At 50.9% G+C, this 54,955-nt stretch carries 67 protein-coding genes (1 of these 67 cut by a window edge); 25 read left to right on the forward strand and 42 right to left on the reverse strand.

Annotated elements, in window-relative coordinates:
• The 11 genes from HCX89_RS00005 to HCX89_RS00055 form a co-directional block, all read right to left on the reverse strand.
• A partial coding sequence (locus tag HCX89_RS00005) for a terminase small subunit (protein ID WP_167714621.1) occupies positions 1–392 on the reverse strand: 392 nt, incomplete at its 3' end.
• 61 nt (positions 393–453) lie between these two features.
• Positions 454–693, reverse strand: a complete 240-nt coding sequence (locus HCX89_RS00010) for a hypothetical protein (RefSeq protein WP_167714623.1) — start codon at positions 691–693, stop codon at positions 454–456.
• 161 nt (positions 694–854) lie between these two features.
• Positions 855–1,328 carry a hypothetical protein gene (locus HCX89_RS00015; RefSeq protein WP_167714625.1) on the reverse strand — a complete coding sequence of 158 codons (474 nt, stop codon included), beginning with the start codon at positions 1,326–1,328 and terminating at the stop codon, positions 855–857.
• Positions 1,321–1,842 carry a lysozyme gene (locus HCX89_RS00020; RefSeq protein ID WP_243887345.1) on the reverse strand — a complete coding sequence of 174 codons (522 nt, stop codon included), beginning with the start codon at positions 1,840–1,842 and terminating at the stop codon, positions 1,321–1,323. The genes HCX89_RS00015 and HCX89_RS00020 overlap by 8 nt, the downstream gene beginning before the upstream one ends.
• A gap of 680 nt (positions 1,843–2,522) precedes the next feature.
• Positions 2,523–3,140 carry a hypothetical protein gene (locus HCX89_RS00025; protein ID WP_167714627.1) on the reverse strand — a complete coding sequence of 206 codons (618 nt, stop codon included), beginning with the start codon at positions 3,138–3,140 and terminating at the stop codon, positions 2,523–2,525.
• 25 nt (positions 3,141–3,165) lie between these two features.
• Complete coding sequence (locus HCX89_RS00030) at positions 3,166–3,528, reverse strand: hypothetical protein (protein ID WP_167714629.1); 363 nt, start codon at positions 3,526–3,528, stop codon at positions 3,166–3,168.
• The gene (locus tag HCX89_RS00035) at positions 3,518–3,775 is read right to left on the reverse strand and encodes a helix-turn-helix domain-containing protein (RefSeq protein WP_368039287.1); all 258 of its coding nucleotides are present in this window, start codon (positions 3,773–3,775) and stop codon (positions 3,518–3,520) included. Before HCX89_RS00035 ends, HCX89_RS00030 begins: the two co-directional genes overlap by 11 nt.
• A gap of 27 nt (positions 3,776–3,802) precedes the next feature.
• The gene (locus tag HCX89_RS00040; RefSeq protein WP_174839986.1) at positions 3,803–5,053 is read right to left on the reverse strand and encodes a tyrosine-type recombinase/integrase; all 1,251 of its coding nucleotides are present in this window, start codon (positions 5,051–5,053) and stop codon (positions 3,803–3,805) included.
• The gene (locus HCX89_RS00045; protein ID WP_025009576.1) at positions 5,053–5,280 is read right to left on the reverse strand and encodes a hypothetical protein; all 228 of its coding nucleotides are present in this window, start codon (positions 5,278–5,280) and stop codon (positions 5,053–5,055) included. Before HCX89_RS00045 ends, HCX89_RS00040 begins: the two co-directional genes overlap by 1 nt.
• Positions 5,273–5,956: a replication protein P gene (locus HCX89_RS00050; protein ID WP_167714634.1), complete on the reverse strand. Its 684-nt coding sequence runs from the start codon at positions 5,954–5,956 to the stop codon at positions 5,273–5,275. Before HCX89_RS00050 ends, HCX89_RS00045 begins: the two co-directional genes overlap by 8 nt.
• Positions 5,953–6,726, reverse strand: coding sequence for a helix-turn-helix domain-containing protein (locus HCX89_RS00055; protein WP_167714636.1), 774 nt, complete (start codon positions 6,724–6,726; stop codon positions 5,953–5,955). The genes HCX89_RS00050 and HCX89_RS00055 overlap by 4 nt, the downstream gene beginning before the upstream one ends.
• 140 nt (positions 6,727–6,866) lie before the next feature.
• Between HCX89_RS00055 and HCX89_RS00060 the strand changes: the two genes are divergently transcribed.
• Positions 6,867–7,133, forward strand: a complete 267-nt coding sequence (locus HCX89_RS00060) for a hypothetical protein (protein WP_167714638.1) — start codon at positions 6,867–6,869, stop codon at positions 7,131–7,133.
• Here the strand turns inward: HCX89_RS00060 and HCX89_RS00065 are convergent.
• Positions 7,118–7,675, reverse strand: a complete 558-nt coding sequence (locus HCX89_RS00065) for a hypothetical protein (protein ID WP_167714640.1) — start codon at positions 7,673–7,675, stop codon at positions 7,118–7,120. The two genes, HCX89_RS00060 and HCX89_RS00065, sit on opposite strands and share 16 nt — an antisense overlap.
• Before the next feature lie 240 nt (positions 7,676–7,915).
• On the opposite strand from HCX89_RS00065, the gene HCX89_RS00070 reads away from it, so the two are divergent.
• Positions 7,916–8,176 carry a hypothetical protein gene (locus tag HCX89_RS00070; protein WP_167714642.1) on the forward strand — a complete coding sequence of 87 codons (261 nt, stop codon included), beginning with the start codon at positions 7,916–7,918 and terminating at the stop codon, positions 8,174–8,176.
• 64 nt (positions 8,177–8,240) lie between these two features.
• On the opposite strand, the gene HCX89_RS00075 is transcribed toward HCX89_RS00070, so the two are convergent.
• From HCX89_RS00075 to HCX89_RS00100, 6 genes are read right to left on the reverse strand one after another with little or no spacing between them, the layout of a single operon-like run.
• Positions 8,241–8,429: a hypothetical protein gene (locus HCX89_RS00075; protein WP_167714644.1), complete on the reverse strand. Its 189-nt coding sequence runs from the start codon at positions 8,427–8,429 to the stop codon at positions 8,241–8,243.
• Position 8,430: 1 nt separating this feature from the next.
• Positions 8,431–8,694 (reverse strand): hypothetical protein, encoded by a 264-nt coding sequence (locus HCX89_RS00080; RefSeq protein WP_167714646.1) that lies wholly within the window; start codon positions 8,692–8,694, stop codon positions 8,431–8,433.
• 21 nt (positions 8,695–8,715) lie between these two features.
• On the reverse strand, positions 8,716–9,075 hold the full coding sequence (locus HCX89_RS00085; protein ID WP_167714648.1) for a hypothetical protein: 360 nt from the start codon (positions 9,073–9,075) through the stop codon (positions 8,716–8,718).
• On the reverse strand, positions 9,072–9,278 hold the full coding sequence (locus tag HCX89_RS00090; RefSeq protein ID WP_167714651.1) for a DUF2116 family Zn-ribbon domain-containing protein: 207 nt from the start codon (positions 9,276–9,278) through the stop codon (positions 9,072–9,074). The genes HCX89_RS00085 and HCX89_RS00090 overlap by 4 nt, the downstream gene beginning before the upstream one ends.
• Complete coding sequence (locus HCX89_RS00095) at positions 9,271–9,864, reverse strand: hypothetical protein (RefSeq protein ID WP_167714653.1); 594 nt, start codon at positions 9,862–9,864, stop codon at positions 9,271–9,273. The genes HCX89_RS00090 and HCX89_RS00095 overlap by 8 nt, the downstream gene beginning before the upstream one ends.
• 31 nt (positions 9,865–9,895) lie before the next feature.
• Positions 9,896–10,105, reverse strand: a complete 210-nt coding sequence (locus HCX89_RS00100; protein ID WP_025009567.1) for a Cro/CI family transcriptional regulator — start codon at positions 10,103–10,105, stop codon at positions 9,896–9,898.
• A gap of 155 nt (positions 10,106–10,260) precedes the next feature.
• Here HCX89_RS00100 and HCX89_RS00105 point away from each other — a divergent pair, with 155 nt between their 5' ends.
• Positions 10,261–10,920: a helix-turn-helix transcriptional regulator gene (locus HCX89_RS00105; protein ID WP_081782878.1), complete on the forward strand. Its 660-nt coding sequence runs from the start codon at positions 10,261–10,263 to the stop codon at positions 10,918–10,920.
• 10 nt (positions 10,921–10,930) lie between these two features.
• Here HCX89_RS00105 and HCX89_RS00110 read toward each other — a convergent pair whose 3' ends face one another.
• Both HCX89_RS00110 and HCX89_RS00115 read right to left on the reverse strand, forming a co-directional pair.
• Complete coding sequence (locus tag HCX89_RS00110) at positions 10,931–11,806, reverse strand: DNA adenine methylase (protein WP_025009565.1); 876 nt, start codon at positions 11,804–11,806, stop codon at positions 10,931–10,933.
• 70 nt (positions 11,807–11,876) lie between these two features.
• Positions 11,877–13,379 (reverse strand): hypothetical protein, encoded by a 1,503-nt coding sequence (locus tag HCX89_RS00115; protein WP_025009564.1) that lies wholly within the window; start codon positions 13,377–13,379, stop codon positions 11,877–11,879.
• Positions 13,380–13,589: 210 nt separating this feature from the next.
• Between HCX89_RS00115 and HCX89_RS00120 the strand changes: the two genes are divergently transcribed.
• The 8 genes from HCX89_RS00120 to HCX89_RS00155 are packed head-to-tail and all read left to right on the forward strand — an operon-like array spanning position 13,590 to position 17,017.
• Positions 13,590–13,916: a hypothetical protein gene (locus HCX89_RS00120; protein WP_167714655.1), complete on the forward strand. Its 327-nt coding sequence runs from the start codon at positions 13,590–13,592 to the stop codon at positions 13,914–13,916.
• A gap of 9 nt (positions 13,917–13,925) precedes the next feature.
• Positions 13,926–14,297, forward strand: coding sequence for a hypothetical protein (locus HCX89_RS00125; protein ID WP_167714657.1), 372 nt, complete (start codon positions 13,926–13,928; stop codon positions 14,295–14,297).
• Entirely contained in the window at positions 14,291–14,527 is a 237-nt protein-coding gene (locus tag HCX89_RS00130) for a hypothetical protein (RefSeq protein WP_167714658.1), read from the forward strand. The genes HCX89_RS00125 and HCX89_RS00130 overlap by 7 nt, the downstream gene beginning before the upstream one ends.
• Positions 14,528–15,589 (forward strand): DGQHR domain-containing protein, encoded by a 1,062-nt coding sequence (locus HCX89_RS00135; RefSeq protein ID WP_167714660.1) that lies wholly within the window; start codon positions 14,528–14,530, stop codon positions 15,587–15,589. It begins immediately after the preceding gene.
• Positions 15,586–15,882, forward strand: a complete 297-nt coding sequence (locus HCX89_RS00140) for a PapB/FocB family fimbrial expression transcriptional regulator (RefSeq protein ID WP_123115623.1) — start codon at positions 15,586–15,588, stop codon at positions 15,880–15,882. Before HCX89_RS00135 ends, HCX89_RS00140 begins: the two co-directional genes overlap by 4 nt.
• Entirely contained in the window at positions 15,879–16,526 is a 648-nt protein-coding gene (locus HCX89_RS00145) for an MT-A70 family methyltransferase (RefSeq protein ID WP_167714662.1), read from the forward strand. Before HCX89_RS00140 ends, HCX89_RS00145 begins: the two co-directional genes overlap by 4 nt.
• 9 nt (positions 16,527–16,535) lie before the next feature.
• Entirely contained in the window at positions 16,536–16,799 is a 264-nt protein-coding gene (locus tag HCX89_RS00150) for a hypothetical protein (protein WP_167714665.1), read from the forward strand.
• Entirely contained in the window at positions 16,796–17,017 is a 222-nt protein-coding gene (locus HCX89_RS00155; RefSeq protein ID WP_025009557.1) for an AlpA family transcriptional regulator, read from the forward strand. The genes HCX89_RS00150 and HCX89_RS00155 overlap by 4 nt, the downstream gene beginning before the upstream one ends.
• Positions 17,018–17,072: 55 nt before the next feature.
• On the opposite strand, the gene HCX89_RS00160 is transcribed toward HCX89_RS00155, so the two are convergent.
• Positions 17,073–18,335: a PIN-like domain-containing protein gene (locus HCX89_RS00160; protein WP_167714667.1), complete on the reverse strand. Its 1,263-nt coding sequence runs from the start codon at positions 18,333–18,335 to the stop codon at positions 17,073–17,075.
• Positions 18,332–19,519: a site-specific integrase gene (locus HCX89_RS00165; RefSeq protein ID WP_167714669.1), complete on the reverse strand. Its 1,188-nt coding sequence runs from the start codon at positions 19,517–19,519 to the stop codon at positions 18,332–18,334. The genes HCX89_RS00160 and HCX89_RS00165 overlap by 4 nt, the downstream gene beginning before the upstream one ends.
• A gap of 178 nt (positions 19,520–19,697) precedes the next feature.
• Between HCX89_RS00165 and sbcB the strand changes: the two genes are divergently transcribed.
• Together sbcB and cdd are read left to right on the forward strand one after the other, a co-directional pair.
• A complete protein-coding gene (gene sbcB / locus HCX89_RS00170; protein WP_167714671.1) occupies positions 19,698–21,116 on the forward strand; it encodes an exodeoxyribonuclease I in 1,419 nt (472 codons plus the stop codon).
• An 89-nt stretch (positions 21,117–21,205) separates the two neighbouring features.
• Positions 21,206–22,102 (forward strand): cytidine deaminase, encoded by an 897-nt coding sequence (gene cdd, locus HCX89_RS00175; RefSeq protein ID WP_025009553.1) that lies wholly within the window; start codon positions 21,206–21,208, stop codon positions 22,100–22,102.
• Positions 22,103–22,166: 64 nt separating this feature from the next.
• Here cdd and HCX89_RS00180 read toward each other — a convergent pair whose 3' ends face one another.
• The 11 genes from HCX89_RS00180 to yceD all read right to left on the reverse strand — a co-directional run bounded on the left by HCX89_RS00180 (position 22,167) and on the right by yceD (position 30,744).
• Positions 22,167–23,045, reverse strand: coding sequence for an NAD(P)-dependent oxidoreductase (locus HCX89_RS00180; protein ID WP_144190511.1), 879 nt, complete (start codon positions 23,043–23,045; stop codon positions 22,167–22,169).
• A gap of 254 nt (positions 23,046–23,299) precedes the next feature.
• Positions 23,300–23,779, reverse strand: coding sequence for an acyl-CoA thioesterase (locus HCX89_RS00185; RefSeq protein ID WP_025009552.1), 480 nt, complete (start codon positions 23,777–23,779; stop codon positions 23,300–23,302).
• Between the two features lie 70 nt (positions 23,780–23,849).
• On the reverse strand, positions 23,850–24,218 hold the full coding sequence (locus HCX89_RS00190; protein ID WP_025009551.1) for a hypothetical protein: 369 nt from the start codon (positions 24,216–24,218) through the stop codon (positions 23,850–23,852).
• A gap of 160 nt (positions 24,219–24,378) precedes the next feature.
• A complete protein-coding gene (gene fabF, locus HCX89_RS00195) occupies positions 24,379–25,617 on the reverse strand; it encodes a beta-ketoacyl-ACP synthase II (protein WP_028779317.1) in 1,239 nt (412 codons plus the stop codon).
• A 192-nt stretch (positions 25,618–25,809) separates the two neighbouring features.
• Complete coding sequence (gene acpP, locus HCX89_RS00200; RefSeq protein WP_006081231.1) at positions 25,810–26,043, reverse strand: acyl carrier protein; 234 nt, start codon at positions 26,041–26,043, stop codon at positions 25,810–25,812.
• Positions 26,044–26,206: 163 nt separating this feature from the next.
• The gene (gene fabG / locus HCX89_RS00205; RefSeq protein ID WP_025009550.1) at positions 26,207–26,953 is read right to left on the reverse strand and encodes a 3-oxoacyl-ACP reductase FabG; all 747 of its coding nucleotides are present in this window, start codon (positions 26,951–26,953) and stop codon (positions 26,207–26,209) included.
• A gap of 10 nt (positions 26,954–26,963) precedes the next feature.
• Positions 26,964–27,890, reverse strand: a complete 927-nt coding sequence (gene fabD / locus HCX89_RS00210) for an ACP S-malonyltransferase (RefSeq protein WP_167714673.1) — start codon at positions 27,888–27,890, stop codon at positions 26,964–26,966.
• Positions 27,891–28,019: 129 nt separating this feature from the next.
• Positions 28,020–28,979, reverse strand: a complete 960-nt coding sequence (locus tag HCX89_RS00215; RefSeq protein WP_025009548.1) for a beta-ketoacyl-ACP synthase III — start codon at positions 28,977–28,979, stop codon at positions 28,020–28,022.
• Positions 28,980–28,988: 9 nt separating this feature from the next.
• Positions 28,989–30,017, reverse strand: coding sequence for a phosphate acyltransferase PlsX (gene plsX, locus HCX89_RS00220; RefSeq protein ID WP_025009547.1), 1,029 nt, complete (start codon positions 30,015–30,017; stop codon positions 28,989–28,991).
• Positions 30,018–30,032: 15 nt separating this feature from the next.
• Positions 30,033–30,203, reverse strand: coding sequence for a 50S ribosomal protein L32 (rpmF, locus tag HCX89_RS00225; protein WP_025009546.1), 171 nt, complete (start codon positions 30,201–30,203; stop codon positions 30,033–30,035).
• A 16-nt stretch (positions 30,204–30,219) separates the two neighbouring features.
• On the reverse strand, positions 30,220–30,744 hold the full coding sequence (gene yceD / locus HCX89_RS00230; RefSeq protein ID WP_025009545.1) for a 23S rRNA accumulation protein YceD: 525 nt from the start codon (positions 30,742–30,744) through the stop codon (positions 30,220–30,222).
• 274 nt (positions 30,745–31,018) lie between these two features.
• Here yceD and HCX89_RS00235 point away from each other — a divergent pair, with 274 nt between their 5' ends.
• A complete protein-coding gene (locus HCX89_RS00235; RefSeq protein WP_167714675.1) occupies positions 31,019–31,660 on the forward strand; it encodes a nucleoside triphosphate pyrophosphatase in 642 nt (213 codons plus the stop codon).
• A gap of 216 nt (positions 31,661–31,876) precedes the next feature.
• Positions 31,877–32,890 (forward strand): PAS domain-containing protein, encoded by a 1,014-nt coding sequence (locus HCX89_RS00240; protein WP_167714677.1) that lies wholly within the window; start codon positions 31,877–31,879, stop codon positions 32,888–32,890.
• Positions 32,891–33,254: 364 nt separating this feature from the next.
• Here HCX89_RS00240 and HCX89_RS00245 read toward each other — a convergent pair whose 3' ends face one another.
• Both HCX89_RS00245 and rluC read right to left on the reverse strand, forming a co-directional pair.
• Positions 33,255–33,899, reverse strand: a complete 645-nt coding sequence (locus tag HCX89_RS00245; RefSeq protein WP_129979044.1) for an HAD-IA family hydrolase — start codon at positions 33,897–33,899, stop codon at positions 33,255–33,257.
• Between the two features lie 21 nt (positions 33,900–33,920).
• Complete coding sequence (rluC, locus tag HCX89_RS00250) at positions 33,921–34,886, reverse strand: 23S rRNA pseudouridine(955/2504/2580) synthase RluC (protein ID WP_054743938.1); 966 nt, start codon at positions 34,884–34,886, stop codon at positions 33,921–33,923.
• 587 nt (positions 34,887–35,473) lie between these two features.
• On the opposite strand from rluC, the gene rne reads away from it, so the two are divergent.
• Both rne and HCX89_RS00260 read left to right on the forward strand, forming a co-directional pair.
• Positions 35,474–38,941, forward strand: a complete 3,468-nt coding sequence (gene rne / locus HCX89_RS00255) for a ribonuclease E (RefSeq protein WP_167714679.1) — start codon at positions 35,474–35,476, stop codon at positions 38,939–38,941.
• A 138-nt stretch (positions 38,942–39,079) separates the two neighbouring features.
• Entirely contained in the window at positions 39,080–40,639 is a 1,560-nt protein-coding gene (locus tag HCX89_RS00260; RefSeq protein ID WP_167714681.1) for a SulP family inorganic anion transporter, read from the forward strand.
• A gap of 57 nt (positions 40,640–40,696) precedes the next feature.
• Here the strand turns inward: HCX89_RS00260 and HCX89_RS00265 are convergent, their stop codons facing one another.
• Positions 40,697–41,614, reverse strand: coding sequence for a bifunctional methionine sulfoxide reductase B/A protein (locus HCX89_RS00265; protein ID WP_144221365.1), 918 nt, complete (start codon positions 41,612–41,614; stop codon positions 40,697–40,699).
• A gap of 217 nt (positions 41,615–41,831) precedes the next feature.
• Between HCX89_RS00265 and HCX89_RS00270 the strand changes: the two genes are divergently transcribed.
• Both HCX89_RS00270 and ylqF read left to right on the forward strand, forming a co-directional pair.
• Complete coding sequence (locus HCX89_RS00270) at positions 41,832–42,671, forward strand: isopenicillin N synthase family oxygenase (RefSeq protein ID WP_025009539.1); 840 nt, start codon at positions 41,832–41,834, stop codon at positions 42,669–42,671.
• 76 nt (positions 42,672–42,747) lie between these two features.
• Positions 42,748–43,689: a ribosome biogenesis GTPase YlqF gene (ylqF, locus tag HCX89_RS00275; protein ID WP_167714683.1), complete on the forward strand. Its 942-nt coding sequence runs from the start codon at positions 42,748–42,750 to the stop codon at positions 43,687–43,689.
• Between the two features lie 118 nt (positions 43,690–43,807).
• Here the strand turns inward: ylqF and HCX89_RS00280 are convergent, their stop codons facing one another.
• Positions 43,808–44,278 (reverse strand): low molecular weight protein-tyrosine-phosphatase, encoded by a 471-nt coding sequence (locus HCX89_RS00280; RefSeq protein ID WP_167715124.1) that lies wholly within the window; start codon positions 44,276–44,278, stop codon positions 43,808–43,810.
• Positions 44,279–44,333: 55 nt separating this feature from the next.
• Positions 44,334–45,302, reverse strand: coding sequence for a DNA ligase (locus tag HCX89_RS00285; protein WP_254428334.1), 969 nt, complete (start codon positions 45,300–45,302; stop codon positions 44,334–44,336).
• A 403-nt stretch (positions 45,303–45,705) separates the two neighbouring features.
• Between HCX89_RS00285 and HCX89_RS00290 the strand changes: the two genes are divergently transcribed.
• Positions 45,706–46,077 carry a diacylglycerol kinase gene (locus HCX89_RS00290; protein WP_025888399.1) on the forward strand — a complete coding sequence of 124 codons (372 nt, stop codon included), beginning with the start codon at positions 45,706–45,708 and terminating at the stop codon, positions 46,075–46,077.
• Positions 46,078–46,174: 97 nt separating this feature from the next.
• Here the strand turns inward: HCX89_RS00290 and hdfR are convergent, their stop codons facing one another.
• Complete coding sequence (hdfR, locus tag HCX89_RS00295) at positions 46,175–47,020, reverse strand: HTH-type transcriptional regulator HdfR (RefSeq protein WP_025009534.1); 846 nt, start codon at positions 47,018–47,020, stop codon at positions 46,175–46,177.
• 110 nt (positions 47,021–47,130) lie between these two features.
• On the opposite strand from hdfR, the gene HCX89_RS00300 reads away from it, so the two are divergent.
• The 4 genes from HCX89_RS00300 (at position 47,131) to HCX89_RS00315 (ending at position 50,822) form a co-directional block, all read left to right on the forward strand.
• The gene (locus HCX89_RS00300) at positions 47,131–47,565 is read left to right on the forward strand and encodes a DUF413 domain-containing protein (protein ID WP_025009533.1); all 435 of its coding nucleotides are present in this window, start codon (positions 47,131–47,133) and stop codon (positions 47,563–47,565) included.
• Between the two features lie 20 nt (positions 47,566–47,585).
• The gene (locus tag HCX89_RS00305) at positions 47,586–48,533 is read left to right on the forward strand and encodes a RimK family alpha-L-glutamate ligase (RefSeq protein ID WP_025009532.1); all 948 of its coding nucleotides are present in this window, start codon (positions 47,586–47,588) and stop codon (positions 48,531–48,533) included.
• Between the two features lie 331 nt (positions 48,534–48,864).
• Complete coding sequence (locus HCX89_RS00310) at positions 48,865–49,713, forward strand: outer membrane beta-barrel protein (protein WP_236574530.1); 849 nt, start codon at positions 48,865–48,867, stop codon at positions 49,711–49,713.
• Between the two features lie 257 nt (positions 49,714–49,970).
• On the forward strand, positions 49,971–50,822 hold the full coding sequence (locus tag HCX89_RS00315; protein ID WP_167714685.1) for a class I SAM-dependent methyltransferase: 852 nt from the start codon (positions 49,971–49,973) through the stop codon (positions 50,820–50,822).
• Between the two features lie 88 nt (positions 50,823–50,910).
• Here the strand turns inward: HCX89_RS00315 and HCX89_RS00320 are convergent, their stop codons facing one another.
• Entirely contained in the window at positions 50,911–52,500 is a 1,590-nt protein-coding gene (locus HCX89_RS00320) for a M28 family metallopeptidase (protein ID WP_167714687.1), read from the reverse strand.
• 162 nt (positions 52,501–52,662) lie between these two features.
• Here HCX89_RS00320 and HCX89_RS00325 point away from each other — a divergent pair, with 162 nt between their 5' ends.
• Complete coding sequence (locus HCX89_RS00325) at positions 52,663–53,688, forward strand: GGDEF domain-containing protein (protein ID WP_144225636.1); 1,026 nt, start codon at positions 52,663–52,665, stop codon at positions 53,686–53,688.
• Here the strand turns inward: HCX89_RS00325 and HCX89_RS00330 are convergent.
• On the reverse strand, positions 53,680–54,288 hold the full coding sequence (locus tag HCX89_RS00330; protein WP_144224857.1) for a class GN sortase: 609 nt from the start codon (positions 54,286–54,288) through the stop codon (positions 53,680–53,682). The genes HCX89_RS00325 and HCX89_RS00330 overlap by 9 nt on opposite strands.
• Positions 54,289–54,320: 32 nt before the next feature.
• Positions 54,321–54,955, reverse strand: the 3' end of a protein-coding gene (locus tag HCX89_RS00335; RefSeq protein ID WP_167714690.1) for a marine proteobacterial sortase target protein. Its footprint extends 1,693 nt past the window's final position; the window shows 635 of its 2,328 coding nt (coding positions 1,694–2,328); its start codon lies off the right edge, out of view; the stop codon is at positions 54,321–54,323.

Genomic DNA, 54,955 nt, shown 5'->3' on the forward strand with positions numbered 1-54,955 from the left:
TTGAGCGGTGCCTGGTCGAGGATTGGACCAATTTGCACCGCTATTTTGTTAAGAAGGAAAGTGGCGAAACCAACCTCTACAACTAACTTTCGGTCCTTATCGTTCTTGAGCTCTTGCCCATCCGCCTGAGCTTTGGTCAGACGCCAGCGCTCAAAGTCGAGGTTTGGCTTTTCGGGATCATCCTCTGGTACTGATGCAGCAAACTTTCGCTCGGCATGGCCAACCCGGTTGGCCACTACATCGGCCACGGAATATAAACACTCACGACCGCGCTTTTCTCGAAAATTTACTCCCCACTTATCGAAGGCCTGAGTGCTAATCCCCAGGCTTGAGCACAGATCCCGCTTGTTCAGCAACACAACATCCGGGGCTTTCGGTGGAGTTTTTCTCATGCTGATCTGGCTGCCTGTTCACTTGACGGGGGTTTAACTGCTCCAGCTTTGCCTGAGCCAGTCACATTTCAATTAGGTGAAGTTCTTGCGCCCTCGACTCTGCGCTGGTGTGCTCTTTGTCTTTGATACGCCGCAGATACGCGTTGTGGGCGCGGTTACCCAAATAGGTTGCAATAGCCAACACCATCCCCAGCACTACAGCTACCTTGTCCACGGATAGCAGCCCTCCAATAGCGCTGGCGAAAGAAGATAAATAGCTGGCCAGATTGAAGGCCTTTTGCGCTGGTAGGTCATTCATCATGCGCACCCTGTTTCGGTACAGGCTTTCGCTGCTCGTTCAGAAACAGTTCGAGGCGTTGCCATTGAGAGTCACAGTTGGAGATCACGGCTAGCAACCGACTGATGTAGCCGGTATGGTCGCCATTGTCGGTACCGCCAATCGGATAAGGTGGCGGGTCACATCTACCAATGATCTGAGGTGGGATCTCTACAGGCCTCGGCACCTCGATTGTTACGGTGCGCACAATTGGCGGCGTTGCTGAGCAACCGCTGAACATCATCAGGCACAGCAGTGCCCATCCACTGGCTAAGGCTTTCATCATGGCTGCTCCTGTATTCACCTAGGGTAACGCTGAGAGCTTCTTGGCGACCGCGAATACCAGCCAAGTCGGTGCGATATTGCTGCTCAGACACGGCGAGCGCCGTCAGCTGCTGCCATATCTTGGCTTTATCCGCTTCCTGCCTTTCAACGGCAGTCGTCAGTGCCGACACATCCAGTTGCAGCCCGAGTTGATTGGCGCTGGCGGTTTCAAGATTCGCCTGCAATAGGCTGACCTCTGAGCGAGTGACAGTGAGTGCCAGCCCCAAGGCCACACAGGCCAGAATAAGACCGCCAATCAAGTACAGATGGGCGCGGCCGGCGGCAACTTTAATCATGTGATTGCTCCTGAATGCAGAGTTGATGTCGTTCCTGTGCTCTTGTCCACACGCCCATGCAGCGTTTGTTGCCTGGGGTTGAACAGTCAAAACCGCCAACTGTGCGATATTCTGGCAGCAACAACGCATTACAGGCTTCAAGGTGACGGCCTTTCAGCAAATAACTGCGCATAGCCGATTCGCGCCATCGGCCAATGCCATACTGGTATACCCAATTGATATAGAGGTCGTATTCGCCCTGCGTCATTTCAACGCCAGGCAAGCTCTCCTTAAAGCGCACTTCATCGTTTGCGACATGGGCCTGGGTTGTTTTCAGGGCCTGCACTGGCGTGAGCTTGTCGCCAAGCTTCACTGGTTTACCGTTGGCATGATAGGTCGAGCCGAAGCCCACTGTAGGCCTGTCACCTTGCACCGGGATAGTCGCCGATGGGGAAAATCCCTCAGATACGACCAGGGTGATAAGAGCTGCGGCCGATAAGCTTAAGCTGGCCACTTTGATCCTGTTGGTCATCATGGCTCCTTAGATTCATTCATATAGGTAGGCTTACTGATCGATTAACCGGGCGCCAACCGGCGGCTGCGTCATCCCTCTAGGGGTTCTTCTCGCTGACTATGCTCCAGGGCGAGTGCTCAGTGGGGTATCAATGTAAACGCGCTTACTTTTACGTGGCATCGAAAGCCCTAAAGTAAAAAAGACCCGCTGAGGGTCTTTGGTGGTTGGCAGTCATTTTTAGCTCTGGCGAGCATGCCATAAACATAGCGATTTTCGGGGGGCAAAAAAAACCCTTTTCTGTCCGTTTTAGTCCTAGATCTGCCCCATTTGATAAAAGCGGTTTGAAAGTTGTGTGTTAACACACAAATAAAAAGCCCGCAGGAAAGGGCGCGGGCTTCGGTTTATTAATGACAGGATTCTAAATCTGTCACTGAAAGCCTAATACAAAACCAAACGTATGCAAAAGATCGGCGTGATCAAAAAAGGATCTGCAAAGTTGGTGTATCAGCGAACCATGAACCAGGCGAAAACCCATCAGCATTTTTACATTTACAATCAACAGATTGTGATACAGAGAAGGCACCTTTTCTAGATGCCTATAATCAATGGTTATAAAACAACAACCAACCGCCAAAATTTTTCATATGTAGTGAAGGATTGCGAGTCCCCGCCCCCGCATGGGCAGCGACTGGAAGGACCCCTTAAATTTTATTCAGACGATTTCTTATAATTTCAGAACAATTAAAGTGGTGTGAATATACAGAGTGAACTTTATTTAGCAATGAACCTATTTTACCTACTATTTCAACATCTTCTACATTCAATTTAGATATTTCACTTTGCAACTCTTCTAAAATATCCATTGAAAATTTAAGTTGAGAATTCAAGGCATTGCCATCTTCACAGTCTCTGGGTATTACTTGTTGGCACTTCATAAGGAGAAATATCCTTGAAACAATAAACATTCTAATTAACTGTAGTAAATTCGAGACAACACCATAAACTTCTGAAGGGTCATCAGAAGTCAGCTTAAACATTAGCTTTTTACCATCGAGTTCTATTTCAATCAAGCTCCTAATTTCTTCCTCAATCAAAAATGAAATTTCCTTGAGCTCTTCATACAAGGTAGACTTTTTCCAAGTGTAAAGCGCTTTTACAGCAATGAAAGCGGCCCCTATCGCTGAGATACTTGCTGCTATCACAGCTAAAGATTCGATCGACTTAAGGACTGACTGTGGCAGACTAACAACTTGAGCAAATATCCATCCAACAAGAAACAGCCCAACCGCAACCAAGCCCTCTATATGCTTTCCTTTCAACTTAACATCTCCATCGATTTATTTCTTAACGCATTAGCACCAATTCTGCCCTCCTTAACCAAAAGATGAAAGACTGCTTACTCTCAAACCCACACAATGCCCACTTACCCCGGCACAGGTACTGAGCTCGAATAGCTCGGCGGCACTCGGGCGCCAGCCGCTCAATGCGCCAGTCGTAACGAATAACCCCGGGCGGTGGGTTAATGTCACGCTCACTCACTGTCATTCCGTAGGTGATAGGGTCCTTGAGCCGGTCACAGCTACTGCGGGCGGCGTACCCCTTGCCATACTCATGCCTAAGCCACCAATTAGCCCACGCTCGCAATTCAAGGCGGAGCTGCTTCATGTTCATCAGCGCTTCATGCTGCGCATCGTGCTTATGCTGCATCGGCCATCCCTCTTAGGTTGAACAAGTCCAGGGCAAAAATATCAGCACAGATGGCGCAGAGGTCGTCATAAGGTACCGGGCTATGTCCCTTCTCCCAGCGCCGATAGGTTTTGACATTCACCCCGTAGGCGCTTGCCACTTCCTCCTGGGTCATTTGGCGCAATCTCCGCCCCATTGCCAGCAGTTTTGCCCCTGATGCTGCCGCCGCTTTTGCCATCCTAAAACGCCCCTTTTCGTGCAATTGCATCCTCTTTTGACAATGATGCAGTGATCATCACAGCCACCCGCTTGCCATCTGACTTTGCCCGTTACCAAGATCTGAATGCGATCTAGGGATTATCTCGGGCGCGATCTGATTAAATCCGCGCTCAATCAAATACTGGTGATACTGCTCAAGTGCCTGGCTCACCCCTGCATTAAGGGATGACTGAACATAGGTACGCAAAAGCACTGGCAGAGAGTGATTGAGCAACAACTCACCGATAACGGTATCAATACCAATCTCAGCAATAATGGTGCGAAAAAGCCGCCTGATATCGTGTGAAGTGAAGTATTTAAAGCGAAGGCCAACAGACCAATCCTGAGCAGTGCGCACAGCAATAGGCGCCTGACCACGGCCGGGGAACAGCCAGGCACGCTTGCCAACATTGGCCAGTTGCCAGCGGCGGTAATGATCAATCAAAGCCCGGGCAGATTTGGTCAACGGCAACCGCAACTCATTACCGTTCTTGGTGTTTGATGGCGGTATCACCCAAACATCGCCGGTGAACTGGTCCCACCTAGCCTGGCGGGTTTCATTGATACGGGTACCAAACATCATCATCAACACAAACAGCATGGCCTGAACCATCACAGTCTCTGATAACAGCTTGAACAACTCGCCAAGGTCAGAGTCATACAGCCTCGCATCCAGCGCCTTGGGCAGCCTCACACTGGGCTTGAACCCAGCCAGCGGATTGTTATCGAGCAAGCGCAGCCCAGCGGCCGAACTGAACGCCGTCTTGAGCTTACTAACCACCTCCACCACATAGCGGGGCGAATATCCATCAGCCAGCATCGACTTCACCAGCGCACTATCCAAATCACTCCAACTCAGTGATGCCAGCGGCAACTGCCCAGCCCTTGGGATCAAGTGCCTGGTAACTATCGAACGCACATTCCGGCGCCAACTCACACTCATAGTCGTGTTATCTGTCACATGCCCGGCATACCAGGTAACCACATCAGCCACAGTCACAAACTGCCCAAACATAACCTCACCCCCGGCTGCTCGCTCGGCCAGAGTGGCCGGCAACTGCTCCAAAAACGTATCGATACACAGATCCGGCCAAGTGCCCACCTTGCGCCAGCGGGTCACGTTCTGCTCATTGAACACCAGAAAAATACTCGCCTTGGTGCGCTCACCATTAGCTCGCAGCCTCACTGTCGGATACTGAGGATCCCGATAATCCCGGGTAACACCGCCACTCAACCAACGGCGCAGCGGCGCCCGCTTCAGCTTGCCAACGTCAACACCGCTCGCCATCAAGCCACCATCCTGTATTCATAGGTTTTGTTCGTACCCTGGCGAATACGCTTCATCCGCTTTTCGGCGGGTAACTCACGCCAACGGGCACTCAGAGCTGTTTCGCTATCAAGCGTTCCAAAGCGTTCTCGGCTTAACCGCTGAAGCTCAAACAACGTGTGCCACTTGCCATCATCCAGCATCGCCACCAAGCGTTGCTTCTGGGTTTTCGGTAATTGCTTACTCATCGTTTGCTCCTTTCGTTGTCCGTAGGCCAAACTTCACCCTTAAATCTGCAATGTTCGCTCTCGCTTTATTGGCCGCTGTAGGCCGAGCAACCCTCGTTGGCAGTGCCTTTGGCAAATTAAAATCAATCTCCTCACCATTGGCATAACGGCGGATCAACATGGTGTAATTGCGCTCAAATACCTTGAACGAATCATCTGCTGTTGATGCCCCAAAAAGCCAACTCCCGCCAGACTCACGCAACGCCAACCGCACAATGGCATGGCTCCACTTGTGTTTGGCAACATGCGAGTAATGCCGCATAGCTTCACGATAAGCCTGCTCAACACTTGGCAGTCCTAAATCATCGGGTTCCGCATGGCACCAATGGCAAAACTGCAAAGGCGAAGGCCAAAACTGCCGCTTACCATCGCGCTCACAACGGGCACGGTTAATGCCACGCTGCACCACCTCAACGCTGCCAATGCGCTGCGCTACCAAGGTTTTCAACCATTCCGCCTTCATGCTGGGCTCTTGCTCAGGCTTGGGCGCCCCAATCGGAAACAAGATTTTCAGCTTCGCAAACACGCTATCAATCAGCTGCCCGTCAAACTCCGACACCACAGGGCGCGATTGCTGCGCCGACGGCATAAAATCCAACGCCTGAATCGGCTGTGGTTGATGGTTTCGTTGTGTCATATCAGCGGATCTCCATCGTCAAAAACATTGCTGGTCCAGTGCTGCGGTGCCTGCCCACTGGTTGGCACCAGCCCACGGTTTACCGCCCAATCAAACTTGAACCCCTGCCAGCCCTCACCCAACGTCACTCGCAAGCAGTCATCCACACTCATGCCAGCTGCAACCGCCTTGTGCAGCTCAGGGGCAACGTAATCAACCGCACCTTGCGTCAAGGGCTTCTTAGCCGCTGCGCGGGCTTTCACCCAATCGGCAAATACCTCACCCGATGGCGCCGCAGGCCACTTATCAAAAATAAACTTGTCGCTTGGAGAATTGCGCTTGGCGGGCACGCCAACACGCTCTTGGTTCATTGACTGGTTAAATGACTGGTTCTGAGTACCGTTTTTGGGACTATTCAAAGTACCGTTTTTGGGACTATTTCCTGTCCGTTTTTGGGATGATTCCGTTTTCGGAACCATTCCGCTTTTGGGACTGTTATCGCCGGTGCTTATTGGCTGCGAAACATCCACCAAATTCAGACGGTAAATCTTCACCTTGCCCGTTCTGCCGGCTCGCTTACCCGTATCGGTTAGCACACCCGCGTCTTGCAGCTTGGCAATGTTGCCAATAATGGTTTTACGGTCCAGGCCCGTGTCTTTCACCAACCGCTCAACCGACGGATAACAGCGGTGATACTCATCCGCACGGTCAGCCATCGACAACAACAGCAATTTCAAACTCGCAGGCTTAATCGCTAACGACCAAGCCCAATCAGTCGCAGCACGGCTCATAACCCACCCCACATTGCGCAAGGTGTTGAAACTGAGCTACTATCACCACGCAGCTCACTTTCTCCACGAATGTTGTTGCACTCGCCCACCAGTCCGCCAAGATCGAGTGGGCGTTTTACTAACATCAGAAGGATATTGAGATGGCTAAAATCCGTAGTGAATATGCCAAGGTAATTGCGATCAATGACGAAACAGGTTTCGTTGCCGTCGAGCTTGATAGTGGTGACATTAGTGTTTTTGAGAAGCTGGTCTACTTTGAACTTGAAATTGGCAACCTTGTATATGGTCGATTTACAACAACAGGAATTGACTCGATTTTCAGACATCAAATACAACGCAGTCATGAAGTTGACGTAATAGCGACGGGTTGCACAAAAGACAATTATTTTCATCACATGTCCTCCTGAGTTATCTTGCGCAGTAAGTTGTCGTGCAATTGCTCTAACAACGCACGCCGTTCATCCCAACGCTTTAAGTGCTCCTCAAGCCCATCGAATGGCTGCACATAACGCTTGCGTAGCATCACCTCATCACAACGGCCTTGCTCCATTTCCAAGTAAGCCAAAAAGTATTCAACGGCCGCAGTGGGCATCGGCAATGTACGCTGACCAAGCAGCGCCTCATTCACAATGGTTTTTGCCACCTCCTCGAACTGCTGTCTCACCGTATGGTGATCAATTTTTGATACCAAAACGTCATACCAACCCACATTAGAAACGGCATTAATTAACGCGTTTTGGATCAAACACTGCATGTGCCTCGCATAAATCTCATGCGCGTTCATGCCATCAAAGCAAGCACCGTCAGATTGCATCGGCACCAAACATAAAGGCTTTTCTGCATCCAAAGCGGCAGGCGTTAACATGGCGTCATGCTGCGCTCGCTGCTCTTCAGTTAAGTGGCTGTTTAGCGCCACAAGACCATCATCATTTATGTTGTCCATGCTCATACGTCACCGCCTTGCGCCAAATTGACGCACATCAATGGCTTGGCTATGATGACCAAGCCTGAACTCAGGTAAGCGCCCGCAGCTGTCACTAAACTAACGCGGGCGCTTCTGTTTTTGTCCTCCTGAAATTTATCCCTACATTTGCGTTTAGCTACTGCAATTCCTAATATTGAATTAGGGGCAACGTAACGTCCTCTCAAGTGTTTTATTCTTTGAAAACATTCAAGCAAAGGAGTGCAAATGGAAACCAGAGTAAATGCAGAACATACTGTTGAAATCTGTGAGGTTATTGAACGTGATGAACATAATTGGTCAATAATTCTCAAACGCGGAAATAATGAGTTATACCTAGGCCAAGTGACAAAAGAGTCACCTCTTTTTAATATTGAAGACAAGGTTAGCGGTGTTATCGAATCCCATCGCTTGCATAACGTCGTGTTCACGCTCCTAGGTGCACGTGAGGTTACAACTGCACGTATGGCTCTCACTCTAATTTCATAGCGCTGACACTCAGAACAACCACCAACCAATAGCAAGGTGCAATGGATTATATTCATATGTCCTCCTAGGCGGCCTCAGGGCCGCCATCAATCAATCGCGCACCGTGCGCATATAACAAACTGGCAATCGCCTCAGCCGACAGCGTTGGCGAACAACGTACAATCGCCGCCATCCGTTCAATCTGTTCCTGCCGTTCAGCAGCACGCCAGCGTGGCTCACCAATCGGCACCACCTTGCAATCGTCATGTTCCATATCAATCACCTTCTTCAATGCTGATAGGCAACTCACCCAAAAAGTGCATCGAGAACTTCAAGCCGAATCGGAAGCCACGAATGAAATCAGGGTCATCAATTATCTGATCGCCGATTTGAATTTTTTTGGAATCGTGTTCTGCTATGCCTGTTAAGTGATCGCGGCGAGCGCTAAACCACTCCTGCAATTGCATTATCACTTTTGCTGCGCTTTCATTGACACAAGCCGAATCTTCAGGTGTTAAATCCAAGTCATTTACGTCCATATACCCTCCAAAGCAGGTGAGTTAACTCACCAATGCCATAAAATGGCGCCATTCCAACCGCAGCCAGCGGCACAGTTCACGCCAAACGTTCACCCGCGTTAAACGGCGCTGTTCGAGCAGCTCAAACTCACGGATCAACCCATCCAAGTCACGCGAAGCCTGTTCAAACGCCAAAATCGCCTCACCGCGCTCAACCGTATATGGCTCAACATCCAACGCATTCAAATACAGCTGATGCGTGTACTCCAGGTGCGTCCATAACCGCATTTGCGCAACACTCGATAAGCCACTCACACAGGCATGTAATACCGCGTTGCGGTTCTCAGTCGCTAACGAATGGCTCACGTCCAGTTCCATTAAATCCAATTCGTCCACGCTCATGCCCTCGCCTTTAATTGCTGCAAACGCTCAAAATCATCACGGCAATCCGCATCACAAAAACGGGCCTCAGCGGCAACCGGAGTACTGCAATACAAGCAGCGGCCGGTGCTTGCAGCTGTCTGCGGTGGCTTCCTTGCTTGGGCTATTGCCAGGCTGTCAAACAGCTCAGATACCCGTTGGGCTTCGTCTGCTTCGTTACTCATTGGCGGTGGCTCTGCCAGCGCGAAGGAAAGAAAACTCAGCTTCCAGCAATTGAATACTGGCCTCAGTCGTCGCCCGCGATTCCCTCAGCTCACGGTGGCACTGAACAACCTGCTCGCGGGTCGGCTGCGAGCCCAGGGTAATAACCGCAATCTGTGCTTCACTGTTTTCCTTGGTGAGAATTGCCGCCACCCTGCCCGGCTCCAACAGCCCGCCAACAAGGCCCGAGTCTGCAACTACCGTTACCCCTATCGGGCCATACACATCATTGAGGTAAGCCATACGCAAATGCGTTGGCATAGCGGCAAGCAAAGCTTGCTCAACATGAAACAAGCGTTCCGGGTTTGGGTGGCACTCTTGATATTGGCCCAGCCAGCGGAAAATCTTCTGGGCATTGATCCTGGCATCGTTGTAAGGGTCGTCGGTTCGCGCAAAGCTAATCCCCTCTCTGGCCAGTGGCTTTTTCAGGCCCAGGCGATCAACAACCTCCACAACGCTGGCCGCCAGTGATGCACGGCTCACCTTGGGCAACTCCAACCAGCGGTGAATGGCAACCATTAGCAGGTCAAGGCGTGATTTGTGTTTCATGGCTAAACTCCCTTTTAGGTTTACCGTGTAATCAAGCTGCTTGCTGCTCGTCATCATTTTGCGAATCATCAGCCATTAGCTTGCCGTTGGTGATGCGTTCGAGCTGATACGCTCTAAGTGGCGGGACGTTATCGCCCCATTTGGAAACTGCCGCTTGGCTGATTGGGAATCCTGCTTCGGTGAGCGAAGCAGCAACCTTTTGTTGAGTTTGAAAGAAGTTGAGTACGTCAGATTTTTTCATGATGTGACACCTTTCCGTTGGTCATGCCTGATAATATAACCAAAGTAAATTACACATCAAGAAAAATATTACCATATGAAAGTGATTAAATATAACCTGCGTAATATCATTCGGATATGAATACGAATCCTCTCAGCACTAACGTAGTGCAGCGCATGAAAGAACTTGGCATTTCTCAAAAGGAGCTGGCTGAGCTTTCTGGCATTTCTCAACCAATGGTTCACAAGTTGGTATCAGGCAAGGTAAAGTCCTCCGCAAAGATTGTGGAGCTTGCGCGCGCCCTAAAGTGCTCACCAGAAAGATTGCTTTATGGTATTGAGCAAAGGGCAGATGATGAGATTTCAGAGTATTCGGGTTCGTTTGCTGTCTGGGATGACAAAACACCGCTGGGCAAAGACGAACTTGAAGTGCCGTTCTTCACTGAAGTGAAACTGGCAGCAGGCAACGGCATTGTGGCCGATATCGAAAACCACGGTCCTAAACTGCGCTTCTCTAAATTAACCATGCGTAGTCAAGGCGTGGAGCCAGCTGCTGCTGTATGTGTGAAGGTTTCGGGTAACAGTATGGAACCGGTTTTGCCAAACGGCAGCACTGTCGGTATTGATACTGCCAACAAAACTATTGTCGATGGGAAAATGTATGCCATTAATCACGATGGCATGTTGCGGGTTAAGCTGCTCTATACCCTTCCCGGTAATGGCTTACGCCTGCGCAGCTACAATCAAGATGAATACCCTGATGAGAGTTATAGTGGCGACCAAGTAAAAGTGATTACCGTTATTGGTCGCGTGTTTTGGTATTCCGTGCTGCTGTAAGATTTTGAATTTAGACTGCTAGCTTTAGCGGCATATTCTTATGCAAAAAATCTTTGGAAGGTATTTCGACATCAGGGCCATATATCATCACTTCTGAGCCCTTTCTTTTCTCCTGAGCCGTATAACTCAAAAAATATGAGTCTTGACGATAGTCCTTATATATCTCTCTAATTTCAGGCACATCATCGTATGAAACGATCCAAGGATGACGGACATTTGCCATTGTTGCAGCTATTTCAACATGATCATCATGATTGTAGAAGTTACGGTATAACCCAGAGCCCTTAACGTAGTATGGAGGATCAAGATAAATTAGTGTCTTTTTAGGCAAAGTCGGAACAACCTCGCGAACTAGTTGTACAGCATCCATGTTGTAGACAAATATTCTTTCTTTGTAACGACCAATCAGCTCTATTCGCTTAATCAAATCTTTCTTGTTGTAGCGAACATCCAACTTCCATTTACCAGACTGTTCTTTCCCACCGATTACACCAGCCTTAAGGATGCCGGAACGGTTTGTTCGATTAAGAAAAAATGTCGCGAACGCTACATCTAAAGTTGAGTATTCCTCAACATTCGCAAGCACATTCTTCTGAACATGCCAATTGTCTATAGTAACTGGCGTATCACTGATCAGTTTGCATAGATCATCATTGTGCTCTTTAACAGATACCCAAAAGGCATACACTGCAGGGTCATAGTCATTAATGTGAATTTTTGATGCGTACTCATTGAACAACAGTTCAATCGCTACTCCAGCACCGCCAGCGTATGGCTCCAAATAATGACCATCTAAAAGCCCATTTGCTTCAAAGACTTGCTTCACAAACTGAGAAAATTTTCCTTTACCACCAGGGTACCTCAAGGGAGTTGCAAATTTCTTCATCTTAATAACTATCTTTTTGAGCCTTCCGCATATGAAAACATAAACTACAAGTAATGGCCAGCACTGAAGCCTAGCCCCAAATGGTATCAAAAAGAGGTTTATATGTCTCAGCAACACTATTCAATTCCGTTGGAATTGGTGCCGAAAACTGATTATGTACCAATTGGTTGAGATGTTCTATTGAACCTATAGAGCTATCATTAGAGCCTGTCGCTCTGTTACGTATAGCTCGACTTTGGGACTTATCGAGTAAAGTAAGCTGCTCTAACTTCGACACCACAGCAACTAATTTTACTGAAAGCTTATCATCGTCTTTAATTGGCTTGTGATTATCAACACGACATACTTGATCATTTGCTGCTTTTTGATTAGAAATGAAGGTATCTAATGTGAGCTCAAGGAACACTCTAAACATAACTCCAGCTGCATTAGGCGACTCATGTACATTTATAGAATGTCTCAATTCACGATAAATTTCGTTAATTCTGGAGTTGGTTATTTTGAGGGACCATGGGATTAGGTGTTTCCTCATTAAAGTCGAAGGCTTAGCTTTAATTTTAGGATTGTTTGAATTGTCTTCGCCGCTCCCGCCGCGATTGTTCCCTGAGTTATTGTTATCGTTGTTGCCATTACTACTATCATCTGCGGTATTTCCATTTCCCGTAGAATTAGTACCTCCGGAATTTGGTGATTGACCTGAATCTGTAGCATTGGGAACTTCGGTTGAAGCTGCTTTTTCCTTTAGTCGAACTGGTAAAAGTTCAGGCGGAATATGACCAATAAATTTCACTCGATCATCATGATTCCGTATATCATTTACATTATAGCCTTGTGTAGTAAAGAGGTTTATTGCGAAATCAACAGATGGTGCAATAAAATGTAGTTCCAAATTTGGCTCAAGGACCCGGTTCTTTACTTGAAGCATAAAGGCTTCCTGCGCAGGCTTTGAGCTGAATAAACGCGTAAGTGTAGTAACAGGAATATACATAACGCCTTTAACAGTCTCATCAGAAAAAATGTGTTTGTTATCTTTAACTAAGTTTCTAATTTGTCTACCAATAGACTCAACGCCGGTAAGCCGCGCTCTTCTCTCATCACGAATGTCGCTGTCCCATCCTACCCGACCAACGCCCCCGTTTGGCCCGGTGTGTTTGAGTTCAATCCAAATATCACCACTTTTTCTGTCTGGTACTACACTGCATTCTACTTCTGAAGGGAGCTGAAGATTTTCTATGGCTGAGATAATTTCTTGAATTGACTTGGCAATTTTACTATCTGACGCAAGATCTGGATTTTGTAGCAGTTTAAGGGCGGTCAGTCTACGATTTCCCTCAAGAACGATATAACTACTTTCGTCAGATGGATCTGGTGTAACTAACTGTAATTCAGTTGGATCCAGGCCAAATTTTGCTATGTGCTCAGCAAGCTTAACTATTTTCTTGGCATCTTCTGGATCAGCCATCATGAGATCTAGGGCTTCACGCTGATTCTGGGCAACATCACCGCCAAACCTGACGTTTTCCTGGTCAAGTTTGATTGAATTGACAGATAAAGATTGAATATTCCTTGCCACGTAAAAACTCCATTGTCGAATAGATAACCGTATCAATTATATCGATTTTATATGTTTCATAATCAGAAAGCTTCATCAGTTGCTCACAATAACAGAAATAAATTGAGAATACTGATTGAAGACATCTTACAAAACATGACCAAAGTAATTGACCAAAGTAATTTACTTTGGTTATATTTAACCCGTACCACTTAACCAGAGGACGGGACCATGCCAATTCTGACCACCAACCCAAGCACCGCGAAGGAACGCGCCGAACACCGCTTGTTAGTGTCACTGCGCTTCGCCTGCTTGATGACCAAGCACAGCAATCCAATGGACTGCCCACGGGTAAAGCAACGCGTGGCAGAGTTGGAGCGCTACCTCTACCAGCACCACCCAAGCCAACGGTTCGACCAAGTATATGTCGATTGCGCTGGCGAACTTGGTGAAAGCTTTGCCCTTCGGGTACAAAGCCAAAACTACCAAGCCACTATCTGGCGCAGCCATCATCATGCTGCCGCTATCACACCGCTGTTTAACAACGCTATTGCGTAGGAGGCCGACATGGACTGCCAATCAACTCGCACCCGCACTGCCCGTAAACCGCACCAATGTTGTGAGTGCCACAGCACCATCAACCAGGGCGAGCAATATGCCTTTACCTCAGGTGTATGGAACGGCGAACCCGCCAGTTTTAAAACATGCCACAACTGTTGGGAAATACTTGCACAAACATCACGTTATGTGAATTTAACAGCAAGTGAATGTGATGACTATCCCTACTTTGGTGGATTGGTTCAATGGTTTGATAACCGCATTACCTGCGATTTCCAAGGCGAGGCCTTTGTTTTGGAAATGGCCGAGGCCCTCCAAGTGCCGCCACAGCAGTTAGCCACCCTACTCTGCATTGAGTTAACCAAGGAGGCAGCATGTTAACGCTGACCCAGCCAGATAAGGCAGAACTAGAACTGGTTATAGGCTACAGCCTCACTTGCTCCAGCTGCACTAAAAGAATTTTTATTGATTCGGACACCACTATTTTGGAAACCCTCAAAAGCGCCGGTTGGCAGCGGGCCGAAACCGATCATGAATACCTGCCCTGCGTCTGCCCCAAATGCGTGGGCGAGCTTAAAGACAACGAGCAGGAACTTAAGGAGATCTACTAAATGGAAATGTGTTTCTCTATGCCCGCCGTCATGGGCATGCAAGGCGGCAAGGTTTTTTACACTGTGATGATGTCAATGAGGGTGTTGGTTCGTATGCTTCGAATTGACGATGCAGGCAGTGTGCTTGAGCGCAGTCAACGCAATGTTAACCCTGCGAGGGCCAATGCGATTGCCAAATACATCAGCTCTAATCCAACAGGTTATGTTTTACCTGGAATCATTGGGGTTGTAGAAGTCCCAAACGGCAGCGATGCACCAAAGTTTGAGGCGTCGGAGATCAGCTCTTGCGTTGGTGTGCTCAAGGTCAGCATGGATTCCATCATTAAACTATTTGACGGACAACATCGCGCCGTTGGCATATCAAAGGCGCTTGAGCGATGCGAGCATCTTACCCAAGACACCATCAGCATTACAGTGTACCCAAGCTTGTCGCTGCAAGAACGCCAGCAAGCCTTTACCGATATTAACCAGAACGCTAGCAAGCCAGCACAGGGATTGGGCGATACATACAACCACCGCGATCCTTTATCTCAAATCACAATGCAGGTCGTCGAAGAGACTGAATGGCTTTTTGACCGAGTGGACTTTGCCAACAACAAAGCCAGCACTCAAAGCAACTACCTGTGGTCATTCAAGCAACTGAAAGACGCCACTGCCATAGCTATCGGCACAAAAAAACCTACTGAAGCAGAGCACGCTTGGCGGGCAAATGAGTTCTGGTGTGACCTCGGGCAGGGTATGCAGTTTCTTAGCATTGCGGCCAGTGAGCGCGACAAAACCTTATTCACCACCACAGTAATGCTCAAGGCTCTTGCAAAAGTGCGTAATGAGCACGATGCCCTAGGAGTAAGGCATTGGTGCGCTGCATTTGAGCGTTTGGTTTGGAGTCGCAACAGTAAACACTTCATCGGCCGCTGCATCTGCCCAACAACCGGGAAAATGATCGCCAATTCAGATGCCGTAAACCTGACAGCAAACCAAATCATGATGGCAATGGATAAGCAGCTCCCTGCTAAGCTCGAAGAGCTGGAACACAAGTATTTCCCCAAGGAGGCAGCATGAAGCACCTAATCCCTGGAATGGAAAGCCAAGAGCGCTTTGAGCTGCTAATCAGCTTCACCGATATCACATCAGAGCCAATGATCAGCGCCTTGCAGGATCACTATGTGAAGGGGCACCCGGCCAGTGTGGCCGCCAAGATTAACGGCATAGACCCGGGCAACCTCAGCACTAACCAGAAATCAATGGAACAAGTTGCCGCCCGCATCGAGCGCGTGAAGGAGATCGACTGGCAACGCTTTGGCTATAAGGCAACGAATAGTTGTGGGTTAACCAACAAGGGGGCAGCTCGATGAGTTACCAAATTATCTATGCTGACCCGGCCTGGAAATTCAACGACAAGAACCAGAACGGCAACCGAGGCGCCAGCTGTAAGTATGACGTTATGAGCCTTGAGCAAATGAAGGACCTGCCTGTTGCTGATATGGCAGCGGATGATTGCACCCTGTTCATGTGGCACGTTCCCGCCATGCCATTGGAAGCACTGGAACTGGTAAAGGCTTGGGGGTTCACCCTTAAGACCATGAAGGCATTCACTTGGGTAAAGCTGAACAAACGCTTTTTCAACAACCTGCAGCGTGAATTTAGAGTCAACCAGATTGACCTGCAAACTATGCCGGAAGAACAACTGCTGCAGTTGTTGATGGCCGCTACAAAGATAGGGCTCGGGCACTGGAGCCGTGGCAACACTGAGGATTGCCTGATTGCTGTTAGGGGTAAACCCAAGCGCCAGGGCAAAGGTGTGCGGCAACTCATTATCGAACCGATACGCGAGCACTCACGGAAACCGGATTGCACCAGAGACCGCATTGTTGAACTGATTGGTGATCTGCCGCGGGTAGAGTTGTTCGCCCGTCAAAATCACCCAGGGTGGCATGCATGGGGTAACGAAGTTGAGCACTCAATCCCATTACTCACTGCCGGCAACAAAGCCGCTTAAGGAGACGATATGGACCAGATAGCAGAACTCTACAAACAAGGCCTGAGCTTTGAACGAGTAGCCGCTGAACTGCAGTTGCCTGTTCATCGAGTAAAGCATCACCTTCAAAGACTGGGGATCACCCGCTCACGTATCGATGCGGTGGCCATCGCCAACAAGCAACGCCAGCAAGAGCAGCGGCCGAGTTACTTGGATATTGCAGAACGAAAGGAGGCGGCCCCTTATGCCCGCTTCCTGCATCAAATGGATCAATTGAGGAGGAAGGCAGCATGAGTAATGAGCAACAGCAAACAACCCAACTGGTAATACAGCACACAGAAGAGAAACTGTTTTTAACCACCAAAGAGGTAATGGAACGTTACCGGCTTTCCAGCCCCACAACACTGTGGAACTGGCGCCGTAAAATTGGTTTCCCCGCTCCTATTCACAACGGGAGGTTTTACTCGAGAAAGCAGCTGGAAGCTTGGGACAGAGAGCAAGAGGCGGCTTGAGTCTCTTGGTAAGTCAGAGTGATCCTCTGACTTACCAATGTATAGGATTTTAAAATTAGTAATTTTCTGAACGTTTTGATTTATACCTGAAGTATTCAAATATTTTTCCACCTAATTCGTAATAATCAAATTCCGACTTATTACTTTTTTGTTCATCTTGTAAACGCAACAATCTTGAAGAAATCTCCTTAATCTTAATCAATGTGAAGAGCTCATCATCATTGAAGTGATTAGCAGATGACAAAACACTTTTCTTCTCTGCATCAACCCAACTAATTATTGCAATATAATCACGAGCTTCTAAGGCATTGAGAACATAACACATGTCAGATTCCCCCTTAATAGCTGAACTTAATCTATCAAGGTCCTTATTTATATAATTGTATTTCACAAAAGAATTACCTTGATTCAGGAAACCACTTTTAGAATTGGAGTAAGATATTTGCTCCTCTTTCAAATCATTTACTTCCCTTACACTTTCCTTACTGATACCTGTATTCACAAATGTACTGACATACTCCAAAAATCGCTCAACAGTATACATATGGAACAACTTACCAGTCTTATCCGAAAACTCTTTAACTAGTTCGACCCTTGGGCCAATTATATTGCCTTTTTCCTTTTGCCACCAATCGACCTTGACATCATCAGTAACAAATATAATATCAACATCTGTACTTTTCGCGTGTTTGATAATTTCATCCCAGATTATGTAATCACCATAAGCACGGAGTTTATCATGAAGTGCAGTACAGTCTTTGGCCTTAGAGGCATCTTCATATCCTGGCGGGATTTTATTTTTAAACCTATTCTCTGCTTCAGTGGCAATTTTATTCAGTTCATCTTCAGACTTTGACTGACCAACCTTACCATCAAAAATATCTGATACATCGTCAAGTATATCATCGACATTGATTCTTGATGCATGTTTAACTCTCCCAGCCTCTAACTCTTCTGAAAGCTCTTTAAATAAATCATTCGATCTCTCATGTAAATCCTCACCAATAAAAGGATGCTGTTTTGAGTGTTCAATATCCCTTCTCAACTCTCTTATTTTTCCGACCGCTTTTTCATATAACTCTAGTTGAGAGTGAATGACGCTCAACCGACCATTGAAGAATTCCAGCGCTACTCTATTAGGCATAAAACAACGTTCACTCAGGCCTCTAATAACTTTTAAAACATCATTCTTAGTAGAATCTGAATATCGATACAGATTTAACAAAACATTTGTATCAAAAACAAATTCGGCCTTATCAAAAAGTTCCTTTAACTCTTGCTCTGTTTTTTTATAAAACCATGGAAATGTTGTTCTCATATCGTCCCTGCAATGGTGTTATTTAATAATTTAGAATTCCACAACGTATAAGCAGTCCGCTGTTCATCAAGCCAATCATGCTTGTTATATACCGCCATTACCCCGCCGAGCACATGGCCAAGCATTTTCTCGGTAACATGGGGCAATACCCCTACCTCACTGAGCCTGGTAGACAGAGTGCGACGAAAATCATGCAAGCGCCAGTGTGGAATATCCATTCTGGCACGTATCTCACGCACTAACTTATTGACAGATGCTACCCCTAGGGGCTTTCTGTGTTCATTAGGGGCCGGAAAACTCCACTCTGACTGATACAGTGACCACTGCTGCTGCAGAATGGCCAGTAAGTCTTCCGTGATTGGCCTGCGAACAGGCAAATTAGTTTTACTATTTTCAGCAGGTACTGTCCAGACCATGGATTCCAAATCAAAATCGGCACGTTTTGATTTCAACAGCTCAGAGATCCTTGCCCCGGAGTACAAGCAAGCCTTTATCGAGTTGATAACTGTAGTAGTTGCACGGCTTTTATCTAACTCAGCGAGTATTTTATGGCACTCGGGAAAGGTCAGTACCCTGTCACCTACCTTGGAGGGTGAACCAACATCAGATACACGCAGTTGAAGTACATCAAGATTAGAGATCATCTGCCGGCGAATAGCCCAATTGCATATTGCTTTTACGTGCTTGAGCATAGCGCCTGCAGTTACCCGGCTGGTTTTGGCGATACCGTCGAAGAAATCGATCCACTCACTCATAGTGATTCTTTCAACTGGCTTACCGGGGAATGCGTTGAACAGATAAGCATTGAACGCAGAACGATAGATAGCAACTGTGCCCGGCTTTAACCCTGGGGCCCGTAGCTCTAAGAATGCCTCACAGATATCTTTCAGTGTGGGCATACCTTCTTGGGTAGTTCGGTGTTTCCAGTAAAGGCGTGGGTCTGTACCATTACTCAATACATTGCGGATTTCAGGAATCAGCTGCCTCGCTTCTGCAACCTTTAAGTCTGGATATCGGCCAACAGATAACCGACAAGGCTTTCCTTGCCAGCGAAAACGCCACTGCCATGTTATAGTGCCCTGAGGTGTGATGCGTACCCCAAGGCCATCACGGTCTGAAAGCTCGGGTTTACCCTGATATGGTTTGCCAAGAATCGCGCGTAACTTAGCATCAGACAAAGACATTTCACTAACCTGTGTACATATTTTAGATTAAGCATAAGTTAGCTTGAGCAACATGTACACAGGTATGTACACACATGGGTTCAAACGGTCTTAAAATCTGGTGAAAACAAATAAACAAGCATGGTCAGCGTTGGCGATATTTATCAGATAGTTGAGCAGAATATTTGAAGAGTTATAAATGACAAGAAACAACGATACAATGCCAACAATATTCTGGCATGATTATGAAACATTCGGCGCTAATCCGGCGAAAGACAGGCCGGCGCAGTTTGCCGGGATACGTACCGATCTGGAGCTGAACATCATTGGCGAGCCCGAGACCTTTTACTGTCAGATAGCCAGCGATTACCTGCCCTCTCCCGAGGCGATCCTCATCACAGGGATCACGCCGCAACTGGCGAATGGCAAAGGGCTGCCGGAAACCGAGTTTATGGGGCGGATCAATGCCCTGTTCAGCCAAGCCAATACCTGCGTCGCCGGCTACAACTCGCTGCGATTTGATGATGAGGTCAGCCGTTATGGTTTTTACCGTAACTTTATCGATCCCTATGCCAGAGAATGGCAGCAAGGCAATTCCCGCTGGGACATTATCGATTTGGTTCGGGCCTGCTATGCCCTGCGCCCGGACGGGATCAACTGGCCAACCAAAGAGGACGGCTCTCCCAGTTTCAAGCTCGAACATCTGACCCAGGCCAACGGACTCGGCCATGAAAAGGCTCACGATGCCATGTCAGATGTTTACGCCACCATAGCCTTGGCCAAACTGATAAAAGAGAAACAACCAAGGCTGTTTGACTACTATTTCAAACTCAGACGCAAGCAGGCAGTCTCTGAGCAAATCGATGTACTCAATATGCAACCTTTGGTGCATATCAGCTCCAAGATCCCGGCGACTCAGGGCTGTGCCACTCTCATTGCCCCTGTGGCCCATCATCCGGAGAACAAGAATGCCATTGTCTGCGTTAACCTGCATATGGATATCAGCCCGCTGATTGAATTGGATGTAGACAGCATTCGCGAGCGCCTCTACACGCCAAGAAGCGAATTGGCAGAAGATGAATTACCCATACCGGTTAAACAGGTGCACATTAATAAGTGCCCCTTTATTGCCACCGCCAAGACACTGACCGATGAAGCCGCCGAGCGGATTGGATTTGACAAGGCCTTTGCCCGCGAGCAATACAAGCGCCTGCGCCAGCATCCGCAGATCCGCGCCAAGCTGGCAAGCCTGTTTGATACCCCAAGGGACAACCAGAGTACAGATCCGGATCTTATGCTCTACAGCGGAGGATTCTTCTCTCCGGCGGATAAGGCCAAGATGGAGATGATCCGCCATACCGCCCCCGATAATCTGGCGGCGCTGGATCTCAGCTTTGACGACCCCAGGCTCAAGGAGATGCTGTTTCGTTACCGTGCCCGCAACTATCCTTCGACACTTACGGACAAAGAAACACTGCGCTGGCATGAGTTCTGTCAGCAAAGACTCAACGATCCGGATTATGTCATTCGCTTAGAAAATCTGTTGGAAGAAACTGCCGAAAATGAAAGTCACCAGCGACTTCTCAAGGCTCTGGTGCAATACTTACAGGCGCTTTAACGGAATTTTGCGAAGCCAGTCCCGTTTCCACTGTAACTTCCTGACTAAACTGGATAACCATTAGCTTAACATTTAACAAGGAATGGCCAATGCAAGACAGATTTGTAAACAGCCTGAACCAGTTGCCCAAGACACTTGCCGAGCAATTGGTGCCACTGCTCAACGATGAGTTCGCCGGTCATCTGGATGCACAGCAGCTGAGTGAGTTGGCCAAGGTCAGCGGCCTTGGTGATGATGAATTACTGCTGGCACTCTTGCCTATTGCTGCGGCACTGGCCAATCCGCCAATCAGCGAGTTCTATGTCGGCGCCATCGCCAAAGGCAAGAGCGGTGATATCTATATGGGCGCCAATATCGAACTACCGGGTGAAGCCTTGTGTCACTCGGTTCACGCCGAGCAAAGCGCCATCAGTCATGCCTGGCTGAGCGGTGAAAGCCAGGTAGTCGATATCATAGTCAACGAGAGTCCCTGCGGCCACTGCCGTCAGTTTATGAATGAGTTGGTGGCCGGGCAAGAGATCCGCATTCATCTGCCCAAGCAGCCTACAGCGCCTTTGAGTCATTACCTGCCCTACGCCTTTGGTCCCAAAGATCTCAATGTCACCACACCTTTGCTGAGTAAACAACAGGTAAACCTGGCGCTTGAAAGCTCCGATCCCATGGTGATTGAGGCGCTGGATCACGCCAGCCTCAGCTATGCCCCGTACAGCAAGAGCCATTGTGCGGTAGTACTGGAAACGGCTGATGGCGCCACCTTCTGTGGCCGTTACGCCGAAAACGCCGCCTTTAACCCATCCATGATGCCGATGCAGATGGCACTGTCGACCCTGCTGCGCCATAACCGCAGCTTCAGCGAAATCAAACGGGCGCTGCTGCTGGAATCGGCCGATGGCAAAATCTCTCTGGTGGGAGCCAGCATGGACGCCCTGCACGCAGTGGCGCCTGTAGAGCTGGAACATATAGTGGTCAGCCCCGAGCCCAACTGATAGCAGACTCAAAACCCAAAAAGGACAGCTGAAGCTGTCCTTTTGTTATCTCCAATCGCTGGCCTTACTTATTACGGCACTTCTCCTGGCGAGCCATCAGACTGGAAGTATCCCAGCGGTTACCGCCCATGGCCTGCACTTCTGCGTAGAACTGATCAACCATGGCAGTCAGCGGCAAATGCGAGCCATTGCGTCTGGCTTCATTGAGTGCTATGCCTAAGTCTTTGCGCATCCAGTCCACCGCAAATCCAAAATCATACTCACCCTTCAACATGGTCTTGTGACGATTTTCCATTTGCCAGCTCTGGGCCGCGCCTTTGCTGATCACCTCAACCACCTTCTCGCCATCGAGCCCGGCGCTCTTGGCAAAATGCATGGCTTCGGCCAAACCTTGTACCACCCCGGCAATGCAGATTTGATTGACCATCTTGGTCAACTGCCCGGCGCCAACATCTCCCAATAGTTCGGCGCAGCGGGCATAGGCAGCCATCACAGGTTTTACCCGTGCAAATACCGCCTCAGAGCCGCCGGCCATAATGGTCAATACCCCATTCTCGGCACCGGCCTGACCACCGGAAACCGGCGCATCCATAAAAGCGATGTCCTTCTCGGCCAGCAAAGCGGCCAACTCCCGCGCCACGTCGCATGAGGCAGTGGTGTGATCGACAAAGATACTTCCCGGAGCCATACCATGTACTGCGCCCTCTTCACCCAGTACGACCTGGCGTAAGTCATCATCATTGCCGACACAGGCAAAGACAATATCCTGTCCCTCGGCGGCTTGGGCCGGAGTCGCGCAGCAGCGCCCACCAAACTCTGCCGCCCAGGCTTCAGCCTTGGAGAAAGTACGGTTGTAAACAGTGACCTGGTGCCCCTGTTTTTGCAGATGCCCAGCCATGGGATACCCCATAACACCTAGACCGAGAAATGCGACATTCGCCATGATATTTCCTTGATTGTTTTAAGTGCGGGAACAGGCTGGCCCGATTGCCGACCATGCTTCAAAACCTTTGGCGTAAAGCCAAGGTTTTGGTTTAAAGCAAAATTCTTAGTTTAAACCAAAGCCGAGAGTGACAATTCGAGCCGATGTTTAAGCCGCATTTTGCCATGGGGCAGCGTAAAGGAGAAGTTGATACGGGCAAACTCAGCATCCCGCATACAGAAAAGAGCCACGAATGTGGCTCTTGAAATCAACACTTAAGGATGAACGTGCGCTTCCATTTCCGCGCCGATTTTCTTGCGCATCTCCATCAACTTGATTGCCGAATCCCTGAGCTCTATGTCTCTTGCCGATGTCGGCTGCCATTCAGGTACAGGCGTAGGTTTACCTTCATCGTCTACCGCCACCATGATGACAATACAGTGAGTGGTCAGATGGCGCTCGGAATCCTTGGGATCGCCGGCCTTTACGTCCAAACCTATGTGCATGGAGGTGCTGCCGGTATAGATCACCTTGGCGCTCACCTCCACTATATTGCCCACATGAATAGGTTTGACAAATCTGATCCCACCGGCATAAACCGTGATGCAGTATTTACCGCTCCAACCGGCCGCACAAGCATAGGCCGCCAAGTCAATCCACTTCATTACTGCGCCGCCGTGTACCTTGCCGCCAAAGTTGACGTCAGCGGGCTCGGCCAAAAACCTCAGGGTTATCTGTCTCTCTGTTCCTGCCATGGGATCCTCTCATCAGGCTTGGCGATCTGCTGACCGCACCTGGCTGAGAGTGTACGCGAAAATTTCGCAATCACCCAAACTTACATACCAGGAAACTTCCGCCAATCACCAGAGGTAAGGCCAGCCGATAAATCCAAAGCTGCAATTTGCTGCCGATAAAACGGGACAGATGAAACAGTGAGTAAATGCCCATCGCCAGCAGGAAGATGCCAAGCACCTCTACCCCGGCTATCACATCGGCATCGCCGCCGGCATAAACCGCTGCTGTCAACAAGGCAAACCAGAGCACTGTATAGGCAGCTATGGCCAAACTAAAAGTGCGAACACCAATTTCCATCGCCGGTTGCCAGCGGCTGTTTTCGCCCCGCACCAACTCGGTTAAATTGGCAGCAATCGCTCCGACTACGGCCATAACAGGAAACATTGCAGGATTGAGCATAGTGAAAACTCCAGAATCATTTGGCGGGATTCTGGCGCTATATTCAGGGAATGCCAATAGAGATGAACAAAGGTTAATTCTGGGTTTAGCTTGAGAATATGACTAACTGATTTTAAAGATAAAAAAAGCGCCATCTGGCGCTTTTTCAAGAGGTTGAATCTTAAACTCGCTTCAGCAACAAAGAGCCATTGGTGCCACCGAACCCGAAAGAGTTACATAGCACATGCTCTACTTTAGTCTGACGTGCGGTATGGGCAACAAAGTCCAGATCGCAACCTTCGTCCGGATTGTCCAGGTTGATGGTAGGCGGAACTACCTGATCTTTAAGGGCCAACACAGAGAAAATGGTTTCCACTGCACCGGCAGCCCCGAGCAAATGACCCGTCATCGACTTGGTGGAGCTCACCATCAGCTTATAGGCATGATCGCCAAAGATGGACTTCACTGCCGCCGCTTCGGCCTTATCGCCTGCCGGCGTAGAAGTACCGTGAGCGTTGATATAATCTATGCTTTCGGGTGCCAAGCTTGCATCTCTCAGTGCATTTTTCATGGCTGCCGCAGCGCCGGCGCCATCGGCTGGCGGTGAAGTCATATGGAAGGCATCGCCGCTCATACCGAAACCGACCAGCTCGGCATAAATCTTGGCACCGCGAGCCTTGGCGCGCTCATACTCTTCCAGCACCAACACCCCGGCGCCGTCGCCGATAACAAAACCGTCTCTGTCTTTATCCCATGGGCGGCTGGCCGCCTGAGGGTCATCATTACGGGTAGACAAGGCCTTGGCCGCGGCAAAGCCACCCACGCCCAGAGGACAAGTCACATCTTCTGCGCCACCGGCAACCATCACATCGGCATCGCCATAAGCTATGGTACGGGCTGCGAAACCTATGTTGTGAACCCCGGTGGTACAGGCAGTTGTCACCGCAAAGTTAGGGCCGGTCATGCCGTACATGATGGACAGATGACCGGCAATCATATTGATGATGGTGCTGGGCACAAAGAAAGGGGAAATTTTACGTGGGCCACCGGCCATCAAGGCGCTGTGGTTTTGCTCAATCAACCACATGCCGCCCATACCAGCGCCGATAGCGGTTCCGACTCGGGTCGGATCTTCTTTATCCATCTCCAATCCGGAATCACGCATGGCCTGAATGCCGGCAGCCATACCGTACTGAATAAAGAGGTCCATCTTGCGGGCGTCTTTACGGGACAGGTACTGCTCTACGTCAAAATCTTTGACTGAGCCTGAAAAACGGGTGCTGAATTCGCTGGCATCAAACTTGGTGATAGGCGCGATACCGCTCTGACCTGCCAGCAAGGCTTGCCAGGTGCTGTCCACTGTGTTGCCGACCGGGGTCACCAGACCCAGGCCAGTGATAACGACTCGACGTTTAGTCACTGTGTCCACCTTAGATTAACGGGTGAGTTACCATGATAGGCTAGGCTGTTGCAGCCTACCATTGCCGCCGGCCAGCAGCCGAATGGTCACAAGACACGATAATGCATCGGCTGATACTGGTACAACCAGAAACTGACGGGGCGAAAACAAAAACAGGCGGCAATTATGCCGCCTGTTTTCTGGAATTCTGGATTACTGATTCTTGGAAACGTAATCGATCGCTGCCTGAACGGTAGTGATTTTCTCAGCTTCCTCATCAGGGATCTCGGTATCAAACTCTTCTTCCAGAGCCATAACCAACTCAACAGTGTCCAGAGAATCTGCACCCAGATCGTCTACGAAAGAAGCTGCTGGCTTAACGTCTTCTTCTTTAACGCCCAGTTGCTCTACGATGATTTTCTTTACACGTTCTTCGATGTTGCTCATTAGTTTTCTTTCCTATTCAAATTACGCACTTGCGTAAGATTGCGAGTAGTTTATTAGATTTGACCAACATTGCAAGCCTAGAATTCGTGGTCTAACCACGATTTTAGGCCCTCAATTGCTGCAGATCACCACCCAATTGCGACAGTATCCCTGCCATTCGCCCTTAAACCATATACATCCCGCCATTTACATGCAAGGTTTCCCCTGTGATGTAAGCGGCGGCATCCGAGGCCAAAAAGAGCACGGCGTTGGCAATTTCCTGTGCCTGACCCAAGCGTCTCATTGGAACCTGGGACATGATGGCCTGTTGCTGATCTTCTGTCAGCTCATCCGTCATATCTGTCTGGATAAAACCAGGAGCAATAGCATTAACTGTAATTTGACGAGATGCAACCTCTCTGGCGAGAGATTTTGTAAATCCGATCAAACCCGCTTTGGCCGCAGAGTAGTTCACTTGGCCCGCATTGCCCATGGTACCTACCACAGAGCCGATATTGATGATACGACCATGACGTTTCTTCATCATTGAGCGCATCACTGGCTTGGATAACCTGAAAAGAGATGTCAGGTTGGTGTCCAGGATATCCTGCCACTCATCCTCTTTCATTAGCATCAATAAATTGTCACGGGTGATGCCAGCATTGTTTACCAGAATATCAACATCACCGGCTTTTTCTTTGATCGAGGCAAATAAATTTTCAACAGATTGTGGATCTGTGACATTCAGCACCAAACCATGGCCCTTATCGCCCAGATAAGCCGAGATGGCTTCAGCGCCACGCTCACTGGTTGCGGTACCGAATACTGTGGCACCGGCCTCGGCCAGAGTAGTGGCAATCGACTTGCCAATGCCACGACTGGCGCCGGTAACCAGGGCAATCTTGCCGCTTAAGTCTAATGTTACGCTCATGAAAAGCTCCTTATTCGATCAATGCAGCCAGAGAAGCGGCATCGTTGACTGCCTTGGCAGTAAGGGATTTATTAATGCGCTTGCAAAGCCCGGTCAAGACTTTACCCGGACCCACTTCATAGAGCTCAGTGACCCCCATGGCCGCCATGGCTTCAACGGTTTCAGTCCAGCGCACCGGGCTGTAAAGCTGACGCACCAAAGCATCACGGATATCAGCGGCAGCTTGTGGCTGGGCGACATCCGCATTGTTAATCACGGGAATTTGCGGCTGGCTAAATTCGATGTTACCCAGTGCATTGGCCAGTTTATCGGCGGCAGGCTTCATCAAAGCGCAATGGGAAGGCACGCTCACAGGCAAGGCAACCGCCATTTTGGCGCCTGCTGCCTTACAAGCTGCGGCGGCGCGCTCAACCGCGGCTTTTTCACCGGCAATCACCACCTGGCCTGGGCTATTGTAGTTAACCGGGCTAACCACAGCGCCTTCGGCGCTGTCTTCACAGGCCTTGGCAATGGCGTCGTTATCCAGCCCTATGATGGCAAACATGGCGCCGGTTCCGGCAGGAACCGCTTGCTGCATCAACTGACCACGCAGTTCAACCAACTTAACGGCATCGGTAAACTTGAGCACCCCAGCACACACCAGCGCCGAGTATTCACCCAAACTGTGGCCAGCCATCATGTTGGGAGCGGCTTTGCCGGCCGCTTGCCAGGCGCGATACAGGGCGACACTGGCGCTCAGCAAGGCTGGCTGGGTCTTGTCAGTCTCGTTAAGAGTTTCGGCTGGTCCCTGCTGTACCAGTTGCCACAAGTCGTAACCCAGTACTTCACTGGCTTCACGAAAAGTCTCGGTCACGACCGGATAGCCTTCGGCAAGATCGGCAAGCATGCCAACAGCCTGAGAACCTTGTCCCGGGAACACGAAAGCGAAGTTTTCCATATTCATTTACCTATGATTGCAGGCAGCAAAGCTGATGCCGCTGCCCGAGTCCACTGATCTGCCCGGCAGATCAACTTGTATGCATTGAGACGTCCCGCTCACTTACGCGAAGAAAGCAGGCACTGAATATCAGAAGCGAACCAAGGCGCTACCCCAGGCAAAACCGGCACCGAAGGCTTCAAGCAGCAAGAGTTGCCCGCGCTTGATGCGGCCATCGCGCACCGCTTCGTCCAGTGCAATCGGCACTGAGGCAGCTGAAGTATTGCCATGTTTGGCCAGCGTCAGCACCACTTTATCAAGACTCATGTCCAATTTCTTGGCTGTAGCATTAATAATGCGGAAATTGGCCTGATGTGGCACCAGCCAATCGATTTCTGACTTGTCGACGTTATTCAATCTCAGGGTTTCTGTCACCACATGGGACAACTGAGTCACGGCGACCTTGAAGACATCGTTACCCTTCATGGTCATAAAGCCCACGGCTTCGGAGGTTTCTCCGGCTCTGGGTGGAAAGGCACATTTGAGCAGATCGCCCTGACGGCCATCGGCGTAGATATGGGTAGAGATGATCCCCGGCTCTTCACTGGCGCCCACCACGGCGGCACCGGCACCATCACCAAAGAGAATAATGGTGGTTCTGTCTTCCGGCTCACAGAGTCTGGAAAGCACATCGGCGCCTATTACCAGCACTTTCTTGGCCGCACCGGTTTTCACGAACTGATCGGCAACCGACAGTGCATAGACAAAGCCGGAACAAGCGGCAGCGACATCAAATGCCGGGATGGTATGAACCCCCAACATGGCCTGCACTTCACAAGCAGCTGCCGGAAAAGCGTTTGCCGCACTTGTGGTGCCGCAGATAATCATATCGAGTTCACCGGCTTCGATGCCTGCCATTTCTATGGCCTTCAGCGCCGCCTGATAACCCATAGTGGCAACCGTTTCACTGGCATCAGCGATCCGACGCTCAGAAATACCCGTGCGCTCAACAATCCACTGGTCACTGGTTTCCACCATTTTTTCCAGATCCTGATTGCTACGCACCTGCGCCGGCAGATAACTGCCAGTTCCAAGAATTTTTGTATGCATAAGGAGAAATCAGCTGTTTATATCTAAAAGTATCGACTCGAGACGCTGCTTGATCATCTCAGGGAGTCGACGTCTTGCTTCAGTGACTGCCAAGCTAATCGCTTGTAAATAGGCAGTTTCATCCGCATTCCCATGGCTCTTGACGACTATTCCGCGCAATCCTATCAGACTTGCTCCGTTATAGTGGTCGGGGTTCATCTGTTTAAGCACGCTTTGAATACTGGGAGCCAATAATTTGGCCAACATGCGTACAAAAAAGCCTCGGGTCAGCCCTTCCTTAAGCTGATGGATCAACAGTCTGGCAATGCCTTCTGAAGTTTTCAGGGTAATATTACCGACAAAACCGTCGCAGACAATCACATCGACTTTGCCTCGGTAAATCTCATCCCCTTCGATAAAACCTTGATAATTGATTTGAGGAGTATGTTGCAACAACTGGGCCGCCTGCTGCACCTGGTCGTTGCCTTTGATCTCTTCGCTACCGACATTGAGCAGCGCAACCTTGGGTCTGGGTTGTTTGGTCACGGCTTCGCAGAGTACTGAACCCATGACGGAAAACTGGAACAGAGTATCTGAATCACAGGAAACATTAGCCCCGAGATCCAGCAGATAGACTGGCTTATGATTGATAGTGGGAAGACAACTGACCAAAGCGGGTCTGTCTATGCCAGGCAGCGTCTTTAGTACCACCTTGGCCATCGCCATCAGCGCGCCGGTATTTCCCGCACTGACACACGCCTGGGCCTCGCCTCTATGCACCGCATCCAGCGCCTGACGCATTGAGCTGTCACGCCGGCAACGCAAAGCATGCACTGGCCTGTCGGACATACTGACCACTTCAGTGGTATGCCTGAGTTCTATTCTATCTGTAATGTCTTGCCCGGATTGGGCGAGGTATGGCTGTATCTGGTCTTGGTCACCAACCAGAATAAACCTGAGATCTGGATATAATTTAAGTGCCTGCAGGGCTGCAGGCACAGTCACGTGGGGGCCATGGTCGCCACCCATCGCATCTAACGCAAGCGTCAGACTCGTCATAAGACAATCAACAACTTACTTGTTGATTACCTTTTTGCCACGGTAGAAACCGTCAGCAGTCACATTGTGACGACGATGCAGTTCACCGCTGGTAGCGTCTACAGACAGCTGAGCAGTGCTCAGTGCATCGTGTGAACGGCGCATACCGCGCTTTGAACGAGATTTTTTATTCTGTTGTACAGCCATTGATCTGTCTCCTGGATTACTTGCTCTTCAGTTTTTCTAACACTGCAAACGGATTTGGACGCTCCTCTTGAGCGGCTTCAATCTCGCCTATAGCCACATCCTTGGAACCTGTATGACATTCATCTACGTCATGGGTAGGTATCAAGGGCATAGCCAGTATCAATTCATCTTCAATCAATTGATGCAGACGAACTTCGCCAATTTCATTACACTCAATAGGGTCATACGCATCCGGGAGCTCATCGATTTCAGCTTCATTCCGGCAAGGACTGAAACTAAACTCGACCGTAACCTCTGTGGTAAATAGTGTCATGCAGCGTTGACATAGCAGAGTGAGCTCCGTCACAGCCTTCCCTTTCAGGTAGACTATCCCCTGTAAATCCACACCACACTCAATTGACACTGTCACATCGGAACAGTCGCCGGCACATAATTCATTCAATCGCTTCAGTTGCGTACCAGGAACAACACCTTGATAGCTAAGGCGGCTGGTCGCAGCACGAATGGGATCAATTGAAACCGGTATCTTTACTGTTTGCATAAGGCGCGCATATTATAGTTTGAAACCGCCGGAGTCAAAGGAAAAATGATGATGAGGCTCGCAAAGGAAACAAAACCTGTGCGCTCCCAGCCATCATAGGCCTGTTCCAACGGGTTCGAAATTGACGGACGCAGAATTCTACCCAAGCATAGGGCTCTTCACAAGCCGTTGCCGCGCAAAATAAAGCCAGTCATCTCATCCCCAAGCCACTCTTGCCAGGCATTGGCAAATTTGGCGACAATATCCGGCTCCCACATCGCTTTGGAACCAAGATATGACCCACCAAGATGACAGCACCCAGGCTGCGGTATCACCCACAGAACCTCAGTTGATTTTAGCCTCAACCTCCAGCTATCGAAAGGCACTATTGGCAAAATTGGATTTGGCGTTTGAGTGTGTAGCTCCCGAAGTGGATGAAACGCCCCTGCCTGAAGAAACCGCCTTTGATTTGGTCAAGCGTCTGGCGGCAGCCAAAGCGCAGGCCGGGGCAAAGCGGCTAAGCAACGCTCTGGTGATAGGTTCTGATCAGGTCGCTGTGATTGATGGTCAAATCGTCGGCAAGCCACTGACTGAAGAGAAAGCCTGCAAACAATTACAGGCAGCCTCGGGGAAAAGCATCACCTTTTATACCGGGCTGGCGCTCTTTGACAGCCGCAGCGGCCAAACTCAGGTGGAAGTCGAACCTTTCACTGTGCATTTCAGAAACCTGAGCCAAGATGAAATCGCCGACTATGTTCGCCGCGAGCAACCGCTCTGGTGTGCCGGCAGCTTTAAGTGTGAAGGCTTGGGCATCGCCCTGTTTCGGGCCCTTGAAGGACGGGATCCCAACACACTAATAGGTTTACCCTTAATCCTGCTCACCGAAATGCTCTCCCGTCAGGGTATAAAAGTATTGGGAGATGCTGCGGGCCAGTAAGCTGAAGACTCAGGCGCTGCCTCTTACCTGTACCTATTCCCTCCTACAGACTTGCCAAGGCACATGTGGCACTGTGATGCAAGATGATACGGGTGTCGGATGGGTCTGAATCTTATCACAACAAGGTAAATTGAAGTGCGTCAGCGCGGCTTTCGCTCTACACTAATAACAATTAATCAACATATCTCTTTTGATGATCCCTTGTAGAGTGAAAAGATGACAGATACCGAAGAAGCCTTGGCTCTACTGGCTGCTCCCTGCACAGATAAACGCTTTTTTCAACGGGCACTGCGCGCACTCGCCTTGGTGACCCAATGTCGCTGGGCCGGCTTTGGCCGACTCAAAAACGATTCCCAAGGTGAGATCATTGCCTTTTGTGACAACAAACAGTCTCTGCCTGCTTTTGAGTTTGAATTGGCCGGCTCTCCCTGTGAGTCCCTCTATCAACAACAGGAAACCAGCACTCACATACTCCACGCCCGTGATCTGCAGAAACGATTTCCCCATTTTGCCATGATCCGCGAGATAGGCGCCCAGAGTTATCAGGCCGAGTTGATCCTCGGCAGTGATGGCAAACCGGTCGGCCATATTTTTGTACTCGACACCCTCCCCCAGGCCGAAAGCGCCAAGTCAAAAGAGTTTTTCCGGATCTTGGCCCAGCGTATCGGCCTCGAATATCACAGAATGTTGGTCAGTCGCGAGCTCGCCATGCACAAGCAGATGATAGCCACCACAGATCATCTGTTGGCATTTATCGGTACCGACTACTGTTACCGTATGGTCTCCAAAGGGTATGAGCAGCTTTTCAACCGCGTTAAAGAGGAGATCATAGGTAAGCATATTACTGAACTGCACGGTGTAAGCGTGTTTGAGAAGAAGATCCGGCCGCTACTTGAGCGGGCCTTTAACGGCGAAACGCTGGAAGCCAATCAGTGGTTGCATCCACCGCATCTGGCCGCGCCATTACTGATGAGTGTACGACACTCACCCTGCATCAATGATGCCGGCGAAATTTGCGGCGTCATAGTCTCGTCCCACGACATCACCCGTCTGTCGGCGCTGGCCTTATCCAGCCTGGGCACTGAGCCATTGGATCTTAATAGCGGGAGCCTTGGTGCGAAGGACTTGAGCACAAAGAACCTGAACAAAGAGAACTTGAGCGCAGAGCCCCCAAACGCGAATAACCTGAGTACCCAATTGGGCCAGGAGTTGAAAACCGCCAATTCCTGAACTTGCACTTCACTTTATTTAGGGAAGGTGCGAACAAGTCCCATGTGTGCTCTGCGTCGGCTTACAGGCCTGGATGCAAGGCGTGGTTCGCAGCAAATGGCCCTAGTCCTTTGCAAGAAGCACAACACAGCAGGCAGGCTTGTAAGCCACGCCCTTCGGGGCTTTCACAACAACCGGCTTTCTGCGTTATCCGACTTCGACAGGCCCCGGCATGCCTTCAGTCAGATGCCTTGAACGCCAATTGTTGTGCAAGCCAGAGTGCCACGAGGACTTATTCGCACCTTCCTTAGCAGAATACAGAAAGTAAAAGGCCTGCATCTGCAGGCCTTTTCACTGTGCACTAGGGACTGTATTCCCGTAAGCATCATAGGTGATGTAAAAGCCCCAATGGCGTGTCGATAATAGCTTTGGGCGCTGCTTCATGTAAGCGTTCGCGACTATGGGCGCCATAACTGACCCCTATGGCATCCATACCGGCACTGGCAGCCATATTGAGATCGTGTACCGAATCACCCACCATCAAAGCTCTCTCAGGCGCTATCTTTAATTCAGCCAATAGCTGTTGCAGCATGTCCGGGTGTGGTTTACTTCTCGCCTCATCGGCGCTGCGACTGGCATGAAAAAACTCTCCAAGCCCAGTTTCCCGCAGTACACGTTCAAGACCTGCCCTTGCCTTACCTGTCGCCACCGCCAGCAGATACTTCTCACTGCGCAGCTGTGACAGCAGTGCCGGAGTTTCACTGAAAAGTGGGCTAGGCGTGGTATCAAGCTGCAGGAACTGCTGCTTATATTCCTCTCTGAGCGCCTGATATTCGCCAACGCTTCCCGCTGGATAGAGGCATTGCAAGGCCTCTGTCATAGATAGGCCAATAATGTCACGTACTGCCTGCTCCGAGGGTATAGGCAAGGCCATTACCCTTGCCGTATTTTCCATACAGCGGACAATCTTGCCTATTGAGTCCATCAGGGTGCCGTCCCAATCGAATATCAGCAGCTCGTATGCCTTCATGGCCTGTTTCCTTATTCTTTGCTATACCCGAGTGAGTTTATCCAACAACTCAAGTAACTCAGGATCCAAAGGAGCCTGCACTGTCATTTCAGTCTCTGTGTCAGGGTGAGTGAACTTAAGTTGCGCCGCATGCAGAAACAAGCGATTCAACCCGAGTGCCCGCATACTGTCATCAAACTTTTGCTCACTGTACTTTTCGTCACAAGCAATAGGATGACCGGCATACTGGCAGTGTACCCGGATCTGATGAGTACGACCGGTAACCGGGCTGGCCTGCACCAGTGTGGCACCGTCATAACGCTGCAAAATTTTGAAGCGGGTTTCCGAGGCCTTGCCTTCGGTATTTACCCGCACAATGCGTTCACCCGATTTGAGCGTCAGCTTCAGCAATGGCGCCTTAACCACCTTGTCGTGCTTTTGCCACTCACCACGAACCAGCGCCTGATAGTCTTTTTGCATCTGCTTGTGCCTGAGCTGGTCATGCAAGTGCTTTAGCGCGCTGCGCTTCTTGGCAACCAAAAGCACTCCGGAGGTGTCTTTATCCAGACGGTGCACCAACTCGAGAAACTTTTGTTGCGGTCGCAGGGATCTCAGCGCTTCAATCACGCCGTAATCCACACCACTGCCACCGTGTACGGCGATGCCGGCCGGTTTGTTCAGTACCAGAATATGCTTGTCTTCAAAAAGAATTCTGTCCTCTAGGCGCGATACCCGCTCCAGGTTGGCGGAAGGCGCCGTGCGGTAGTTTTCTTCACTGACCCGAACCGGCGGAATGCGTACCTGGTCCCCTTCGGCCAACTTGTATTCAGGCTTTATCCGTTTCTTGTTGACCCTGACTTCGCCCTTGCGCACTATGCGATAGATCATGCTCTTGGGCACGCCCTTGAGCTTGCTGAGCAGAAAATTGTCAATGCGCTGGCCAACATTGTCTTCGTCAATGGTCACCAGGCGAACTTGCTGATTGGGTGATGGCGTCTCGGTATTCATAACACTTATGTTGCGGTTCGGGGCGCGCTATTGTACAACATGTTGAGGCTTTTGATTGCCGATTTTTTTGAATTCAGCTATATTTCAGCGGCGAACCCTGCGTATTGATGAGCCATTGCTCAATCTATGAACGGTTCGAACAGTGGAAAGCGCTTGAGCGATGTCTGACCTCCGAGGTCGCAAATAGTTGATTTGCAAACCGTACATAAAAGAACACTACTGAAAAAATTGTTTTTACGGTTAAACCTGGATGGAATTACGAAATTCAGACCACTTTCAAGCCGCCACTATGCTGTTTTCGAAAGTTAATGTTAACTCGTCATCAAACGACAAGGCTCGACTTCGGCATTACCGGATTATTATTGAAGAATTTATGGGGTTGGTTGATGTTTTACAACGAATTCCTTGTTTTTGTAATCATTGAAAAATAAGCCATAAATAGGATGCGACACGCAGCGAATGCGTCTAACAGCAATGCGCACCTCCCAGCCTGGAGGAACGCCGAGAGGCGTCTCCCGATGAGACCAGGCCCGTAATGCAGCGACCAGTACGTTTGATGACCTCTTATTAAGAAGAATGACGTCATCATGAAACGGATGTTAATCAATGCGACTCAATCCGAGGAGTTGCGCGTTGCCCTGGTTGATGGGCAACAGCTCTATGATCTGGATATCGAAAGCCCAGGCCATGAGCAGAAAAAAGCCAATATTTATAAAGGTAAAATCACCCGCGTAGAACCCTCTCTGGAAGCGGCTTTTGTTGACTATGGTGCCGAACGCCATGGCTTTCTACCACTGAAAGAGATCGCCCGCGAGTACTTCCCCAAAGGTTACTCCTTCCAGGGGCGTCCCAGCATTAAAGAAGTGGTCAGTGAAGGCCAGGAAGTCATAGTTCAGATAGATAAAGAAGAACGTGGTAACAAGGGCGCCGCCCTGACCACCTTTATCAGTCTGGCTGGCTCTTACCTGGTACTCATGCCCAACAACCCTCGCGCCGGTGGTATCTCCCGTCGGATTGAAGGTGATGAGCGCACTGAGCTGAAAGAGGCCATGGAAAACCTGGAAGTGCCCAACGGCATGGGGCTGATTGTCCGCACCGCAGGTGTTGGCAAGGCTGCCGCCGATCTGCAGTGGGACTTGAAGGTATTGCTGCACCATTGGACAGCGATTCAGGAAGCGGCCGAGAGTCGCCCTGCTCCTTTCCTGATTCATCAGGAAAGCAATGTTATCGTTCGCGCCATCCGCGATTACCTGCGCCGTGATGTAGGCGAAATTCTAATCGACCACCCACAAATTTATGCCGATGCCAAGCAGCATATCTCCCTGGTACGTCCTGATTTTGTCGACAGAGTCAAACCCTACTCATCTGAAGTGCCGCTCTTTACCCACTATCAGATTGAGTCACAGATAGAATCCGCATTCCAGCGCGAAGTCAGACTGCCTTCCGGCGGCTCTATCGTTATCGATCCCACCGAAGCACTGACCTCTATCGATATCAACTCCGCCAGAGCCACCAAGGGTGGCGATATCGAAGAAACCGCACTGAACACCAACTTGGAAGCCGCCGACGAGATTGCCCGTCAATTGCGTCTGCGCGACTTGGGCGGCCTGGTGGTTATCGACTTCATCGATATGACTCCGGTCAGACACCAACGCGAAGTGGAAAACCGTCTGCGTGATGCAGTTCACCATGACCGTGCCCGTGTGCAATTGGGCCGTATTTCCCGCTTCGGTCTGATGGAAATGTCCCGTCAGCGTCTGCGTCCGTCTCTGGAAGAGTCCGCCGCTCACATCTGCCCACGCTGTAACGGCCAGGGCACCATTCGTGGTACCGAGTCGCTGGCACTGTCGATTCTGCGCCTGATGGAAGAAGAAGCCATCAAGGAAAACACCTCTCAGATTGAGGCCATAGTGCCCGTGGATGTCGCGGCTTACCTGCTTAACGAAAAGCGCAAGGCCATACGCATCACTGAGCAGCGCCATGATGTTGAAGTCTATGTGATCCCGGATCCACACATGATGACCCCGAACTACCGCGTGGTGCGTCATCGCAAGGACGACCAGATCTCTGAAGTCAGCTACCAGCGTGTGGAAGAGCCGGAAAACAAACTGTATGAACCACGTAAACTGGAACGTGCTGCTGCACCCAAGCCAGCCTTGAGTGGTTTTGCTACACCTCTAAAGCAGGAAACTGCCGAAGCACCGCAGACAGCCAAACCGGCGGCCAAAGCCGCAACGACTGAAGCGGCCAAGCCCGGAATAATTTCCCGTTTCTTCGCCGCCCTGGGTGCCATCTTCTCCTCTTCCGAGCCACAAGCCGACAAGAAGCAGGAAAAGAGCACTAAAGACAATCAGGAAGGCAGCGGCCAGAACAACCGCCGTAACCGTCGCAATGACCGCAACGACAGACGTCGCAAGAGTGGTGATGACAAAGACGGTAACCGCGATTCACGCAGCCGCAACCGTAAATCGTCCGCCAATGAGCGCCCTGCCCGTGATAAAGACGAGCAAGGCAACAAGCGTCAGGCAAACGATACCGGCAAGCCAACCCGTGGTGACCGTAACGACAAGGCTCCCAAGTCTGAAGCTGTTGATGAACGCAAGAGCCGCAGCAAGGCCCGTGACGAAAGCGAGCAGGAACCAAAACAGGAAGCCGCCCGTGAGCGTCGCCAACGTCGCAACCTGCGTCGTAAGGTGCGCATTGAGGCCAGCGATGCACAGGAAGCCGTTGACAATACAGCAGAGGCAACCAGCGCCGAAGTGAAAGCCAGCGCCCACGCCAAATCTGAAGTAAAGGTCGAGGCAAAAACCGAGGCCAAGCCAGCTCGCACCAAAGAAAGCGATGCCAAGGATAACGCCGAGCAAGCTGACAAGCCGCGTCGCAGCCGTCGTAAGCCTGCTGCAGCTCAGGCTGAGTCCAAGGAAATGGAAGTTCAGGCCGAAGTTGAAGCCAAGTCAGAAGCCAAGAGCGAAACTGCTACCGAGCTGAAGGGTGAAGTGTCAACTCAGGTTGCCACTAAAGCCCAAGGTGCAGAGGTGTCACAAGACATTCAGGCAAGCGCCGACGTCAGCCCTGTTGCCAATGCCGAGCAAATCGCTGAAACCAGTGTTCAAGCTAATGGTGTTCAAAGTGATGCCGAAGCCATTGAGGGTGCTGAAGAAGACGATAAGCCCAAGCGCGAAGGCCAACGCCGTAGCCGCCGCAGCCCTCGTCATCTGCGCGCAGCCGGTCAGCGTCGCCGCCGTACTGAACAGGAAGGCGAAGAGTCTGAAAGCACTGAAAAGGCAAGCACTGAAAAAGCAGCCTCTGAAGTAGCAAATAACGCTAAAGAAGAGGTTGTCGCCGAGGCATCAGCGCCTGCCGCTGCCGTTGAAGTCGCCGCTGAGCAAGCAAAGCCTGCCGACAAAGCTCAAGAGCAAGCTGAACCTCAAGTTGTTGCCAAGCCGGCTCCTCAGGTTGAAGCCAAAGCTGAAGCAACAGCCGAAGCTCAGGTTGAGACCAAGCCTCAAGCCGAGGTCGCTGCCAAGGTAGAAGTCGTTGCCGATGCAAAAGCCGCCGAAGTCGAGGTAAAAACTGAGCCCAAAACAGCAGAAGCCGAGCCAGTGACAGCGCCTGAAGCCCAAGCTGAAAAAGCTGAAGTTGCAAAAGCTCAACCAGTCGAAGCTGCGCCATCAAAAACGGCAGAGAAAGCGAGCGAAGCGCCCAAGGCAAAAGCTGCTGAAGAGATTGCATCCAAGCCCAAGGCAGAAACTGCATCGGCAAGCGTCGCCGCCTCTGCCCCTATGGCCAAGCCGGCTGCTATCAGCCGCCCTGCGCGCCAGTCAAGCAATGAAGTCAAGGAAAGCCCGGCAGCAACACCTGCAACAACCCAGGCAAGCGCCGCACCAAGAGTCAGTCGCTTCAGCACTATGGTTGGCTCAGATACAACCAAGCCACAGGTGGATCAACGTGCTCACGTTGAAGTGCCCAAAGGCCGTGAGTATCAGGCCAATGGCGAAAGCGCGCCACGCAAGAGCCATGGTAACAGCGCCGAGTCAGATATGGCCCGTCCCTGAACCTAAGTGTTGCTGAGAAAAACCATGCCCTCGGGCATGGTTTTTTTATTTTGATCTGCTTCACACTTCTGTCACAACAGAAATTTTGCTAGTATGCGCAACTTTGTTTTTAACCCTCAAGATGGGATCCCAAGCTGAATGTTTGAACTGATACGCCATAAAACCAGCAGTCACAAGGCGGATATACTCTCCGGCCTAACGGTTGCTATGGCGCTGGTGCCCGAAGCGGTAGCCTTTGCCTTCGTAGCTAAAGTAGAACCTATGGTGGGCCTTTATGCCGCCTTTATTATGGGACTGATCACGGCTCTCATCGGCGGTCGTCCCGGCATGATATCTGGCGCCACCGGCGCGATGGCCGTGGTCATGACCAGTCTGGTGGTGTCCCACGGAGTCAGCTATCTGTTTGCCGCCGTGGTGCTGGCCGGGATAATTCAAATTACCGCCGGAGCACTGCGGCTTGGCAAGTTCATTCGCATAGTGCCCTATCCTGTAATGATAGGCTTCGTCAACGGCCTGGCCATAGTAATATTCTTGGCACAACTGGGGCAATTTCAGGTCAAAGTCGGCGAAGAGGAGATGGCCTGGTTACCCGGTGCAGATATCTGGCTGATGCTGGCGCTGATAGCCATGACTATGGCTATCATACATTTTCTGCCTAAGCTGACCACAGCCGTGCCTTCATCCCTGGTGGCCATACTGGCAGTAACCGCTCTGGTGGTGGGCCTGGATCTGGATACCCGCAACGTGCTCGATTATTTGCGCAATATGAGCGGTAATCCTGAGGCAACTATCGCCGGCACACTGCCAAGCTTTGCCATTCCGGCCGTGCCCTTCAACCTGGAAACCCTTTATATCATAGCGCCCTATGCCGTTATCCTGGCAGCTGTTGGCCTGATTGAGTCTCTGCTGACCCTGACTGTGGTCGATGAGATGACCCAGACTCGCGGCCGTGGCAACAAGGAATGTGTCGGCCAAGGCGTGGGTAACGTCACCAGTGGCTTTTTCGGTGCCATGGGTGGCTGCGCCATGATTGGTCAGTCGATGATTAACATCAACTCAGGGGGCCGCGGTCGTCTTTCCGGGATCACCGCCGCCCTCACCTTGCTGTGCTTTATTCTGTTTGCCGCCGCCTTTATCGAGATGATCCCGCTGGCCGCCTTGGTCGGGGTCATGTTTATGGTGGTACTGGGAACCTTTGAATGGGCCAGCTTTAAAGTAATGCGCAAGGTGCCCAAGCACGATGCCTTTGTTATCGTGCTGGTGACTGTGGTGACGGTATTTACCGATTTGGCGATTGCGGTATTTGTCGGGGTGATAATATCTGCGCTGGTATTTGCCTGGGAGCATGCCAAACAGATTAGTGCTCAAAAGAGTATAGATGCCAACGGTTGGGCGGTTTACCGCCTCAATGGCCCACTGTTTTTCGGCTCGGCGGCTTCGTTCCTTGAGTTGTTTGATGCCAACAATGACCCCAAGGATGTCGTGGTCGACTTCCAGTCATCCCGGGTCTGTGACCACTCGGCTCTCGATGCCATAGACACCTTGGCCGAGCGCTATGTGAACCAAGGCAAACGCCTGCATCTTCGTCATCTTTCCAACGACTGCAAGCAGTTGCTGCACAAGGCCGGCGATCTGGTGGAAGTCAATCTGATTGAAGATCCCAGATACAAGATTGCCGACGACAAGTTAGACTCGTAAATTAACACTGTCCAGACCATAGAAAAACGGCAAGCTGAGGCTTGCCGTTTTTTTATTCTACTTCAGCTTGGCACTGAAACGCCGTCGCACCTTATCCAGCTTGGGTTTAATCACCAAGGCACAATAGGGCTGCTCACCATGGAGCGCAAAATAGTCGTTATGATAGTTCTCCGCCGGATAGAAACCATCAAAGGCGGTCAACTCTGTCACTATCGGCGCGCTAAAGACGCCTTCCTCATCCAGCGCCTTAATCATGGAGGACGCCGTCTCAATCTGCTTATCCGAGTGCGCGAAAATCACCGAACGATACTGAGGCCCCACATCGTTGCCTTGGCGATTCAAGGTGGTGGGATCATGACTGGCAAAGAACACTTCCAACAGCTCGGAATAGCTGATGACAGTGGGGTCAAAAACTATCTGCACCACTTCGGCATGGCCGGTTGCGCCGCTGCATACCGCCTTGTAGTTGGCATCTTTTGCCGCGCCGCCGGCATAGCCGGAAGTCACTTGCGTAACCCCGGCCAAGCTTAGAAATACCGCTTCTGAGCACCAGAAACAGCCGCCGCCCAGGGTGGCCGTCTCCAAACGCTTTTCAGTTGTCGGCTGCTGAGCCTCGGCATCATCTATGGCCTCAAAGACCATGGAGACAGAATTGACGCAATGTCGCAAATTCTTGGCGGTTAACCCCTCTCCTTCAAACACATGTCCCAGATGACCACCACATTGACTGCAAACGATTTCTGTTCTGCGACCATCGGCGTCGGGTATCCGGGTGACGGCACCAAAGATTTCATCGTCAAAGGCGGGCCAACCACAATGGGCATTGAATTTATGCTCGGACAAATACAAGGGGGCACCGCATTTACGGCACAGATATCGCCCCTTGGCATTGTGTTGATACAGCTCTCCACTGAAAGGGCGCTCTGTGCCTTTTTCCTCTATGACATAACGCTCAAACTCGTTCAGGGGTTTCATTTAACGCTCCTCGATTGCTCTGCGTAACCCATAAGACCCGAATTGCAGTGGTTACCGTTCACTCTAGTTACACAGAGCCATAAAAGTGACTTGGATCACTTTACGTTGCCCCTATAAAGACATCAAGGTAGACTTGCGCCCGGGTCACCCGACTGCCAACAAAATGTCCTTAGAGACACGAGTATCGGGTCAATAAAAATAACCAAGAAAGATGATGATGAAACTGGAAACCATAGACTATCGCGCCGCAGATGCTGCCGAGCGCTTTGTAGAATCCCTGCGCAGCACCGGCTTTGGCGTGTTGCGCAACCACCCTATTTCACAACAGTTGGTGCAGGATATCTACCGCGACTGGCAGGAGTTCTTCAACAGTGAAGAAAAACAGGCCTTCATGTTCAAGCCGGAAACCCAGGATGGTTTCTTTCCTGCGAGCATTTCAGAAACCGCCAAAGGCCATACAGTCAAAGACATCAAAGAGTACTTTCACGTCTACCCCTGGGGCCGCATTCCTGAGCAATTGCAGGACAACATCCTCACCTACTACCAAGAAGCCAATGCGCTGGCCGCCGAGCTTCTGGACTGGGTCGAGGCGCACTCGCCTGCCGAGGTGGCAGCCAACTACCGCACTGCGCTGTCGCAAATGATAGCCAACAGCCACAAGACGCTGCTGCGGGTGCTGCATTATCCGCCAATGACAGGTGATGAGACCCCGGGCGCCATTCGCGCCGCCGCCCATGAGGATATCAACCTGCTTACCGTATTGCCCGCCGCCAACGAGCCCGGGCTACAGGTGAAAAGCCTCGATGGAGAATGGTTGGATGTTCCCAGCGATTTTGGCAACCTTATCATTAACATAGGCGATATGCTCCAGGAGGCTTCCGCCGGTTACTTCCCATCGACCACTCATAGGGTGATCAATCCGGAAGGTGCCGATATGAGCAAGTCGCGGATCTCACTGCCGCTGTTCCTGCACCCTCGCCCCGACGTAGTGCTGTCAGAGCGCTATACCGCCGACAGCTACCTGATGGAACGCCTGCGCGAACTTGGGGTTATCTAGCGCCTGCGGGCGCTTTTTTCAGTTCGGAATGCTACAATAGCGCTCTTTTTTCAGTTTTCAGCAGGATAAGCAATAGATGGCGATTCAATGGTATCCGGGACACATGCACAAGGCCCGCAAAGAGATAGAAGAGGTGATGCCTCAGATAGATCTGGTGATCGAAGTGCTGGACGCCCGAATACCTTACAGCAGTGAAAACCCCATGGTGGCCAAGCTGCGCCAGGACAAGCCTTGTATCAAGTTGCTGAATAAGTCTGATCTGGCCGATCCCGAGATAACCAATCGCTGGATTGAGTACCTGGAGCAGGAACAAGGGGTGCGGGCACAAGCCATCACTACGATGCAACCTGCCATGGTCAGAAAGATCCCCGAGCTGTGCCGCAAACTGGTCCCCGTGAGCGAAGGTGCGCTCAAGGATATTCGCACCATGATCATGGGCATCCCCAATGTGGGCAAATCCACCATCATCAACACCCTGGCCGGCCGGGTGATTGCCAAGACAGGTAATGAACCTGCGGTGACCAAGGCGCAGCAAAGGATCAACCTTAAAAACGGCATAGTGCTGTCCGACACGCCGGGGATCCTTTGGCCCAAGGTGGACAATGAAGCCTCGGGTTATCGCCTGGCGGTCACAGGTGCCATCAAGGATACCGCCATGGAATATGAGGATGTGGCCCTGTTTGCCGCAGCTTACTTCCTGCATGCCTACCCGGAGGCGATGATGGAGCGTTATAAGCTGACCTCCCTGCCCGCCACAGATATCGAACTGCTCGAAGAGATAGGCCGCAGGCGTGGCGCCCTCAGAAGCGGCGGTCATATCGATTTGCACAAGGCCTCGGAACTGCTGTTACATGAGTTCCGCTCAGGGAAAATCGGCCAGCTGTCCCTGGAAACGCCGGAAATGGCCCAGGCAGAAGAGGTCGAAGTGGCCAAGCTGCTGGCGGAGAAAGAGGCCCTGAAGCAGGCAAAGAAAGAAGCCGACAGGCTGAAGCGCTCCGGCAAACGCCATCAGGGTTAAGTTTCCCTCAAGAAGCAAACTTAGCGAAAACAGGCCACTATGGTGGCCTGTTTTTGTTTGTCACTTATCCTACTAAATTCCGCATAAGCTCTATGACTTTAGTCCTTTGCAGAACAGCTCAACGCACTGGCGGGATACTCTTGGGCCTGGTGGCCTGGATCCGGGCAAACAGTCCGGCAATGCTCAACTCCAACAGATCCAAAACCTGCTCAAATCCGCTGTCGCCACCATAGTAAGGATCCGGGACTTCCCTGATGGGGGTATCGGCAAAGTCCAGCATCAAGGCCAGCTTGTGTTTGTAAATCTGCGGACAAGCCTCATCTAGGGCCTGAAGATTATCACGATCGGCCGCCAGAATAAGATCGAAATGAGCAAAGTCCCGCGCACACACCTGCCTGGCTTTGATCCCTGAAAAATCCAGCCCGCGCCGCTCACCGGCAGCGCGGGCGCGCCTGTCCGGCGATTCCCCTGCGTGATAACCTATGGTGCCGGCAGAATCCAACTCCAGTGTCAGTCCCATGGCCTGAGCCTTGGCCCGGGCTACAACTTCAGCACTTGGTGAGCGGCAGATATTGCCCATACAAACCATCAAGATACGGTTGATTTCACCCTCACTGACACTTGGCACGCTTTGAAATTCCACCTTAAGGTTCCTTGTTGGCTGACACGGCAGGATTGCGTTCTGCAGCCGGGTCAGCGACAGAGACTTTTGCCTCAATAGCCTCTGCCGGGAAGCTGAGTCGATAGTCGGATCTTACCCTAAGAAAGCGGGCAAACCTAGGCTTGCCGCCCGAGGTCAGCCCGGAGAAAGCAAAGGTCACCCAGGTTCCGGGAAGTGGCGGTGAAGCCCTCTCGGCATCGGTGAAACCTGTTCCCAGACGAAAGCTTACCCCAGCCTCGGTTTCCACCAGCAAGGCGCCCATCATGCCTTGATACTTGCCCTTTCCCGGAAGTATCGCCAGCACTCGCGCCTCGGCATCTTCCACAGGTTTGAGTTTTAACAAGGCATCACTGCGCCCCGCCAGATACATGGCATCAATGCGGTGCGCCATCAGGCCTTCGCCCCCTTTGGCCACCACCTGCTGTAACCACAGATGTAACTCTTGCGTGCTGCTCAGACGCCGCTGCTCGATGACATAGAGATAAGGGGTCAGTTGGTGATACTGCTTGAACGCCTGATAACGTTCAGCAAAAGCCATTTTCAGCCCGGGGGCATCGAACAGATAAAAACCCAGCTGGCGCCAGGAGTCTGCTTCGCCTAAACCTCTGGCCAGCAGCGATGCAGTATTAAAGCTGTGATAGCCGCCCCAAAGCTCTCCTTCGAGTGCCACGGCAGGAAAGTCCTTCACAAACCAAATTGGTGCAGGAATCACTCTGCCCGAGCGGCTCAGCAAACGCCTGCCGTCCCATCTGGCGCGAACACCATCGAGTTTTTCACTGACAAGAAAATCCTTGATTTCGGCCTTCTGTTGTTGCCAACGACCGGCCAGCTCCGGGGCCGGTAATTCTCGTTCGGCGGCCGGAAACGAGAGCAGAAAAGTTTGCAGCAGTAACAGCATGGCCGGAAAACGTTTAAGGTATGCTGTTGTCGGTAACGATTGCGGATATTGCATAAGCCCTCCCTGGCTATCGGCCAATTGCCTGCTACATCCTATAGCAGAGACCAAAACTACAAAGAGTATAGAAAGTCGTGGCGGTTATGGTGACAACTAGTGTAACGATTATCGAAACGGCCCTCCCCCTTTGCCAAACCTTCCGCCTTGGCATAATAACGGCCAAACACCCGTGGTAGGTGCAGTAACTGTTATATCAGCGGTAAGATGAGCTGCTATAATGCCGCCGCACCTTGGAAACCTCAGCGCCACTGCACTAATAGTCAAATTAGTCACTAGTGACCAACGCGAGGTCAATAAAGGAAGCGACAAGTTGCAACCCCATTAACCCAGGAACCTTTCACGGTTCAGCGGGTCTTTATACAGCAACCGGCCATAGCCACAGATCAAGAATTGAGAGAATATGAAACCCGCCAACAATCATGGACTGAAACGCATTTTCCGCGCCACCGGCTTTTCCATCAAGGGCTTATGCTCCGCCTGGAAACATGAAGCCGCCTTTCGTCAAGAAGCCGTATTGGCATTGTTAATGATCCCGCTGGCGTTATATCTGGATGTGGCCAAGACAGAAAAAATACTACTGATAGCGACGGTATTTATCGTCATTATTACCGAGCTGTTGAATTCGGCCATTGAAGCCGTGGTCGACAGAGTGGGTGATGAAATTCACCCCTTGAGTGGCCAGGCCAAAGATATTGCCTCGGCGGCGGTCTTTATCAGCCTGTGTTTATGCGGCCTGACCTGGGCCGTGGTTATCTGGCCTTTGGTGTTCTAAAGCGCTTTGGTATGTTGAATGCACGCTTTGGTATTTTGAATGCTTCAGTAGTAAGGCAACAGGGCATCAAGGCAAAACGCTCAATGCCCAGCCAAGTTTAGAACTGACTTCTGAGGTAGTTGACCGCTTGCAGTATCTGCTCCAGGCGGTCGTTGCCCGGCAAGTAGGCTACATAGACATTACGCCTGAGCGGTGTTTTATCATCAATCACAAACAGCTCTCCTTTTGCCAGATAAGGTTCAATCATGTTTTGCGGCAAAAATGCACTGCCACCATTATTGAGCAGAAAGTCCAGCGCAATACGAGCCGAGCCGGTATGCAGCACAGGAATGGGCAACTCGGCATAGTCTCTGGCATGTTGGATATTGAATGCCGTGCCCCAATCAACCTTGATGTAATGCCTGTCCGTCAGTTCATCGACGGAGGAAGCCGCCTCTGTGCTCACCAGATGCAGCGACACCTCCCCTATCTGCAACAACTCAAACTCTTCCAGCTTAGGGGGATCGAAGGCAATGGCCAGATCCAGCGTTCGGTCCATCAACTGTTTGGTCATGGCCGCCGGTGCCAGAATTTCGGTGCGCAGCGCCACTCCGGCAAGCCCCTGATGTAAACCTTGCATATATCCCTGCAGATAAGCGTCCCAGATATTGGGCGCCGCACCGATAACCAGTTGCACCGACTGGTGTTCACTCAGGGAGATATCCTGTTTGGCCCGCTCCCAGGCGGTCAGTACCGCTTCGGCATGCGCCAGCATCCGCACCCCGGCCGGGGTCGGTTGTATGTTGTTTCGCTGCCGTTCAAACAGCTCGACCCCGAGAATACTCTCCAGCTGCTTAACCCTGAAAGATACGGCACTGCGGGTCAGATAGAGGTTTTCGGCGGCCTTCCCAAAATGGCGGGTATGGGAAACTTCCAGAAATGTCTTGAGTAAATCCGTGTCCATAAAAAATTCTTTATCGTCATAGACAAATTTTTTTGATTTATAAATCAATCATACTAGCCAATACTCTGCTTGCAAATCTCCTCAAGAACCATTTTGTAAGGAATATCGCCATGTTGACCACGACTCCTTCACCATCGGCACTGCAGAGTGCATCTGTGCAACAAGCCGCCAATGAGAGTTTCGTCAGCGAACGCCGTTTCTATGACGACAAGAACTTCCCCAAAGGCTTTCGCCGCAGCGGGGATTTTACTTACAACGAAGCAGAATTACTCGAAAAACATGGCGTTGCCATGCAGGCTCTGGCGGAGGGACGCCAAGCCCCCCGGAATCCGGAGGAGAGTCATTTTGTTGAAGTTGTCCGCGGAAATTCCGCTCCCGGTAGCTTGTTGGAAAAGATCTGGGTAAAGTATGTCAAGTTGGCTTCTGGGAAGCCTTTCTACGCAGTAGTCGGCACCACTTTAGTGAAAAAGGCCGATGCTGAGTATATTGACGATATGATAGATGACGATGTTCAGGATGAGCCTGAACTTGAGGATGACCAATGAAAATTAGGGTTTGCGACTAAATGCGTGGTTGGATTTTATATAAAGAGACCGCGACTCAGCTAAAACCTGAATTGTATGAAATAAACCGATTGTTGGAGGCCGCCAAGGCCGACAATATCGAACTTGAGGTCTATGCTCCCGATGAGTTTGACCTCACAGTGACCCGAGAGGACAACAAGAGTATTTTACTGAACGGGCAACCAGTAGAGTTGCCCGATTTTATTATTCCCCGTATGGGCTCGGGTACCACCTATTTTGCCTTGGCGATTATCCGCCACCTGGAACGTCTTGGTGTTTATTGCCTCAACTCTTCCAAGGCAATAGAAACCGTTAAGGACAAGCTGTTTTCCCAGCAACTGTTGGCTGAAAAGAATCTGCCAACGCCCAAGACCATGCTGGTGAAATTCCCGGTTGATGTTGACCTGGTTGAACGTCATTTGGGTTTCCCTGTGGTGATCAAGACACTGTCCGGCTCGCAAGGCAGCGGCGTGTTTCTGTCACACAAGGCACGTGAGTTCGATGATCTGATGCAGCTTATCGAGGCCACCAACAAGAATGCCAACATCATTCTGCAGGAGTTTATCTCCAACAGCCATGGCCGGGACTTGCGAGTCTTCACCATAGGTGGCCGGGTAGCAGGTTGCTACGAGAGACGCGGCCAAGAGGACAGTTTCAAAGCCAATGTCAGCGCCGGTGGCTCAGCCAGCCCCTTTGCGGTCACACCTGAAATAGAGTGGCTGGCAACCCAGACAGCCAACATACTGGATCTGGATGTTGCCGGGATAGATCTGCTGTTTGACAACGGTCACTACAAGATTTGTGAAGCCAACTCCTCGCCGGGCTTTGAAGGACTGGAGTCCTGTCTCCACCTGGATATAGCAGCACAAATACTGCACTTTATCCGCATCCGTTTGGGCATGTTCAACAAGGATTCCAAGAAAAGCGACAGCAGCGAGTCCGAGGCCTGATCCGAACACGAGCTTTAATATCAGACTGAAGCGCTCCTTTATGGGGCGCTTTTTTGTGGTAGATCATAAAAAACCACACATTTGTAAACATTCTATTCACAAAAACCATCATTCTGGTTTAGACTCTTTGCAGTCGCGCGGATTTTCAGCATTCGAAAATACAAGAAGTGTCATCCTACAAACTAGAGCTGGCAAGCACTCAAACCGCGCACGTGCCGATTTATCCCGGAAAAGGAATCTCTGAGAAGGCACTTGGATTATCTGAGTAACGAAAAGAGATTACCCATTGTTGACACCACACTCTATTAACAATTCAGGTTTGAGACTGTCGCTGACACTCGCCCTGCTCTGCTGCGCCACTACCCAAGCCCAAGCCGGCGAGTGGAGCTTGAATATTGGTGGTTTCTACTCTCAGTCCGACACCAATATGCAAGTTACCGATCCCTTGGTCGGCAACGATTTCGATCTGGATTTTGAGTCTGATCTGCAGTTGGCGGAAAACGAGTTTCTGCCTCTGTTTGAATTGGGATACCGTTTCAACGATAGGCACCACATCTATTTTGACTGGAAACAACTACACCGCAGCGCTGAAACTCAAGCGGTCAGTCGACCATTTCAGGTCCAGATTGACGATACCGTCTATGATGTCAAGGCCGGTGGCCAGCTGGGCACCACGCTCAATATCGATATCGCCCGCATCGGCTATGGCTATGATCTGTTTCAAGGCAACGGCTATAACATAGGGGTCAGTGTAGGGCTGCATACCATGTTCATTGAAAGCAGCTTCGAAGGTTCAATCGGGGCCTGTGCCACCTCAGAGCTCAGCGGCAATATCTGCAGCGCCCAGCCCATTCCCAGACTGGTGGATGAAAGCGTTACCGCACCTTTGCCGAATATTGGCCTCTTTGGTGACTATGAGCTGGCACCCGGTTGGCAATTTAATTTGCATGCCCAATATTTTTCCGTGCGCCTTGATGATCTCAAGGGCTCACTGGTCGATATCAGAGCCGGCATGAAAACCACCCTGAGTGATCGTTGGGACATCACCTTGGCCTATAACTATTACAAAGTGGATGTGGATGTGCGTCAGAGCGCATCGGACGCCGCGGTAAAAGTGGCCGACTACAACCTCTACTATAGTTTTATCGGCCCCATGTTATCGATCAGCTACCGTTTCTGAACTTGTTCTCCGCTTGACGGTACAATCACGCTTTTTCCTGACGCTTTTTCCTGCCCCCTTTCCCTGACCATAGTCGCTTATTGGCAGCTCGAGTCAAAGCTGTCATCCACTATCTTTTGCCGACAATCACCAAGTATTCCTGCCCTCTCGCCTGCCAAGCCTCTCAAAAAGTGAGTTTGATAAAAATCCACTCTTGCTCACAGTTACGCATATGATAATGGTTATCATTTAGCAAAGAGGTGATGGAGTAGGCAAAGATGAGTAACAAGCTGGCAGTCACAGGGCTAAATGATCCTATCGCCCAAACACTTTTTATCCCGCTCTATATGAAGTCGTGCCAATCCAAACTGAAAGATGCCTTCTTCTCAGATCCTTGGGCCTGCGCGCTTATCGAACAATTTGATTATGACTTCTCAAGTTTTGACCAATCTGTATTGAGCTCAGTAGGGGTCGCCATCCGCGCGGGTTACTTTGACAGACTCACGGCGGCTATTATCGCTGCGGCGCACTCCTGTGTTGTAGTCAACCTCGGAGCCGGGCTCGATGCCCGCTTTCAGAGGATTCAAAAGCTGATGGGAAACACGATGGAAGACAAGGCCTGGTTTTACAACCTGGATCTGCCTGAAGTGATTGCCCTCAGAGAGCAGCTCCTTCCTTCGGACAGTTGTGAGACATGCATCAGTGCTTCTGTATTTGATAGCGATTGGATGGATGAACTCAATGCCCGTCATCAGGGCGCAACCTTTGTTTTTATTGCCGAAGGCCTGCTGATGTACTTCGACAATTGTCAGGTACAACAGTTGCTTCAAGAACTGGCCAACCGCTTTCCTGGTTGCCATATTCTATTCGACGGTATCAGTCGCTGGATGAGGGACAATTCAGATAACCACGACAGCGTAAAATATGCCGGTGCCGGTTTTAAGTTGGCGTTCGACTCGCCACGGGAGATTGAGCAATGGCATGGAAAGCTAAAGGTGATTTCAGTCGCGCATTACGCCGATTTCAAAGAGTGGAAACGAGTAGGTTTCTTCAATTATCTGCTGTCCAAATACATTCCCAAATACTTCCACTCCAGCTTTCTGGTGCATGCCTGTGTCGAGCAGCCATGAAAAACCAAGGCATTCCATTAACTACGCTTTCAAGTGACAAGAAGCATGGACAGGTGTAACCCTTTTTGAGTCACACCTGCCACCAAACTCAGCGCTGATCCTGAGCCCGGCGCTTCTTGAAGTCCGAATCTTCAAGCCATTTGGGCCAGTCATTGTTATTGGCCAACCGCGCCAGGATATCGCTTATCAAGGCCAAATCCTGCCGAACCCCATCCAGACTCCAGCTTGGGTCATAATCATCGGCTGCCTTATGATATTTGTGGGCAATATAATCCGGGTCTGTATCCCCCAAACTCATAAACAGCAAGCCGGGTACCCCTTCCTTGGCCAGAGCGAAATGGTCCGAGCGGAACATCAAGCCATTTTGCGGTCGGGGATCGGCCTTGACGCTGCGTCCCTGCCCTTTGGCGGCATCATTCAAATACTGCTCCAGCTCTGACACACCTTCACCATAACGCAGGATGTAATCCACGCCTTTGCCCATATTCATGCCGTCTATATTGAGAAATGCCACCAGCTGCTTGGTGGGAACCGGGGGATTTTCGGCTAAGTACTGGGCGCCAATGAGTCCGGTTTCCTCGGCAGTAAAGGCGCTGAACAGAATCGAGCGTTTCGGGGCATCAATGCCCTTTTGCTGTTTGAAGTGCTTTGCCAGTGCCAGAACACCGGCCACACCTGAGGCGTTATCCACAGCGCCGTTGAGCACCACTTCCTTGCCATCTTCAATGGTCTTTCCCAGGTGATCCCAGTGAGCGTGCATCACCAAGTATTCATTTTTGTGCTCGGTTCCAGGCAACAAGGCCGCCACATTGTGGGATTGCGCCAGTTCTATCTTGTTGTTCAAGGTCAGATTGGCCTTGAGTTTCAACGGCACCGCCTTGAAGCCTTTATTGACCGCCTGTTGCTTCAAGGTATCAAAGTCCAGACCCGCCTGGCTGAACAGCTTCTTGGCGCTATCATGCTGGATCCACCCCATCACGCCAACCGATGATGCGTTGTTATCTTTATCCACCAGGGTATACTTGGTATTGGTGTTGCTGTTACGCACCACCCCCCAACCGTAAGCGGCGGGCGCAGTTTCATGCACAATAAACACGGCTTCGGCGCCCTGACGGGCCGCTTCTTCATATTTATAGGTCCAGCGACCGTAATAGGTCATGGCATTGCCCTTGAATACCTGGGGATCCTGAGTGGCAAAGCCGGGATCATTGACCAGTACAATCAGGGTCTTACCACGAACATCCAGGCCTTCAAAGTCATTCCAGCCGTATTCCGGGGCATTGATACCGTAGCCGACAAATACCACCTCGCTGTCTTGCAGCTGCACCTTGGGCGTCACTCTTTGAGTGCGGGCGGTGAACTCCTCGCCATTGCTGAAACTCATTGAGCCCAGCTTTAACTGCATATTCTGATCTGCAGTGATCCTGGCCATGGGAACGGCTTGCAGATAACTGTTGCCAAACCCGGGCTCAAGCCCCATCTCCTTGAAGGCCTCGGTAAGGTAATCCAAGGTCAGCTGTTCACCGGCCGACAGAGGCGCACGGCCTCCAAACGCGTCACTGGCAAGGGTTTTCACATCCTGGCGATAGCTGGATTCATCCAGTTCAAAGGGGGCAGCCAACGCCAGAGCGGGCGTTAACAGTGTGGCCAACAGGCCACAGACAGAGGTAAATTTCACGACTTCATTCCTTGCTATTATCTATTTTGTTCAGCCATTGTAACAGCGGGGCAGCATTCGGCAATCGGCGCAACAAGGTGACATTCTGTGAGCCTTTGGATCCACAAGCGGCTTAATTTATGTCAAGCTGAATAGGTAATTGCATTGACAATGAGTTCCCCTATGGCCATGACTCTGCTTCAACAAGCCGCCCAATACCTGAAAAAAGCCTTGCCGTTGATGTTAAAACATCAGATACCGACAACGCCGGTCAACTATGCGCTCTGGTATGCCTATGTCAGCGAGCGCAACCCGGTACTCAATGCCAGCCTGGATGAAGCCGTCAGCCAGTACAACACCTGTCCGCCCTCAACGGCGGAACTCCTCTACCGTCATCATCTGGCCCCGGAAGATGAACTGGATGTCAGAGATATGCGCCAGAGTATGGAGGCGATAGCGACCGAGCTGTCTCAGTCACTCAAGGATACCAGCTGCGATGCCGACAGTTTTCGCGCCAAAATCGAGCGTAACTTTGGCCGTATCAGCCGCTTGGATCAGGACGCCATGGATCTTGAGCAAGTGATGGGCATGGTCCGAGCCCTGGTGAAAGACTCGGATGATATTCGCAGTAGCACGGATTATTTGAGCTCGCAACTGAGCAAGGCCCAGCAGGAGATAGACAGTCTGCGGCTACAGCTGCAAAACACCGAAAAAGACATATTGTTTGATGCCCTCACCGGCTGCCTTAACCGCCGTGCCTTCGATGCCGACTTCGATAGCTTGTTGAGTCAGTCGCCGAAGGGCTGCTGCCTTATTCTGGTGGATGTGGATCACTTCAAGCGTTTCAACGATGAATATGGGCATCTTTTGGGGGACCAGGTGCTCAAGGCGGTGGCCAAGCGTCTGCAGGATAGTTGCCGTGACGGCACCAAGTTGTATCGTTTCGGTGGTGAAGAGTTCGCTATTCTGGTGCCGACCAGTCAGCTGAGAGTAGCCCGCCAACTGGCCGAAGCCATGAGACGGGCACTGGAGAAGGTTAGCGTCAGAGACAGGCGCAAGGGCCAGCTCATCAGCAATATCAGCGCCTCCTTCGGGGTTGCCGAATGGCAGCAACTGGATACCCGCCAATCCCTTACCGAACGCGCCGACACCTTGCTCTATGAAGCCAAGCGTTTGGGCCGCAATCGGGTGATGCCGATATCAGGCTGAAACCGCCAGCGTTTGCAAGGCTTCTGCCTGCACCACAAACCTAAGCTCGGCGCCGCCGCTCAGGCTGTCGAAGGGATAACAGGTGATCAGCGTCAATAGCCGCTCATCACTGCCCATCAACCAACGTGTCTCAGATTCATGCACGACTGCGGTAGCCCGTATTCGATAAAAATGGATCTGGCCATCCATGCCCTGCAAGCGGATCTCCTGCCCCACCCTGGCCCCGGCCAGAATCGCGAAATGGGTATCCCGGTGACCGGCAATCACTGTATTGCCTGTCTCTCCGGCGCTGGCTCCCGAGAGCATCTGCGCCGGTCCAAAGGCCAGATTACGGCCACTGGCCCCGGCCAGCACATAGAGTGGCTCATGCTTGCCTATCCACAATTTGGCCGTGGGGTGGGTATCGGCCCAGGACCAGGGTTTGTGTGCCTGGCCGTCAGTCAGACTCTTGGCCCAGGCCTTTTCAATCAAAAACTGGGCGAACATGGCTTTGGCTTGCATATATCCTCCTTTAAACAGCATGGCCGAACCCGCCACGACCAGAACCACTATCACTATTGAGCAGATATCGCTAAAGCGCCCCCTATTGACCAAGGGCATAGCGCCTGCTGTCAGGGCCTGATGAGCCTGGCTCATCGCCCCGCCTCCTCACAAGCACGGCGGCCAAAGGCCCTGGGGAAAGCCGCCAGCATCAGCGCCGCCAGCAAACTTGCCAACCCCAGCAGCAACATCAGCCGGCTGTCGGTGGCGGTCTGCGGCAACTTACCCTGCCAGCCCTTGGGCGCATGACTGGCCACTTGCCCTTCCCGGGTCGTCGCGGCGTCCGGATTGACCGGGGTGACATCCACTGCAACCAGGCTGGTGTACGGACTGACCAAGTGGTACTTCAGCGACAGCGCTGTGACCTGGCGTTCAATGCGTTCACTGTTGGCAGCATCTTTGGCCAGCTCCAGCGCGGCTATCTGTTTTCCGGCCCAGATGAGATCCAGCCCTTTGGGCTCAGCCTTGGCATTGAGCGCCAGCTCCTGCTGCCAGAATTGGCCATCGATAAGACCGGATACGATAACTGCCTTGTGGGCATTGCTACGCTGTTTGATGCTCACCAATACCGGCTCACCCTGATAGAGATCCGGGATTTGTGCCGGCCAGTAATCCGGCACTGTGCCGTCAGGGTAGCGCAGTGACACATCTGTGATCCTGGGAGCAGAGATTTTTTCCAGCAAGGCAACCACCTTTTGCTCCACCTCCTGCATCTTGCCAATATAGG

It is taken from the genome of Shewanella sp. Iso12 (assembly GCF_012030025.1).
GTDB lineage: Bacteria > Pseudomonadota > Gammaproteobacteria > Enterobacterales > Shewanellaceae > Shewanella > Shewanella algae.

Coding starts and splice junctions, on each gene's coding strand:
- HCX89_RS00145 (WP_167714662.1), top strand. CDS start 15,879: ATGAGTTACCAAATTATCTATGCTGACCCGGCCTGGAAATTCAACGAC.
- HCX89_RS00055 (WP_167714636.1), bottom strand. CDS start 6,726: ATGAGCCGTGCTGCGACTGATTGGGCTTGGTCGTTAGCGATTAAGCCT.
- HCX89_RS00290 (WP_025888399.1), top strand. CDS start 45,706: ATGAAACCCGCCAACAATCATGGACTGAAACGCATTTTCCGCGCCACC.
- acpP (WP_006081231.1), bottom strand. CDS start 26,043: ATGAGCAACATCGAAGAACGTGTAAAGAAAATCATCGTAGAGCAACTG.
- ylqF (WP_167714683.1), top strand. CDS start 42,748: ATGGCGATTCAATGGTATCCGGGACACATGCACAAGGCCCGCAAAGAG.
- HCX89_RS00090 (WP_167714651.1), bottom strand. CDS start 9,278: ATGAGTAACGAAGCAGACGAAGCCCAACGGGTATCTGAGCTGTTTGAC.
- HCX89_RS00135 (WP_167714660.1), top strand. CDS start 14,528: ATGGAAATGTGTTTCTCTATGCCCGCCGTCATGGGCATGCAAGGCGGC.
- sbcB (WP_167714671.1), top strand. CDS start 19,698: ATGACAAGAAACAACGATACAATGCCAACAATATTCTGGCATGATTAT.
- HCX89_RS00285 (WP_254428334.1), bottom strand. CDS start 45,302: ATGCAATATCCGCAATCGTTACCGACAACAGCATACCTTAAACGTTTT.
- HCX89_RS00015 (WP_167714625.1), bottom strand. CDS start 1,328: ATGATTAAAGTTGCCGCCGGCCGCGCCCATCTGTACTTGATTGGCGGT.
- HCX89_RS00020 (WP_243887345.1), bottom strand. CDS start 1,842: ATGATGACCAACAGGATCAAAGTGGCCAGCTTAAGCTTATCGGCCGCA.
- HCX89_RS00085 (WP_167714648.1), bottom strand. CDS start 9,075: ATGAGCGTGGACGAATTGGATTTAATGGAACTGGACGTGAGCCATTCG.
- HCX89_RS00270 (WP_025009539.1), top strand. CDS start 41,832: ATGAAACTGGAAACCATAGACTATCGCGCCGCAGATGCTGCCGAGCGC.
- HCX89_RS00280 (WP_167715124.1), bottom strand. CDS start 44,278: ATGGTTTGTATGGGCAATATCTGCCGCTCACCAAGTGCTGAAGTTGTA.
- HCX89_RS00315 (WP_167714685.1), top strand. CDS start 49,971: ATGAGTAACAAGCTGGCAGTCACAGGGCTAAATGATCCTATCGCCCAA.
- HCX89_RS00105 (WP_081782878.1), top strand. CDS start 10,261: ATGAAAGAACTTGGCATTTCTCAAAAGGAGCTGGCTGAGCTTTCTGGC.
- HCX89_RS00060 (WP_167714638.1), top strand. CDS start 6,867: ATGGCTAAAATCCGTAGTGAATATGCCAAGGTAATTGCGATCAATGAC.
- HCX89_RS00080 (WP_167714646.1), bottom strand. CDS start 8,694: ATGGACGTAAATGACTTGGATTTAACACCTGAAGATTCGGCTTGTGTC.
- HCX89_RS00050 (WP_167714634.1), bottom strand. CDS start 5,956: ATGACACAACGAAACCATCAACCACAGCCGATTCAGGCGTTGGATTTT.
- yceD (WP_025009545.1), bottom strand. CDS start 30,744: ATGCAAACAGTAAAGATACCGGTTTCAATTGATCCCATTCGTGCTGCG.
- HCX89_RS00180 (WP_144190511.1), bottom strand. CDS start 23,045: ATGGCGAATGTCGCATTTCTCGGTCTAGGTGTTATGGGGTATCCCATG.
- fabD (WP_167714673.1), bottom strand. CDS start 27,890: ATGGAAAACTTCGCTTTCGTGTTCCCGGGACAAGGTTCTCAGGCTGTT.
- HCX89_RS00045 (WP_025009576.1), bottom strand. CDS start 5,280: ATGAGTAAGCAATTACCGAAAACCCAGAAGCAACGCTTGGTGGCGATG.
- HCX89_RS00070 (WP_167714642.1), top strand. CDS start 7,916: ATGGAAACCAGAGTAAATGCAGAACATACTGTTGAAATCTGTGAGGTT.
- HCX89_RS00300 (WP_025009533.1), top strand. CDS start 47,131: ATGTTGACCACGACTCCTTCACCATCGGCACTGCAGAGTGCATCTGTG.
- HCX89_RS00260 (WP_167714681.1), top strand. CDS start 39,080: ATGTTTGAACTGATACGCCATAAAACCAGCAGTCACAAGGCGGATATA.
- HCX89_RS00030 (WP_167714629.1), bottom strand. CDS start 3,528: ATGCAGCATAAGCACGATGCGCAGCATGAAGCGCTGATGAACATGAAG.
- HCX89_RS00010 (WP_167714623.1), bottom strand. CDS start 693: ATGATGAATGACCTACCAGCGCAAAAGGCCTTCAATCTGGCCAGCTAT.
- HCX89_RS00095 (WP_167714653.1), bottom strand. CDS start 9,864: ATGAAACACAAATCACGCCTTGACCTGCTAATGGTTGCCATTCACCGC.
- plsX (WP_025009547.1), bottom strand. CDS start 30,017: ATGACGAGTCTGACGCTTGCGTTAGATGCGATGGGTGGCGACCATGGC.
- HCX89_RS00130 (WP_167714658.1), top strand. CDS start 14,291: ATGTTAACGCTGACCCAGCCAGATAAGGCAGAACTAGAACTGGTTATA.
- HCX89_RS00040 (WP_174839986.1), bottom strand. CDS start 5,053: ATGGCGAGCGGTGTTGACGTTGGCAAGCTGAAGCGGGCGCCGCTGCGC.
- rne (WP_167714679.1), top strand. CDS start 35,474: ATGAAACGGATGTTAATCAATGCGACTCAATCCGAGGAGTTGCGCGTT.
- hdfR (WP_025009534.1), bottom strand. CDS start 47,020: ATGGACACGGATTTACTCAAGACATTTCTGGAAGTTTCCCATACCCGC.
- rpmF (WP_025009546.1), bottom strand. CDS start 30,203: ATGGCTGTACAACAGAATAAAAAATCTCGTTCAAAGCGCGGTATGCGC.
- HCX89_RS00100 (WP_025009567.1), bottom strand. CDS start 10,105: ATGAAAAAATCTGACGTACTCAACTTCTTTCAAACTCAACAAAAGGTT.
- HCX89_RS00185 (WP_025009552.1), bottom strand. CDS start 23,779: ATGGCAGGAACAGAGAGACAGATAACCCTGAGGTTTTTGGCCGAGCCC.
- HCX89_RS00140 (WP_123115623.1), top strand. CDS start 15,586: ATGAAGCACCTAATCCCTGGAATGGAAAGCCAAGAGCGCTTTGAGCTG.
- HCX89_RS00150 (WP_167714665.1), top strand. CDS start 16,536: ATGGACCAGATAGCAGAACTCTACAAACAAGGCCTGAGCTTTGAACGA.
- HCX89_RS00265 (WP_144221365.1), bottom strand. CDS start 41,614: ATGAAACCCCTGAACGAGTTTGAGCGTTATGTCATAGAGGAAAAAGGC.
- HCX89_RS00165 (WP_167714669.1), bottom strand. CDS start 19,519: ATGTCTTTGTCTGATGCTAAGTTACGCGCGATTCTTGGCAAACCATAT.
- HCX89_RS00155 (WP_025009557.1), top strand. CDS start 16,796: ATGAGTAATGAGCAACAGCAAACAACCCAACTGGTAATACAGCACACA.
- HCX89_RS00245 (WP_129979044.1), bottom strand. CDS start 33,899: ATGAAGGCATACGAGCTGCTGATATTCGATTGGGACGGCACCCTGATG.
- HCX89_RS00190 (WP_025009551.1), bottom strand. CDS start 24,218: ATGCTCAATCCTGCAATGTTTCCTGTTATGGCCGTAGTCGGAGCGATT.
- HCX89_RS00065 (WP_167714640.1), bottom strand. CDS start 7,675: ATGAGCATGGACAACATAAATGATGATGGTCTTGTGGCGCTAAACAGC.
- HCX89_RS00325 (WP_144225636.1), top strand. CDS start 52,663: ATGGCCATGACTCTGCTTCAACAAGCCGCCCAATACCTGAAAAAAGCC.
- HCX89_RS00125 (WP_167714657.1), top strand. CDS start 13,926: ATGGACTGCCAATCAACTCGCACCCGCACTGCCCGTAAACCGCACCAA.
- HCX89_RS00215 (WP_025009548.1), bottom strand. CDS start 28,979: ATGCATACAAAAATTCTTGGAACTGGCAGTTATCTGCCGGCGCAGGTG.
- HCX89_RS00120 (WP_167714655.1), top strand. CDS start 13,590: ATGCCAATTCTGACCACCAACCCAAGCACCGCGAAGGAACGCGCCGAA.
- HCX89_RS00305 (WP_025009532.1), top strand. CDS start 47,586: ATGCGTGGTTGGATTTTATATAAAGAGACCGCGACTCAGCTAAAACCT.
- fabG (WP_025009550.1), bottom strand. CDS start 26,953: ATGAGCGTAACATTAGACTTAAGCGGCAAGATTGCCCTGGTTACCGGC.
- HCX89_RS00035 (WP_368039287.1), bottom strand. CDS start 3,775: ATGCAATTGCACGAAAAGGGGCGTTTTAGGATGGCAAAAGCGGCGGCA.
- HCX89_RS00330 (WP_144224857.1), bottom strand. CDS start 54,288: ATGCCCTTGGTCAATAGGGGGCGCTTTAGCGATATCTGCTCAATAGTG.
- rluC (WP_054743938.1), bottom strand. CDS start 34,886: ATGAATACCGAGACGCCATCACCCAATCAGCAAGTTCGCCTGGTGACC.
- HCX89_RS00240 (WP_167714677.1), top strand. CDS start 31,877: ATGACAGATACCGAAGAAGCCTTGGCTCTACTGGCTGCTCCCTGCACA.
- HCX89_RS00160 (WP_167714667.1), bottom strand. CDS start 18,335: ATGAGAACAACATTTCCATGGTTTTATAAAAAAACAGAGCAAGAGTTA.
- HCX89_RS00235 (WP_167714675.1), top strand. CDS start 31,019: ATGACCCACCAAGATGACAGCACCCAGGCTGCGGTATCACCCACAGAA.
- cdd (WP_025009553.1), top strand. CDS start 21,206: ATGCAAGACAGATTTGTAAACAGCCTGAACCAGTTGCCCAAGACACTT.
- HCX89_RS00110 (WP_025009565.1), bottom strand. CDS start 11,806: ATGAAGAAATTTGCAACTCCCTTGAGGTACCCTGGTGGTAAAGGAAAA.
- HCX89_RS00075 (WP_167714644.1), bottom strand. CDS start 8,429: ATGGAACATGACGATTGCAAGGTGGTGCCGATTGGTGAGCCACGCTGG.